At 59.6% G+C, this 57,671-nt stretch carries 51 protein-coding genes (2 of these 51 running past the window's edge); 34 read left to right on the top strand and 17 right to left on the bottom strand.

All coding sequences use genetic code 11. From position 1 onward, the window contains the following. The 6 genes from PspR84_RS07980 to PspR84_RS07955 form a co-directional block, all read left to right on the top strand. On the top strand, positions 1-552 hold the 3' portion of the coding sequence (locus PspR84_RS07980) for a septation protein A (protein WP_007919675.1). The gene continues 48 nt to the left of window position 1, outside the view; the window shows 552 of its 600 coding nt (coding positions 49-600); the start codon falls outside the window, past its left edge; the stop codon is at positions 550-552. 1 nt (position 553) lies between these two features. Then, on the top strand, positions 554-853 hold the full coding sequence (locus PspR84_RS07975; protein WP_160056708.1) for a YciI family protein: 300 nt from the start codon (positions 554-556) through the stop codon (positions 851-853). Between the two features lie 150 nt (positions 854-1,003). After that, on the top strand, positions 1,004-1,414 hold the full coding sequence (locus PspR84_RS07970; RefSeq protein ID WP_038363742.1) for a translation initiation factor 2: 411 nt from the start codon (positions 1,004-1,006) through the stop codon (positions 1,412-1,414). A gap of 7 nt (positions 1,415-1,421) precedes the next feature. Beyond that, complete coding sequence (locus PspR84_RS07965) at positions 1,422-2,099, top strand: response regulator transcription factor (RefSeq protein WP_095050143.1); 678 nt, start codon at positions 1,422-1,424, stop codon at positions 2,097-2,099. Between the two features lie 231 nt (positions 2,100-2,330). Further along, a complete protein-coding gene (locus tag PspR84_RS07960; RefSeq protein ID WP_016987938.1) occupies positions 2,331-2,780 on the top strand; it encodes an LTXXQ domain-containing protein in 450 nt (149 codons plus the stop codon). A 167-nt stretch (positions 2,781-2,947) separates the two neighbouring features. After that, positions 2,948-4,288 carry a HAMP domain-containing sensor histidine kinase gene (locus PspR84_RS07955; protein WP_160056706.1) on the top strand — a complete coding sequence of 447 codons (1,341 nt, stop codon included), beginning with the start codon at positions 2,948-2,950 and terminating at the stop codon, positions 4,286-4,288. Positions 4,289-4,602: 314 nt separating this feature from the next. Here PspR84_RS07955 and PspR84_RS07950 read toward each other — a convergent pair whose 3' ends face one another. After that, positions 4,603-5,169 (bottom strand): nitroreductase family protein, encoded by a 567-nt coding sequence (locus PspR84_RS07950; RefSeq protein ID WP_160056704.1) that lies wholly within the window; start codon positions 5,167-5,169, stop codon positions 4,603-4,605. A gap of 121 nt (positions 5,170-5,290) precedes the next feature. On the opposite strand from PspR84_RS07950, the gene PspR84_RS07945 reads away from it, so the two are divergent. Next, positions 5,291-6,745, top strand: a complete 1,455-nt coding sequence (locus PspR84_RS07945) for a TrkH family potassium uptake protein (RefSeq protein WP_016984216.1) — start codon at positions 5,291-5,293, stop codon at positions 6,743-6,745. On the opposite strand, the gene PspR84_RS07940 is transcribed toward PspR84_RS07945, so the two are convergent. Next, on the bottom strand, positions 6,702-7,763 hold the full coding sequence (locus PspR84_RS07940; protein ID WP_202982146.1) for an AraC family transcriptional regulator: 1,062 nt from the start codon (positions 7,761-7,763) through the stop codon (positions 6,702-6,704). The two genes, PspR84_RS07945 and PspR84_RS07940, sit on opposite strands and share 44 nt — an antisense overlap. Before the next feature lie 164 nt (positions 7,764-7,927). On the opposite strand from PspR84_RS07940, the gene PspR84_RS07935 reads away from it, so the two are divergent. Next, complete coding sequence (locus PspR84_RS07935; protein ID WP_160056702.1) at positions 7,928-8,239, top strand: DUF962 domain-containing protein; 312 nt, start codon at positions 7,928-7,930, stop codon at positions 8,237-8,239. Positions 8,240-8,253: 14 nt separating this feature from the next. Continuing rightward, positions 8,254-8,844 (top strand): HD domain-containing protein, encoded by a 591-nt coding sequence (locus PspR84_RS07930; protein ID WP_160056700.1) that lies wholly within the window; start codon positions 8,254-8,256, stop codon positions 8,842-8,844. A gap of 116 nt (positions 8,845-8,960) precedes the next feature. Here the strand turns inward: PspR84_RS07930 and PspR84_RS07925 are convergent, their stop codons facing one another. After that, entirely contained in the window at positions 8,961-9,776 is an 816-nt protein-coding gene (locus PspR84_RS07925; protein ID WP_007919701.1) for a UDP-2,3-diacylglucosamine diphosphatase, read from the bottom strand. A gap of 135 nt (positions 9,777-9,911) precedes the next feature. Here PspR84_RS07925 and PspR84_RS07920 point away from each other — a divergent pair, with 135 nt between their 5' ends. Both PspR84_RS07920 and PspR84_RS07915 read left to right on the top strand, forming a co-directional pair. Continuing rightward, a complete protein-coding gene (locus PspR84_RS07920; protein ID WP_160056698.1) occupies positions 9,912-10,676 on the top strand; it encodes an AraC family transcriptional regulator in 765 nt (254 codons plus the stop codon). Positions 10,677-10,774: 98 nt separating this feature from the next. Then, a complete protein-coding gene (locus tag PspR84_RS07915) occupies positions 10,775-11,668 on the top strand; it encodes a DMT family transporter (RefSeq protein WP_160056696.1) in 894 nt (297 codons plus the stop codon). Here the strand turns inward: PspR84_RS07915 and PspR84_RS07910 are convergent. Beyond that, the gene (locus PspR84_RS07910; protein ID WP_016771139.1) at positions 11,662-11,949 is read right to left on the bottom strand and encodes a SelT/SelW/SelH family protein; all 288 of its coding nucleotides are present in this window, start codon (positions 11,947-11,949) and stop codon (positions 11,662-11,664) included. The genes PspR84_RS07915 and PspR84_RS07910 overlap by 7 nt on opposite strands. 71 nt (positions 11,950-12,020) lie before the next feature. Between PspR84_RS07910 and PspR84_RS07905 the strand changes: the two genes are divergently transcribed. Then, positions 12,021-14,210 carry a patatin-like phospholipase family protein gene (locus PspR84_RS07905; RefSeq protein WP_160056694.1) on the top strand — a complete coding sequence of 730 codons (2,190 nt, stop codon included), beginning with the start codon at positions 12,021-12,023 and terminating at the stop codon, positions 14,208-14,210. 135 nt (positions 14,211-14,345) lie between these two features. On the opposite strand, the gene PspR84_RS07900 is transcribed toward PspR84_RS07905, so the two are convergent. The 3 genes from PspR84_RS07900 to recQ form a co-directional block, all read right to left on the bottom strand. After that, the gene (locus PspR84_RS07900; RefSeq protein WP_160056692.1) at positions 14,346-16,133 is read right to left on the bottom strand and encodes a FimV/HubP family polar landmark protein; all 1,788 of its coding nucleotides are present in this window, start codon (positions 16,131-16,133) and stop codon (positions 14,346-14,348) included. Positions 16,134-16,260: 127 nt separating this feature from the next. Beyond that, a complete protein-coding gene (locus PspR84_RS07895) occupies positions 16,261-16,695 on the bottom strand; it encodes a MarR family transcriptional regulator (RefSeq protein WP_007962151.1) in 435 nt (144 codons plus the stop codon). Between the two features lie 300 nt (positions 16,696-16,995). After that, positions 16,996-19,125: a DNA helicase RecQ gene (gene recQ / locus PspR84_RS07890; RefSeq protein ID WP_160056690.1), complete on the bottom strand. Its 2,130-nt coding sequence runs from the start codon at positions 19,123-19,125 to the stop codon at positions 16,996-16,998. A 377-nt stretch (positions 19,126-19,502) separates the two neighbouring features. Here recQ and PspR84_RS07885 point away from each other — a divergent pair, with 377 nt between their 5' ends. The 5 genes from PspR84_RS07885 (at position 19,503) to PspR84_RS07860 (ending at position 23,779) form a co-directional block, all read left to right on the top strand. Continuing rightward, positions 19,503-20,090 carry a YecA family protein gene (locus PspR84_RS07885; protein ID WP_016984205.1) on the top strand — a complete coding sequence of 196 codons (588 nt, stop codon included), beginning with the start codon at positions 19,503-19,505 and terminating at the stop codon, positions 20,088-20,090. 10 nt (positions 20,091-20,100) lie between these two features. Then, entirely contained in the window at positions 20,101-20,496 is a 396-nt protein-coding gene (locus PspR84_RS07880; RefSeq protein WP_160056688.1) for a YbaN family protein, read from the top strand. A 128-nt stretch (positions 20,497-20,624) separates the two neighbouring features. Further along, entirely contained in the window at positions 20,625-21,167 is a 543-nt protein-coding gene (locus tag PspR84_RS07875) for a hypothetical protein (protein ID WP_160056686.1), read from the top strand. Positions 21,168-21,171: 4 nt separating this feature from the next. Beyond that, on the top strand, positions 21,172-22,878 hold the full coding sequence (locus PspR84_RS07870) for a beta-propeller fold lactonase family protein (RefSeq protein ID WP_160056684.1): 1,707 nt from the start codon (positions 21,172-21,174) through the stop codon (positions 22,876-22,878). 541 nt (positions 22,879-23,419) lie between these two features. Further along, a complete protein-coding gene (locus tag PspR84_RS07860; RefSeq protein WP_160056680.1) occupies positions 23,420-23,779 on the top strand; it encodes a DUF6124 family protein in 360 nt (119 codons plus the stop codon). A 201-nt stretch (positions 23,780-23,980) separates the two neighbouring features. On the opposite strand, the gene PspR84_RS07855 is transcribed toward PspR84_RS07860, so the two are convergent. Further along, the gene (locus PspR84_RS07855) at positions 23,981-32,596 is read right to left on the bottom strand and encodes a retention module-containing protein (protein WP_160056678.1); all 8,616 of its coding nucleotides are present in this window, start codon (positions 32,594-32,596) and stop codon (positions 23,981-23,983) included. Positions 32,597-33,128: 532 nt separating this feature from the next. Between PspR84_RS07855 and PspR84_RS07850 the strand changes: the two genes are divergently transcribed. The 3 genes from PspR84_RS07850 (at position 33,129) to PspR84_RS07840 (ending at position 38,104) form a co-directional block, all read left to right on the top strand. Then, positions 33,129-34,487, top strand: a complete 1,359-nt coding sequence (locus tag PspR84_RS07850) for a TolC family outer membrane protein (protein WP_160056676.1) — start codon at positions 33,129-33,131, stop codon at positions 34,485-34,487. Positions 34,488-34,572: 85 nt separating this feature from the next. After that, on the top strand, positions 34,573-36,732 hold the full coding sequence (locus PspR84_RS07845) for a type I secretion system permease/ATPase (RefSeq protein ID WP_160056674.1): 2,160 nt from the start codon (positions 34,573-34,575) through the stop codon (positions 36,730-36,732). A gap of 10 nt (positions 36,733-36,742) precedes the next feature. Further along, on the top strand, positions 36,743-38,104 hold the full coding sequence (locus tag PspR84_RS07840) for an HlyD family type I secretion periplasmic adaptor subunit (protein WP_160056672.1): 1,362 nt from the start codon (positions 36,743-36,745) through the stop codon (positions 38,102-38,104). Between the two features lie 120 nt (positions 38,105-38,224). Here PspR84_RS07840 and PspR84_RS07835 read toward each other — a convergent pair whose 3' ends face one another. Together PspR84_RS07835 and PspR84_RS07830 are read right to left on the bottom strand one after the other, a co-directional pair. Further along, entirely contained in the window at positions 38,225-38,821 is a 597-nt protein-coding gene (locus tag PspR84_RS07835; RefSeq protein WP_160056670.1) for a DTW domain-containing protein, read from the bottom strand. 5 nt (positions 38,822-38,826) lie between these two features. After that, entirely contained in the window at positions 38,827-39,720 is an 894-nt protein-coding gene (locus PspR84_RS07830) for a LysR family transcriptional regulator (RefSeq protein ID WP_007914510.1), read from the bottom strand. Positions 39,721-40,338: 618 nt separating this feature from the next. Here PspR84_RS07830 and speB point away from each other — a divergent pair. The 6 genes from speB (at position 40,339) to PspR84_RS07800 (ending at position 45,916) form a co-directional block, all read left to right on the top strand. Then, positions 40,339-41,289, top strand: coding sequence for an agmatinase (speB, locus tag PspR84_RS07825; RefSeq protein WP_003222717.1), 951 nt, complete (start codon positions 40,339-40,341; stop codon positions 41,287-41,289). Between the two features lie 10 nt (positions 41,290-41,299). Then, complete coding sequence (locus tag PspR84_RS07820) at positions 41,300-41,722, top strand: nuclear transport factor 2 family protein (RefSeq protein ID WP_160056668.1); 423 nt, start codon at positions 41,300-41,302, stop codon at positions 41,720-41,722. A gap of 56 nt (positions 41,723-41,778) precedes the next feature. After that, on the top strand, positions 41,779-43,281 hold the full coding sequence (locus PspR84_RS07815; RefSeq protein WP_160056666.1) for a cytosine permease: 1,503 nt from the start codon (positions 41,779-41,781) through the stop codon (positions 43,279-43,281). 151 nt (positions 43,282-43,432) lie between these two features. Continuing rightward, positions 43,433-44,812 (top strand): sodium:solute symporter, encoded by a 1,380-nt coding sequence (locus tag PspR84_RS07810; protein WP_160056664.1) that lies wholly within the window; start codon positions 43,433-43,435, stop codon positions 44,810-44,812. An 86-nt stretch (positions 44,813-44,898) separates the two neighbouring features. Further along, on the top strand, positions 44,899-45,624 hold the full coding sequence (locus PspR84_RS07805) for an MBL fold metallo-hydrolase (RefSeq protein ID WP_160056662.1): 726 nt from the start codon (positions 44,899-44,901) through the stop codon (positions 45,622-45,624). A 43-nt stretch (positions 45,625-45,667) separates the two neighbouring features. Next, positions 45,668-45,916: a phosphopantetheine-containing protein gene (locus PspR84_RS07800; RefSeq protein ID WP_034153223.1), complete on the top strand. Its 249-nt coding sequence runs from the start codon at positions 45,668-45,670 to the stop codon at positions 45,914-45,916. A 105-nt stretch (positions 45,917-46,021) separates the two neighbouring features. Here PspR84_RS07800 and PspR84_RS29765 read toward each other — a convergent pair whose 3' ends face one another. Both PspR84_RS29765 and PspR84_RS07795 read right to left on the bottom strand, forming a co-directional pair. Continuing rightward, on the bottom strand, positions 46,022-46,150 hold the full coding sequence (locus PspR84_RS29765) for a PA1414 family protein (RefSeq protein ID WP_007914492.1): 129 nt from the start codon (positions 46,148-46,150) through the stop codon (positions 46,022-46,024). A gap of 142 nt (positions 46,151-46,292) precedes the next feature. Continuing rightward, positions 46,293-47,186 carry a LysR family transcriptional regulator gene (locus tag PspR84_RS07795; protein ID WP_160056660.1) on the bottom strand — a complete coding sequence of 298 codons (894 nt, stop codon included), beginning with the start codon at positions 47,184-47,186 and terminating at the stop codon, positions 46,293-46,295. 104 nt (positions 47,187-47,290) lie between these two features. On the opposite strand from PspR84_RS07795, the gene PspR84_RS07790 reads away from it, so the two are divergent. After that, the gene (locus PspR84_RS07790; RefSeq protein WP_160056658.1) at positions 47,291-48,472 is read left to right on the top strand and encodes an MFS transporter; all 1,182 of its coding nucleotides are present in this window, start codon (positions 47,291-47,293) and stop codon (positions 48,470-48,472) included. On the opposite strand, the gene PspR84_RS07785 is transcribed toward PspR84_RS07790, so the two are convergent. From PspR84_RS07785 to PspR84_RS07775, 3 genes are all read right to left on the bottom strand, one after another. Beyond that, positions 48,417-49,349: a DMT family transporter gene (locus PspR84_RS07785; protein ID WP_160056656.1), complete on the bottom strand. Its 933-nt coding sequence runs from the start codon at positions 49,347-49,349 to the stop codon at positions 48,417-48,419. The genes PspR84_RS07790 and PspR84_RS07785 overlap by 56 nt on opposite strands. Before the next feature lie 234 nt (positions 49,350-49,583). Further along, positions 49,584-49,982: a DUF2177 family protein gene (locus tag PspR84_RS07780; protein WP_160056654.1), complete on the bottom strand. Its 399-nt coding sequence runs from the start codon at positions 49,980-49,982 to the stop codon at positions 49,584-49,586. Positions 49,983-50,027: 45 nt separating this feature from the next. Next, entirely contained in the window at positions 50,028-50,864 is an 837-nt protein-coding gene (locus PspR84_RS07775) for a S1-like domain-containing RNA-binding protein (protein WP_038363672.1), read from the bottom strand. A gap of 340 nt (positions 50,865-51,204) precedes the next feature. Here PspR84_RS07775 and PspR84_RS07770 point away from each other — a divergent pair, with 340 nt between their 5' ends. From PspR84_RS07770 to PspR84_RS07760, 3 genes are all read left to right on the top strand, one after another. Continuing rightward, the gene (locus PspR84_RS07770; protein WP_016985943.1) at positions 51,205-51,393 is read left to right on the top strand and encodes a hypothetical protein; all 189 of its coding nucleotides are present in this window, start codon (positions 51,205-51,207) and stop codon (positions 51,391-51,393) included. Between the two features lie 207 nt (positions 51,394-51,600). Continuing rightward, a complete protein-coding gene (locus PspR84_RS07765; RefSeq protein WP_160056652.1) occupies positions 51,601-52,317 on the top strand; it encodes a TorF family putative porin in 717 nt (238 codons plus the stop codon). A gap of 78 nt (positions 52,318-52,395) precedes the next feature. Continuing rightward, a complete protein-coding gene (locus PspR84_RS07760) occupies positions 52,396-53,265 on the top strand; it encodes a DUF6279 family lipoprotein (RefSeq protein ID WP_160056650.1) in 870 nt (289 codons plus the stop codon). Positions 53,266-53,387: 122 nt separating this feature from the next. Here the strand turns inward: PspR84_RS07760 and PspR84_RS07755 are convergent, their stop codons facing one another. Then, entirely contained in the window at positions 53,388-53,780 is a 393-nt protein-coding gene (locus PspR84_RS07755; protein ID WP_160056648.1) for a transcriptional regulator, read from the bottom strand. A gap of 175 nt (positions 53,781-53,955) precedes the next feature. Here PspR84_RS07755 and PspR84_RS07750 point away from each other — a divergent pair, with 175 nt between their 5' ends. The 4 genes from PspR84_RS07750 to PspR84_RS07735 all read left to right on the top strand — a co-directional run bounded on the left by PspR84_RS07750 (position 53,956) and on the right by PspR84_RS07735 (position 56,531). Continuing rightward, positions 53,956-54,690, top strand: coding sequence for a thioredoxin family protein (locus PspR84_RS07750; protein ID WP_160056646.1), 735 nt, complete (start codon positions 53,956-53,958; stop codon positions 54,688-54,690). A gap of 107 nt (positions 54,691-54,797) precedes the next feature. Next, positions 54,798-55,073 carry a hypothetical protein gene (locus PspR84_RS07745; RefSeq protein WP_160056644.1) on the top strand — a complete coding sequence of 92 codons (276 nt, stop codon included), beginning with the start codon at positions 54,798-54,800 and terminating at the stop codon, positions 55,071-55,073. 261 nt (positions 55,074-55,334) lie between these two features. Beyond that, positions 55,335-55,919: a papain-like cysteine protease family protein gene (locus PspR84_RS07740; protein ID WP_160056642.1), complete on the top strand. Its 585-nt coding sequence runs from the start codon at positions 55,335-55,337 to the stop codon at positions 55,917-55,919. 12 nt (positions 55,920-55,931) lie between these two features. After that, positions 55,932-56,531, top strand: a complete 600-nt coding sequence (locus tag PspR84_RS07735) for a hypothetical protein (protein WP_160056640.1) — start codon at positions 55,932-55,934, stop codon at positions 56,529-56,531. A 54-nt stretch (positions 56,532-56,585) separates the two neighbouring features. On the opposite strand, the gene PspR84_RS07730 is transcribed toward PspR84_RS07735, so the two are convergent. Further along, positions 56,586-57,671, bottom strand: partial view of a DEAD/DEAH box helicase gene (locus PspR84_RS07730; RefSeq protein ID WP_160056638.1) — the 3' portion only. 255 nt of this gene lie beyond the right edge of the window; only the last 1,086 of its 1,341 coding nucleotides appear in the window; the start codon falls outside the window, past its right edge — the gene reads right to left on this strand; its stop codon occupies positions 56,586-56,588.

The raw sequence follows: 57,671 nt of genomic DNA, 5'->3' as shown, positions 1-57,671 counted from the left end.
TACAAACTTGATCCACGGGTCGTCGACATCGCTGGCCATGAAGTGACTGTAGGCGGTATTTACAGCGCCACGGCGATGCTGATCATCAGTTCCCTGGTGGTGTATGGCGCGTTGTTCATCAAACAGCGCAAGCTGGAAAAGAGCCAATGGCTGACCCTGATCGCCTGCCTGGTGTTCGGCAGCCTGACACTGGCTTTCCATAGCGAGACCTTCCTGAAATGGAAAGCGCCGGTGGTCAACTGGCTGTTCGCCGTCGCCTTCATCGGCAGTCACTTCATCGGTGACCGTCTGCTGATCAAACGCATCATGGGCCACGCGCTGACCCTGCCGGATCCGGTCTGGACCCGCCTGAACATCGCCTGGATCGCCTTTTTCCTGTTCTGCGGCGCTGCCAACCTGTTCGTCGCCTTCACCTTCCAGAGCTACTGGGTGGACTTCAAGGTGTTCGGCAGCCTGGGCATGACTCTGGTGTTCCTGGTCGCACAGGGCATTTACCTGTCGCGCCACCTGCACGATGCCGATACCACAACAACACCAAAAACCGAGGACTGACATGCTCTACGCAATCATTGCCACCGACGTCGCCAACTCGCTCGAAGCACGCCTGACCGCGCGTCCTGCGCATCTGGAACGCCTGCAAGCGCTCAAGGGCGAAGGCCGCATCGTATTGGCCGGCCCACACCCGGCCGTCGACAGCAATGATCCGGGCGAAGCGGGTTTCACCGGCAGCCTGATCGTCGCCGAATTCGATTCGCTGAGTGCAGCGCAAGCGTGGGCAGATGCCGATCCGTATATTGCCGCTGGCGTTTACGCCAATGTGCTCGTGAAACCGTTCAAACAAGTCCTGCCTTGAAAGTCCGGTGATGAGGGGATTTCTCCCCTCATCACCCGCGACATTGCCGCTGACACTGAACCTTCCTGGTTCTTGCTGCTCTCAATCGCTCATTATTCTCGTTTGCCTGCCGACAACCTGCCCAATATCCATTTGGAAACAGGTGTCGCGATGCGCAAGGGTCCGTTGTGTCTGATGTTGGTCACGTTGTCGATCATGGCACCCGCCCATGGTGAGGAAACCACCGAAGGCGGCAGCTCCACGCCATTGTCGTTAAGCGCCGGCAGCCAGATCACCGAGTTGCAACAGCGCCTCAAGGCCAGCGAGCAGCAACGGGAAGAATTGAGCAAACAACTGCAAAATGCCGACAACACCCGCGAAAGTGCCCAGCTTGCCCGGTTGCGCCAGGAGAACCAGCGTCTCAAGCTGCAACTCAAGGAAGCCCAGGCCAGCCCGCTGCCGCGTCTGCTGACCGATCAGCAGCAGTGGTTCGTCACGGGCGCCGGAGTAGCGCTATTGGCGCTGCTCTGCGGTATCTTTGCCAGTGGAGCAAGCCGAAAACGTCGGCAATGGCTAAATTGAGTGAGTCATGAGCGAGCTGTTACTGATTGATGATGACCAAGAGTTGTGCGAACTCCTGAGTAGCTGGCTAAGCCAGGAAGGCTTCCACGTGCGTGCCTGCCACGATGGCCAGAGCGCCCGCAAGGCACTGGCTGAAACGGCCCCGGCGGCGGTGGTGCTGGACGTGATGCTGCCCGACGGCAGCGGTCTGGAACTGCTCAAGCAACTGCGCAACGATCACGCTGATCTGCCGGTGCTGATGCTCTCGGCCCGCGGCGAGCCGCTGGATCGTATACTTGGCCTGGAACTGGGCGCCGACGATTATCTGGCCAAACCGTGCGATCCGCGCGAGTTGACCGCACGTCTGCGCGCTGTACTGCGCCGCAGCCATCCGGCGGCGGTGTCGACTCAGCTTGAGCTGGGCGATCTGAGTTTCAGCCCGGTGCGCGGCGTGGTCAGCATCGACGAGAAAGAACTGACCCTCACTGTTTCCGAAAGCCGTCTGCTCGAAGCGCTGCTAAAACAGCCGGGCGAGCCGCTGGACAAACAGGAACTGGCGCAGATCGCCCTCGGTCGCAAGCTGACCCTGTACGACCGCAGCCTCGACATGCACGTCAGCAATCTGCGCAAAAAGATCGGCCCGCACCCCGACGGCCGCCCGCGCATCGTCGCTCTGCGTAGCCGCGGTTACTTCTATAGCCTCTGAACCGCGCCCATTCCCACTGTAGGAGCTGCCGAAGGCTGCGATCTTTTGATCTGTCTTTTAAAAACAAGATCAAAAGATCGCAGCCTTCGGCAGCTCCTACACAGGGCATGTGTAAGGTTGGACCCGAAGCGTCTTTACCGAAGCTTTACGCTGTGCTGACCGCCGCTGACCTTGATCTCCGTAATCTGTACTCATCCGGAACGTACCGGGAACGAGACAAGGAGATACACCATGCGCAAGACTCTTATCGCTCTGATGTTCGCTGCCGCTCTGCCAACCGTCGCCATGGCCATGCCGCAAGACGGCGGCCCGATGGGTGGCCCGCTTGACGGCCCACGCCACGGCGGTCAGATGCACGGCATGCACGGCAAAGGCCCGTACAGCCAACTCGACCTGTCTCGTGAACAGCGCGAGCAGATCCGCAAGATCATGGGCGAGCAGATGCACGAGCGTAAGCAAGTGGTCGACAAGTACCTGGAAAAACTCTCGCCGGCTGACCAGAAAGCCATGAAAGACGAGATGGCCGCCAACCACAAGAAAGCCGAGACCGATGTGCGCGCCGTGTTGAAACCGGATCAACAGAAGAAATTCGACGAGATCCAGAAGAAACAGGCCGAGCGTCGCGCCGAATGGGCCGAGTTCAAGGCGTGGAAAGCGCAACAGGCGCAAAAGGCGCAATAATGTTCTGACCCGGACCCGACGGTTAACCCGTCGGGTCTTTTGCAACCCGGAACCTGTAGGAGCTGCCGAAGGCTGCGATCTTTTGATCTTGATCTTAAAAAACAAAGTCAAAAGATCGCAGCCTTCGGCAGTTCCTACAGGGATTTGTGTTTGATTGAGGATTTTCTGTGCGTTCATTGTTCTGGCGTATTCTCGCGAGCTTCTGGCTGGCCATCGCGCTGGTGGCCGGGTTGTCCATTCTGCTCGGGCACATGCTCAACCAGGACGCGTGGATCCTCAGCCGCCATCCGGGCCTCAACAGCCTCGCCGGCGAATGGACGCAAACCTACGAAGCCCAGGGCGAAGAAGCCGCCCAGGACATCCTCGAACAGCGCAAACGCCAATATCACATCGACGTCCAAGTGCTCAACGAAAGCGGCGATCCGCTGGTGCGTGGGACGTTCCCGCGCCGCGCCGCCGCCTTCGAAGCGCGGCAGAACAACGATGACCGCCGCCTGCCCTGGCGGCGCCTGACCGATGAGTTCACCAGTGAAAAAACCGGTGACACTTACCTCTTTATCTACCGTATCCCGCACCCGGAACTCGACGCCTGGCACCGCGAAAGCCTGCTATGGCCGCTGAGCGCACTGGGCATCGCGCTGGTGGTGCTGACCCTGTTCAGTTTGCTGGTGACCTTCTCCATCACCCGCCCGCTCAGCCGTTTGCGCGGCGCAGTGCATGATCTCGGGCAGACGACTTATCAGCAGAACAGCTTGGCGAAACTGGCTAACCGTCGCGATGAATTTGGTGTACTGGCTAATGACTTCAATCGCATGGGGGCGCGTCTGCAGAGCCTGATTGGCAGCCAACGGCAGCTGTTGCGCGACGTGTCTCACGAATTGCGCTCACCGTTGGCGCGGCTGCGCATTGCCTTGGCGCTGGCGGAACGGGCCAACCCCGAAGAACGCGAGAAACTCTGGCCACGACTGACCCGCGAGTGCGATCGGCTGGAAGCTTTGATCAGTGAAATTCTGGTGCTGGCGCGAGTCGATGCCGACAACGCCAGTGCCGAAGATGTGGATTTGAATGCCCTTCTCGGCACGTTGCAGAAGGATGCGAAACTTGCATCGCCCGAGCAGATCGTGCGTCTTGATGCCGAACCGCAGCTGAACCTGAAGGGTTGGCCGACCATGATCGAGCGCGCCGTCGATAACTTGTTGCGCAATGCCCAGCGCTTCAACCCTGAAGGTCAGGCGATTGAAATGCAGGCTTCGCGTCAGGGCGAAAAAATTGTCGTGAGTGTGCGTGACCATGGGCCGGGGGTGCAGGCGGAACATTTGAGTCAGCTGGGCGAGCCGTTTTACCGGGCACCGGGGCAGACGGCGGCCGGACATGGCTTGGGCCTGGCGATTGCACGAAGGGCGGCGGAGCGCCATGGTGGGAGTTTGACGCTGGCCAATCATCCGCAGGGCGGGTTTATTGCGAGTCTGGAATTGCCATTGGTGCCTGGTGCCGTTGTCCAACCCTAAAAGCCACCCTCACCCCAGAAAAGCCCCTCACCCCAGCCCTCTCCCGGAGGGAGAGGGGGCAGACCGAGGTGTCTTGCGCCCTACATCGACCTGAAGAACCGAGTTGATTATAGGCCCGGAAGGCACGTGAATCGTCGCCGACTCTGGGTTCGAAATGCATCGGAACCGTTATCGACTCCGAGCTCGAAATGCATCGGAACCGTTATCGACTCTGGATTCAGCCGAGCACTTTCAGGTCGGCGTACCTCTACAGCATCCCCCAAATCAGTCCCCTCTCCCTCCGGGAGAGGGCTAGGGTGAGGGGCTTTTGATCTTCAGGCTTTACCAGGCCAGACACTAACGAACTCGGTCAGGTCGACCTTTTCAGCTACGCGAGGCTCCTTCTGCGGCGTGCCAAGGTAAAGAAACGCAATCACCTCTTCACCCTCCGCCAGCCCCAAGCCTTTAGCCACATGCTGCGAATAAGCCAAATCCCCCGTACGCCAAACCGCACCAATCCCCTGCGCATACGCCGCCAGCAAAATCCCGTGCGCCGCACACCCGGCCGCGAGCAACTGCTCGGCCTTAGGATATTTAACGTGTTCCTGCAATCTGGCGATCACTACCACCACCAGCGGTGCACGCAGCGGACCGTTACGGGCCTTGTCGATCATCGCTTCGGTGACCTCGCCTTCCTGCATTTGCGCCGCTTCGGCCAACAACTCGCCCATCTGCTCGCGCGCTGCGCCTTCGACGGTCAGAAAGCGATACGGCTGCAAATGCCCGTGATCCGGCGCGCGCAATGCGGCACCAAACAGAGCTTCGCGCTGCTCGGCAGTGGGGGCCGGTTCGACCAGTCGTGGAACGGAAACACGGTTGAGCAACGCGTCGAGAGCCTGCATCGGCCACCTCCTGAAAAATATGTGCGGCTATTCTAGCTTTATCTGCCAACAGGATGCCGGTTTACATGCCCTGCCCCACGGGTAGAATGGCGCCCTTCCCACATCAGCCCGAGCGGACTTCATGGCGTTGCCGACCTTACGGATCATTGGTTTCATCATCGGCATCTTCCTGATCACCCTGGCCGTGGCCATGGTCGTGCCGATGGCCACCCTGGTGATTTTTGAACGCACCAGCGACCTGCCGTCGTTCCTCTGGGCGAGCATGATCACCTTCGTCGCAGGCCTCGCGCTGGTGATTCCCGGCCGGCCCGAACACATTCATCTGCGCCCGCGCGACATGTACCTGCTGACGGTCAGCAGTTGGCTGGTGGTGTGCATTTTTGCCGCGCTGCCATTCTTGCTGACTCAGCACATCAGCTACACCGACTCGTTCTTCGAAAGTATGTCGGGCATTACCGCCACCGGCTCGACCGTGCTCAATCATCTCGACGACATGTCGCCGGGCATCCTGATGTGGCGCTCGTTGCTGCACTGGATCGGCGGCATCGGCTTTATCGGTATGGCGGTGGCAATTCTGCCGCTGCTGCGCATCGGTGGCATGCGCCTGTTCCAGACCGAATCCTCGGACCGCTCGGAAAAGGTCATGCCGCGTTCGCACATGGTGGCGCGGCTGATCGTCGCGGCGTATGTCGGCATCACCATTCTTGGCAGCCTGGCGTTCTGGTGGGCCGGGATGAGCCCGTTCGATGCGATCAACCACGCGATGTCAGCGATTTCCACCGGCGGGTTCTCGACCTCCGATCAGTCGCTGGCCAAGTGGACGCAACCGGCGGTGCACTGGGTTGCGGTGGTCATCATGATTCTCGGCAGCCTGCCGTTCACACTGTACGTGGCGACGCTGCGCGGCAACCGCAAGGCGTTGATCAAGGATCAGCAGGTGCAGGGTTTGCTCGGCATGTTGCTGGTGACCTGGCTGGTGCTCGGCACCTGGTACTGGTGGACGACCAATCTGCATTGGCTCGATGCGCTACGCCACGTCGCACTGAACGTGACCTCGGTAGTCACCACCACCGGTTTCGCCCTCGGCGACTACAGCCTGTGGGGCAACTTCTCGCTGATGCTGTTTTTCTATCTGGGCTTTGTCGGCGGCTGTTCCGGTTCGACAGCGGGCGGGATCAAGATTTTCCGTTTCCAGGTCGCCTACATCCTGCTCAAGGCCAACCTTAATCAGCTGATTCACCCGCGCGCGGTGATCAAGCAGAAGTACAACGGTCACCGCCTCGACGAAGAGATCGTCCGTTCGATTCTGACGTTTTCGTTCTTCTTCGCCATCACCATCTGCGTGATCGCCCTGCTGCTGTCGCTGCTCGGTGTAGACTGGATGACCGCACTGACCGGTGCCGCCAGCACCGTGTCCGGTGTCGGCCCGGGCCTTGGCGAAACCATTGGCCCGGCGGGCAACTTCGCCACCCTTCCCGATGCGGCCAAGTGGATCCTGTCGTTCGGCATGCTGCTCGGTCGACTGGAGATCATTACGGTGTTTGTGCTGTGTATTCCGGCCTTTTGGCGTCACTGACCGCAGCCGGCGCCTGCAACAACCGCGTCCGGTAGTCACCGGGCGTGGTGTCGAACCAGCGGCGGAACGCGCGAAAGAAGTTGCTCGGATCGGCGAAGCCCAACAGATAAGCGATTTCCAGCAAGGTCATGCTCGGTTGCGCCAGATACTGCTCGGCGAGTTCGCGGCGGGTGTCGTCGAGCAACTGTTGAAAACTGGTGCCCTCCTCCTGCAAGCGCCGCTGCAAGGTACGCTGCGATAAATGCAGGGTTTGCGCCACGGTATCGCGCTTTGGCTCGCCTTGTGGCAGCAACCGGCACAGCACCTGTCGCGCCTTGTGGGTCACGCGGCTTTCGGAAAACCGTGCCAGATATTCTCCGGCAAAGCGGTCATGCAACAGCGCCATGGCTTCGTTGGCGGTGGGCAGCGGTGCTTCCATGTCGGCACGCTCGAAGATCAGCGCATCGTAGGGCGCGTTGAACATCAGCGGTGCGTGGAAAGCTTGTTTATAGGGTTCCAGGTCATCCGGCTCAGCGCCCTGCACCAAGACTTTGACCGGATGCAGGGTACGCCCGCTCAACCAGCCACACAGGCCCAGTGCACAGGCCAGCGAGGCTTCGGCACTTTGCCGGGTCGGCGGCAGATGATCGCCGTGCACCGTCAGAATCAGCGCATAACCTTCATCAAGTAACCGAAAACTCAGATCGGCGCTCTCGGCGATGATGCGCTGATAACGCACCAGTCGCTGGAAGCCTTCGGCCAGGGTATTGCTCGACATCAGTGCATAGCCGGCGACATGAAACGACGCCGGTCGCACCACCTTGCCCATGTTCAGGCCAATCGCCGGGTTGCCGGACAGCTCGACTGCCCGTTGCCAGAGGCGGGTCATGGAATCTTGCGGGAAGCGCGCATCCGGATCATCCAGAGCCGTGTAATCAAGCCCCAGCTGCTTGAACAGAACCCGGCAATCCAGGCCGTCCATCTCCAATGCTTTGACAATCCCCATCGCCCAGCTTGCAGAAGTCGTTCGTTCGCTCATGGCGTTTTTCTTTTACATGAGGGGCCGCATGTTACGGCCTGATTTGCGAAGGATACTAAAGTGGCGCCGATTGTCACTGGCCCACGCCAATGATCACTCTAGACTCAAATAAGCTACCCGCAGAACAACTCGTCGCCAGAACAATAACCACAGAGAACGCGGTCGTGGAAAACATCAAGCATTTCAACAGCTTCGCTGAGTTCTATCCGTATTATCTCAGCGAACACAGCAACAGCACCTGTCGGCGCCTGCATTTCATCGGCACGACACTGGTGATTTTCATACTGGCGATGACCATCGCCAAAGGCGCGTGGCTGCTGCTATTGGCGGTGCCGCTGGCCGGTTACAGTTTTGCCTGGGTCGGGCACTTCTTTTTTGAAAAGAACCGCCCGGCGACTTTCCAGCATCCGCTGTACAGCCTGCTCGGCGACTTCGTCATGTACCGCGACATGATTCTGGGTCGCGTGGCGTTCTGAATGAGGGTCAGCCAATGAATGCCAATGCCCGCTTCACCCATATGAAAGACGGCACCCAAGAAGACTGGGCGATCATCGCCGCAGATTTCAGTGCCTACGCCAAACAACTGCCTTCGCGAATCCTGACTCACCTGAAACTGCTGGAAGGCGATTTCGGCGGCTTTCCGGTGGATCGTCTGACCCACTCACTGCAAACCGCGACCCGCGCCTTTCGTGATGGCCGCGACGAAGAATATGTGGTTTGTGCACTGCTGCATGACATTGGCGACACACTGGGCTCGTATAACCATCCGGACATTGCTGCGGCGATTCTCAAGCCGTTCGTCAGTGCCGAAAATCTGTGGATGGTCGAGAAGCACGGGGTGTTTCAGGGGTATTACTTCTTTCATCATCTGGGCATGGATCGGCATCTGCGTGAGCAGTTCGCCGGTCATCCGCAGTTTCAGGCGACCGCCGAGTTCTGTGCCAAATACGATGCGGCGGCGTTTGATCCTGACTATGACACGCTGCCGTTGAGCTTCTTTGAGCCGATGATGGAACGGTTGTTTGCGCAGCCGAAGAACTCGATTTACAAAGCGGCGATGGAGGAACTCTCGCCAGCGTAATCATCCTCGGGAACCGCTGCGCGGTTCATCGCGAGCAGGCTCACTCCTACAGTTGAAATGCGTACCCCTGTAGGAGTGAGCCTGCTCGCGATGAGGCCCTCTCAATCACCAGAGCATTATGCGAGTTCAGCGACTTTGGCAGCCTTGAGCTCCGCCTCCCGCGCCTGCGCATCCGCCAGCCGATACAACTCGATCGTGCCATCCCAATGCTCGATCAACGCCGTGCACGACTCCACCCAATCGCCGCAATTGAGGTAATCCACCTCCCCCACCTTGCGGATCTCGGCGTGGTGAATGTGCCCGCACACCACGCCATGCAACTCGCGCTTCACGCACTCATGGGCAATGGCTTCTTCAAAGTCGCTGATGAAACTCACCGCCGTTTTCACCTTGTGCTTGAGGTACGCCGACAGCGACCAGTAACCGTAGCCATAGCGCGCCCGCCAGTGGTTGAGCCAGCGATTGAGGGTCAGGGTGAATTCGTAGGCGGAGTCGCCGAGGAAGGCCAGCCAGCGGTGATAGCGGGTGATCACATCGAACTGATCGCCGTGAATCACCAGCAGATGCCGACCGTCTGCGGTGACATGCACCGCCTCGTCGACCAGTTGGATATTGCCCAGAATCAGCTTCGAATAACGCCGCAGGAATTCGTCATGGTTGCCGGTGACGTAGATCACTTCGGTGCCGCGCTTGCTCATGGTCAGCAAGCGGCGGATCACGTTGGTGTGCGCTTGTGGCCAGTACATGCCGCCGCGCAGCTTCCAGCCGTCAATGATGTCGCCGACCAGGTAAATCTTGTCGGCATGGTAGCCCTTGAGAAATTGCGACAAGTGCTCGGCCTGGCAATCCCGTGTGCCCAGGTGCACGTCGGAGATCCACAGGGTTCGCACCCGTTGTTTGCGACTGGGTCTGGCGAGCTCGGCGCTGGTCATGGGCAACCCTCTGCGATGTTTTCGCCACTGTGCGCCTGCCCGGTTAATCGACCATGACAAGCGTGAGTCAGTCGTGTGACAACGCATTGCGCGTGCGTCGGTGTAGACTGGCGATCACTTCGGAGACAACCTGCCATGCGACCGATCCTCACCCTGCGTCAGTACACCCACGACCTGATCGTCCACAGCCACGACCACGCGCAATTGGTGTTCGGGCTGTCCGGTGCGCTGGATTTCGAGGTCGAGGGTTGCGGCAGCCAGGTGCGTCAGCAGAGTTTTGTGGTGATTCCGTCCGGTGCGCATCATGCCTGCGGCAGTCCCGACGGCAGCCGCTGTCTGGTGCTGGATATCCCGAATGGGCAGTGGGTGACGGACTCATTGGGCGAGCATGCCGATGCCAGTCATCGTTTGCTCGATCAGCCCGCGCGCCTGTCGCTGGATTCCGGGCAAAACCAGTTGGTCAGCTGGCTGGCGAACAGTCCGGTGAGCGATCCGTTGATCGCGCAACAAGGCGCAGTGTTGCTGCTGGCCAGTCTTAATCACTCGCAGCCTGCCGAAGTTGCCGCCCGCCGCCTGCCCTATGCCGCGCTGGATGCACACATCGAACAACACGCCGCTTATCCGCTGCAAGTCGCCGATCTGGCACGGGTCGCCGGATTGTCCAATGCCCGCATGCATGCACGGTTCATGGCCGAATGCGGGCAGACGCCGATGGATTACATCCGCAGTCGACGCTTGCATCTGGCGGTGCAACTGCTGCGCGACACCGCACTGCCGATTGGCGAGATTGCCAGTCGCGTCGGCTACAGCTCGCAGAGTGCCTTCTCGGCTGCCGTCCTGCGCGAGTTCGGTTCGTCGCCCGGCCAGCTTCGCCGCGATTCCGGCGACAAAAGACGATAGCCTGCCGACAGACTTCTGGCTGTTACCCGGTTCAATATGTAGGAGCTGCAGGAGGCTGCTCCTCCAGTTGAAATCGCGTTTAAGATAGAAGGATTGCAATGACTCCGCGTACCGCCCTCGGCGCTCTGCATATCGGTGCTTTGATGTTTGGCCTGACCGGTGTGTTCGGCAAACTCGCCGCTGCGTCCCCCGCCGTGATCGTCTTCGGTCGCGCGGCTTTCGCCGTGCTCGCCCTGGCGTTTTTCGCCCGTTTTGCCAGACAGCACGGCTGGCAGAAACTTCAGGCTATGGACTGGCGGCGCCTGGCCCTCAGCGGTGTGTTGCTGGCCGGGCACTGGGTGAGTTTCTTCCTGTCGGTGAAGATCGCCGGTGTCGCCATCGCAACCTTGGGCTTTGCCAGTTTCCCGGCGTTCACGGTGATTCTCGAAGGGCTGATTTTCCGCGAACGCATCCGTGCCAATGAAATTGTGCTGGTGGTGTTGGTCAGCATCGGCCTGATTCTGGTGACCCCGGCGTTCGACCTGGGCAGCGGCGCGACCATCGGTTTGCTTTGGTCGGTGCTGTCGGGACTGTTGTTCTCGCTGTTGTCACTAACTAACCGCGCCAGCTCCGGGCGGATTCCGGCGGTGCAAGCGGCGCTGTGCCAAAACGTCGTGGTGGCGCTGTGCCTACTCCCGGTTGCAGCGCCGCAACTGAGCGAAGTGCGCGCACTCGACTGGCTGTGGATTGCGCTGCTGGGGGTGTTCTGTACCGGCGTCGCGCACAGCCTGTTCGTTGCCAGTCTGGCGGTGATCAAGGCGCGCACGGCGGCGGTAGTGTTTGCGCTGGAGCCGGTCTACGGCATCACCGTCGCCTGGCTGTTGTTCAATGAAAACCCGACGTCGAAGATGTTGATCGGCGGTGCGTTGATCATTGTTGCCATCGTCGTGTCAGCGCGGATGTCCGGCCATGCCGACAAGAAAACCGTCGCCGCCGAGGCTGGGTCTCACTGAGTGCGGTCGTTGTGACCGAGGTCGCGGTCAGGATCGATCTGATCGCGAACCCGCTGCTTCAAGACCTTGGCCTCGGGAAAACCGCCGTCGGCCTTGCGTTCCCAGATCTGCACGCCGGCGCAGGTGATGTGAAATACCCCGCCGGTGCCTGGCACCAGCGAGACTTTGCCGAGGTCGTCGGCAAAGGTGCTGAGCAGCTCCTGCGCCAGCCACGCGGCGCGCAGCAGCCACTGGCATTGGGTGCAATAGGTGATGACAACTTCTGCTTTTGCGACAGTCATGTTCGCTGGAACTCCTGAGACAGAGGGCGCCGCTATAATAGCCGGCTTTAACGCTTGCCCCGAGACTCACAATGCGCCGTCTGCTGTTCTGCCTGCTGCTTGGTTTCCTTCCCCTGCTTGTCCATGCCAGTGAGGCGTCACGACCGAAAGTCGGCCTGGTGCTGTCCGGCGGTGCCGCGCGCGGGCTGGCGCATATCGGTGTGCTCAAGGCGCTGGAAGAGCAAGGCATCAAGATCGATGCGATTGCCGGCACCAGCATGGGCGCGGTGGTCGGTGGCTTGTACGCCTCGGGTTACAAGATCGATGAGCTGGAAAAACTCGCGCTGAGCATCGACTGGCAAGCCGCGCTGTCCGACGCCCCGCCGCGTGAAGACGTGCCGTTTCGGCGTAAACAGGATGACCGCGACTTTCTGGTCAAACAGAAACTCAGCTTTCGCGACGACGGTAGTCTCGGCTTGCCCCTGGGCGTGATTCAGGGCCAGAACCTCTCGTTGCTGCTGGAAAGTCTATTGGCCCACACCAGCGACACCCGGAATTTCGACAAACTGCCGATCCCGTTCCGCGCCGTCGCCACCGACATTTCCAATGGCGAAAAAGTGGTCTTCCGCAAAGGTCATTTGCCTCAGGTGATCCGCGCCAGCATGTCGATCCCGGCGGTATTCGCCCCGGTCGAGCTCGACGGCCGACTGTTGGTAGACGGCGGTATGACTGACAATATCCCGCTGGATGTCGCGCGAGAAATGGGCGTCGACGTGGCCATCGTTGTCGATATCGGCACACCACTGCGCAACCGCAAGCAACTGACCACCGTGGTCGATGTGTTGAACCAGTCGATCACCCTGATGACCCGCAGTAACTCTGAAGAACAACTGGCCGCGCTGAAATCCTCCGATGTGCTGATCCAACCCGCGCTAGCAGCGTTCGGTGTCACCGATTTCGGCAAGGCACAGGAGATGATCGACGCCGGTTACCGCGCCACCCGCATCCTCGATGCGCGCCTCGCCGTCCTCAAACCCAAAGAATCCCAGGACGCCGAACTCAACGCCGCGCGTTCGCCGGGTCAGCGCACGCCGATCATCACCGCGATCCGCGTCGAGAACGACTCAAAAGTCGACGACGATGTGATCCGCTACTACATACGCCAGCACATTGGCGAGCCACTGGATCTGGCTCGATTGCACTCGGACATGGGCACCTTGTATGGCCTCGACTACTTCGAGCAGGTGCAATACCGCGTGGTGCACAAAGGCCAGGATCACACACTGGTGATCAGTGCCCGGGGCAAACGCAGCGGCACCGATTACTTGCGGGTCGGCCTCAATCTGTCGGACGACATGCGCGGCGACAGCGCCTTCAACCTTGGCGCCAGTTATCGCATCAATGGCATCAACCGCCTCGGTGCGGAATGGCTGACTCGGGCGCAAATCGGTGACAAACAAGAGTTGTACAGCGAGTTCTATCAACCGCTGGACGTCGGCTCGCGCTACTTCGTCGCGCCGTACGCCTCGTTCGAAGCGCAGAACGTTGAAGCGGTACTCGACAACGACCCGATCGCGCAGTATCGCGTCGAGCGCTACGGTTTCGGCCTCAACTTCGGCCGACAGATCGGCAACAACGGCGAAGTGCGTTTCGGTGTTGGCGAGGCCTGGGGCAAGGCAGATGTGCGGATTGGCGATCAGGACCTGCCGAGTGAAAACTTCAACGAAGGCTTCTACGCGCTGAAGTATTCGTACGACTCGCTGGATAACGTGTATTTCCCTCACGAAGGCAAGGACGTCAGCCTGACGCTGACGCAGTTTGAACCGGGCCTGGGGTCGGACACGCGCTATCGACAGTGGGACTTTAAAGTCGATAAGGCCATGAGCCATGGCCCGGATACGCTGATACTCGGCGGGCGCTACGGGCGTACGCTGGATGATGCCAACGTGGTGACCTCAAGCTTCCTGCTCGGCGGTGCGCGGCAGTTGTCGGGCTTCCGTGAAGACGCGATTTCCGGGCAGAACATCAGCCTGATGCGCGCGGTGTATTACCGCCGTCTGACGCCGCGCTCGTACCTGCCGCTGGATTTTCCGCTGTACGCCGGTGCCTCGCTGGAGCGTGGACGGGCGTGGAACAACGACAATGAGTTCGACAGTGGCTACATCAACGCCGCCAGCGTGTTTATCGGTTTTGACACACCGCTGGGGCCGTTGAATTTCAGTTATGGGTTGAATGATGCGAATGAGCAGGCGGTTTATCTGAATCTGGGGCAGACCTTCTGATCCAGATTCGGAATTGATATTGACTGAAGGTCAGTCTTCGCGAGCAGGCTCGCTCCCACAGGGGAACGCATTCCAATGTGGGAGCGAGCCTGCTCGCGAAGGCGGTATCGGATCCACCGCAAATCGATCAGGGGTTCAGCGAATCCCCGCCAGCAACGTCCTCGCCGTTTGCTTCAACGGCTCATCCCCTTCCTTGAGCAATTCATTGAGCAACGCAACCGCACTGTCGATATCGCCGTCATCAATGCACGTCTGCGCCTGTTCGAGCTTTCCGGAATTTTCGTCATGTACCGGCTCTGGTGTCTGCAGATCCAGCGGTTGCAACGCCAGTGACGGCTTGGCATCAGCAAACTCATTGAGAAAATCTTCATCCAGCGGCTCGGCATCCGATTCAGGGATCCACTCCAACTCGGCCTCTTCGCTGGACTCGGGCTCGGGCAATTCGAAATCCTGAGGCAGGACTTGCAGCCCGGAGCCGAGCGCCGAGGTGTCTGCCTGCGGCTCATCGGAAGTCGGGCGAGTGTCTTCCAGGTCCCAGCTGGAATCCATCGACAGCTCGCCCAGATTCAGCTCGAAATCATCTTCAGGTGCCGGTGGAGCAGCGACAAGCGGGGCCGCTGCAATAATGGGCGGCACCGCGACCAACGGTGCCGCAACCGCCAGTTTCGGGTGCCGCGTGCGAACATCCTGCAACGTCTGGGCATCCACGCCCAGCTCACGCAAATGACTTTCTTGTTGTTCATACGCGGCGCTGTCACCCTGGCGGCCCAGAACTTCAAGCAACTGCAAACCGATATCGCTGCGCGCAGGCTCCTTGTGCAAGGCATCGCGCAGCAAACCCGCCGCTTCGCCCAGTCGGCCATAGGCCAGATAGATCCCCACCGCCTCCAGCACATCGCCAGCCGCCGGCTCTTCCCGGTGTTCGGCTGAAGCGTGGGATCTGACGGGATCGGCGTTCTCTGCCTCAGCGACGTCTACCTCATTGCCTTGCGGCAACTGGGGCAGCGGCTCGGCAACTTGCTGTTGCTGTTGCTGTTGCTGCCGTCGACGGTGCACCAACAACCCGGCCAACACCCCCAACAACAGCAACAGGCCGCCGAGCAATGGCCAGTTCAAACCGTCATTGCTGGATTCCGCTGACGCCACAGCCGGCGCAGGAGTCGGTGCCGGGGTTTGCACGATCGGTGGCGGCGTTTTCTGCAGCTCGACCAAGCGTGTTTGCAGGTCACTGATCTGCTTTTTGCCGTCGGCAATCTGCACATCCTGTGTCTGCAGTTTTGCGCTCAGTTCATCAATGGTCTTCTGCTGTTGCTGATTGAGCAGAACACTGGCCGCCAATTGTTCGGCCAGTGCATCGTTGGCGGGCGAAGTTGCCTGCGTGGGTGCTGGCACGGTATCGCGCTTGGCTTGTGGCGCCTGTGGCGCCGCCACGACAGGCTCGACAGTGGGAAACGCGGAGGATTGCGCACGCGGATCCGGCTCATCGGTGGCCGGCACGATACCCGGTGAACCCGGCGGATCGATCAACACCGTGTACTCACGCAGCAAACGGCCATTGGGCTGATCGAGCTGCACGAGGAAATTCAGGAAGGGTTCGTTGACCGGTTTGCTGGAGGTCACCCGGATCATCTGGCGATTGCCATGCAGGATCGGGATGAACTTGAGGTCGTTGAGAAAGAACACCCGCTCGACCCCGGCCTCGGCGAATTCATCCGCCGTGGCCAGACGCACCGCCAGATCGTTTTGCGTCAGCCCGCCGACATCGACCAACGCAATGTCGGCCTTGAGCGGCTGATTGAGGCCTGAATGAACGGTGATATCACCCAGCCCCAAGGCCATCGACCAGGCCGAATAGCTGAAAACACCGGCGACCAGCAACCATTTGGCGCCACCGCGCAGTACCACGTGCCGACTTGCGAGCATGAGCATCCCTTAAATAAGCAAAACCGACTTCTATGCGTTCGCACATCCGGTACGAACACGATATTGCCCAGTAGTTCTTATAGTCGGCTCAGCGCGATCTCTCAAAGATCCGGCACGTGGATGTGCCTCAAGATTTTTCCAGGTTGGCCAGAATATGCCCGTGAACCCGCATGCACACCTTCAAATCCGCTTCGTCGACGCCTTCGAACAACTCATGACGCAGCTGTGTGGCGATGGTTTCGATTTGTTCGATCAACGGCAGGGCTGGTGCGCAGAGGACGATCTTTTTCGCCCGGCGGTCTTCCATCACGGACTGGCGTTGCACCAGGCCCTGGCTTTCCAGACTATCGAGCAAGCGCGCAAGGGTCGGACCTTCGACGCCGACGCTCTGCGCCAGCTCACGCTGGGTCGGCGCGTCTTCAAAACGCGCCAGATGCAGCAGCACCAGCCAGCGCGCCTGGGACAACCCCAGCCCGGCCAGTCGGCGATCCAGTTCGGCACGCCAGCCACGGGACATCTGGGCCAGTTGCATGCCAAAGCGGTGTTGATCGGTTAACGGCATAAAACACTCACGGTTAGACTGAAAATAAAGAATTTCTAATTATTAGCCAGCTAAGCATGAGCTGCAGTTATAGGCAAGTGGCGGTCTGTACTGAATCGTTACATCTTGAGGCCCCTCACCCTAGCCCTCTCCCGGAGGGAGAGGGGACTGAATGGGGGATATTCGGGAATTACGCCGACGTGGCAGATCGGCGCTGAACCCATAATCGACTCGGGTTCTCAGGTCGATGTATAGCGCAAGACACCTCGGTAGGCCCCCTCTCCCTCCGGGAGAGGGTTGGGGTGAGGGGCGACGGCCAAATTACATCTCGAATTCCGATTGCAGTGCAGCCCGCACGCAATACAGCACGCCCTCCGGAACACGCCCGGCAAACAGCTCGGCCACTTCGGCAACGGACGGCAGCTCACCTTCACCATCGAGGAACGCATCCTGCACTTCACCCATCAGCTCTTCCGGCAAATCCAGCGCCTGTTCCAGCGACAACTGCTGCTTGCCGATCGCCTCGGCGAGCATGGTGTAGACGTTCTTTTCCGAGCACTGCAACTGACCGGCGATCTGCAGCGGTGTCATGCCCGCACGGGCCAAAGTGATCAACTCGTGGCGCACGTCGGCTACCGCTTTCGGCGCCTCGACCTCGCCGCCGAGCACTTCGAGGAAGGCATCGCCATAGCGTTCCAGCTTGCGCGCGCCAACGCCGCTGACCCGGGCCATTTCCGCCAGCGAAGTCGGTTGGCTGCGGAGCATTTCCAGCAACGTCGAATCGGGGAAGATGACGTACGGCGGCACGCCATGTTCTTCGGCCAGTTTGCGGCGCAGCGCGCGCAGGGCTTCCCACTGTTCGCGCTCTTCGCCGCGCACCAGTTGGCTGGCCGGGCTCTTGCTCGCAGTTTTGGCGGTGACCTGCGGTTTGAGGTCGCGGCGCAGTTCCAGCGTGACTTCGCCCTTGAGCAATGGCCGGCAACTGTCATTCAGACGCAGACCGCCATAGCCTTCGTGGTCGACATCCGCCAGACCGCGCGCGACCAATTGGCGGAACAGCGAGCGCCATTCGCTTTCGCTCAATGCCTTGCCGACGCCGTACACCGACAGGTGTTGATGGCCAAAACTGCGGACTTTTTCGTTTTCCTTGCCCAGCAGCACGTCAACCAGATGACCGACGCCATAACGCTGACCCGTGCGGAAAATCGCCGATAACGCCTGACGCGCTGGCTCGGTGGCATCCCAGGTCTGCACGCCGTCGACACAGTTATCACAATGGCCGCACGGTTCGGGCATGTCTTCATCGAAGTACGCAAGCAGGGTCTGACGGCGGCAACGGGTTTCTTCGCACAGCGACAGCATCGCGTCGAGCTTGTGTTGCTCCAGGCGCTTGTGCCGCTCGTCGCCTTCGGAGTTCTGCAGCATCTGCTTGAGCATCACCACATCTTGCAGACCGTAGGCCATCCACGCATCCGCCGGCAGGCCGTCACGGCCGCCGCGCCCGGTTTCCTGGTAATACGCCTCAAGGGATTTCGGTAGATCGAGGTGGGCGACAAAGCGCACGTTGGGCTTGTCGATGCCCATGCCGAACGCCACAGTGGCGACCATGATCAGACCTTCCTCGTTGAGAAAGCGCTTCTGGTTGAAGGCACGTAGCTCATTGGGCAAACCGGCGTGATACGGCAGCGCCGGGAAGCCCTGCTCGCTCAGAAACGTTGCGACTTCTTCGACTTTCTTGCGCGACAGGCAATAGACGATGCCGGCATCGCTGCGTCGCTCGGCCAAAAACGCCAGCAACTGCTTGCGCGGCTGCTCCTTGGGAACGATGCGGTAAAAGATATTCGGACGGTCGAAGCTCGACAGGAAGCGCTCGGCATTTTGCAGGTGCAGGCGGGTGACGATTTCTTCACGGGTGCGCTTGTCGGCGGTGGCGGTCAGGGCGATGCGCGGCACGTCGGGAAACATCTCGGCCAACTGGCCCAGTTGCAGGTATTCCGGACGGAAATCGTGACCCCATTGCGATACGCAGTGCGCTTCGTCGATGGCGAACAACGCAATGTTCAAGCCTTGCAGGAACGACAGCATGCGCGGCTGCACCAGACGCTCGGGCGCCAGATACAACATCTTCACTTCACCGCGCTTGATTCGCGCCGCCAGATCACGCTGCTGCTCGGCGCTCAAGGTGGAGTTCAGCGCGGCAGCGGCCACACCCAGCTCTTCGAGGGTGGCGACCTGATCGTCCATCAGTGCGATCAGCGGCGACACCACCACCGCCAGGCCATCGCGCAACAGCGCCGGCACCTGAAAGCACAGGGACTTGCCGCCACCGGTAGGCATCAGCACCAGCGCATCACCGCCACTGGCCACGCGCTCAATGATTGCACCCTGACGGCCACGGAAACTGTCGTAGCCGAAGATGTCCTTGAGGACGCGTTGAGCCTGTTCGAGCATAAAAACTCCAAAAATCTACCGATACATCCCTGCGCAGGCTGGTTCAGAACAGTCAGGGCTGCTTAAACAAAACGTAAGAGCGCATTACGTGACACGCGTAATGCGGGCAGGGATCGCAAAACGCGGCAGTATACCCGAGGCCTCCCCTGCGCAGGGCGACACCCGTCGATACAATCGCTGATACCTGTGTAGGAGCTGCCGAAGGCTGCGATCTTTTGATCTTGTCTTTATTAAAAGCAAATCAAAAGATCGCAGCCTTCGGCAGCTCCTACAGGGTGTATGCAGGGTATGGCAGGTCAAATCTGCCATGCGGCTGGCTTGAGCGCGCAAGAAGGCCTAGAATTCCCGCATTGTTTATTCCCCAAGGTAGCCCCGTAATGTCCTTCGCTGAGCAACTGACCCGCCTGCAAGTTTTCCTCGACGCCGACGAGCTGCATGACGAGGCGCTGGATTACGTGGCCGCTCACGGCTACCTCACCGCGCTGTCGATCTGCGCTGAAGACGTACCGGAGCGTGAGTGGATCGACGCCCTGTTCGCCGAAGAGCCGCATTACAGCAGCGACGCCCAGCGCGAAGAGATCGAAGCCACCCTGATCGGCCTCAAGGCGCACATCGCCCGTCAACTGGCCTCGGATGAAGAGTTCGAACTGCCATGCGAACTGGATCTGGGCGACGAGCCGGACGATTCCGAATTGCGCGGCTGGTGCATTGGTTTCATGGAAGGCGTGTTCCTGCGTGAGGCCGCCTGGTTCGAAACTGCCGAGGAAGAAGTCAGCGAAATGTTGCTGCCGATCATGGTCGGTTCGGGCCTGTTCGACGAACAGCCAGAATTCGAAGACATCGCCAAAGACGCCAACCTGATGGACGACATGATCGTACAGATCCCGGAAGCCCTGACCGCGCTGTACCTGCTGTGCCAGGCGCCCGACGAAAAACCGGCGATCCTCAAGCCACGTCACCACTAAGATCCGGCCTATGGACAACCCCATAGGCAACCGCCCCCTGATGTTGCGCTACTTCTTGCTGGCCGTCGGCTGGCTCAGCGTGGCATTGGGGGTGATCGGGATTTTCCTGCCCGTCCTGCCCACCACCCCTTTCCTTCTGCTCGCCGCGGCCTGTTTCGCGCGCAGCTCTCCGCGTTTCTATCAATGGCTGGTCGAGCATCCCCGGCTGGGGCCATGGATCCGCGATTACCTCGATGGCAACGGCATACCGCTCAAGGGCAAGGTCTACGCGATCGGGCTGATGTGGGCGAGCATTCTGTTCTCGTGCTACCTGGTGCCACTGCCGTGGGCGCGGGGGTTCATGTTGACCAGTGCGGTGCTGGTGACGGTTTACATCCTGCGCCAGAAAACCTTGCACAAATCCTGATGCACTCAAGTCGACCATTCATCTGAAAACAAGGCTCACCTGTCAGATATGACAGTAGGCAACACCCCCCGGCAGGTGTGTGATAGCCCAACACCTACTTGCCGGCCGGTCATGGCCAGGAGCGCGCCATGGATTCTCAATCCGCTATAGACATCCAGTCTGACGAACTTATTGAAACCCTCAAACTGTTTCCGGCTTTCATACCTGGCTTGGTAACGCCGGTGGAGCCTTCTGATCTCGCCCACGGAGGCGTTGGCAGACATCTTTTTGTCGGCGAACCAAAACGCCTGCCGTGTGTGGTGGATCCATGGTCTGCACTGCAACGCCGGAAAGCCCAGCCCATGGCCGCGTTCGATACAGTGAAGTTGTATGTCAACAGGACGTTTGTCGACAGTTCCACTGTCCTTGAGGGTGACGAAAGCAAACGAGTCCTACTCTTCGCACGCCAAGGATCGTTTGTAGATGGCGTCAACGAAATCCAGTACGAGGTGGAACGACTCAGTGGTAACACGGAGTCATCGGATATTTTGCGTGTGCTCTATCACCAGCGCCCCCATGCCAACCTTGAGCTGGTGATTCCGCCTGAGGTGATTGCCAAGGGCGTGACCCCTGAACTGGCTGCGCAAGGGAATCAAGTTCGAGTGCAGATATGTACCGGTGGAGCTTCATGATGCCTTGTCTCTGAAAATCGCCGACAAAACGTTCCCCATACCCGTAACCGACCCCACCAAGCCGCTGACGATAACGCTGTACACCGCTGACCTCATCGACATCATCGACGGCACCGTTCAGGCCTGGTTTACGGTCGAAGATCAGTTGAACAATTTCGCGGAGTCTGCAATCCAGACGCTCGAGATTCGTCTCGCCCAGAAGGACCTGATCAGCACTCTCGTGTTAGTGCCGTCTGAGAATCCGATCGCTGTGCCGATCGATCCGAATGGAGTCATCACTCGATTTGAAGCTAAAGCGGCAAATGTGGGTGATGTTGTCGAACTACAGATGCTCAACCCATTACCTGGCACTCCACCGGCTGCTCCACTTAAATTGAACAAGAACCTGCGCGCGAACTTCAACCTTAGCCAAGCGTTACTAACGGCACATCAAGGCAGAGTTCTCAGACTTCAGTGTGTACTGACCAACAATGGCGCGGAGCACACCTCTCCCATTTTACGCGTGAGGATACCTGCACCGCTGCTGGACCTGAATTTCAGGGATGCACCCTATTCAGCGGTAACGGATGGCCTGCTCAGGGACATCAGTCTCGAACTGTTGAAGAATGGCAGTCCTCAGCCTGGGCAAAACGTGGTGATCACCCTTCCCCTCGGCTTTGCCTACGGCGATGGCGGAACCGGCTCACGCACATTCACCACTGATAGCCTGGGCATCGTCACTGTCGGGGACGTGCGGACACCGAGCGTGATAGACAGCTACACGTTGACTGCCAGCAGCGAAGGGCAAACGGCTACAGCGACGGTAGAGGTGGAACAGCCGGGCGTGGTTGAGTGGATAGAGATGAACAGCGCGCCAGTTGATATCGTGATAACACCCGACGGCAAGCACCTTTACGCACCTCTTGCGTCCATCAGTACTGTCGCTGTCATTGATACACAGAAACTTCAAGTCATCAGAAACATACCCGTAGAGATTGGGCCGCAGACTATTTCTATCAGTCCCGATGGAACACGCGCCTACACCACGAACCGAAACAACAACGTTTATGAAATCGATATAGGTCAGCAAGCAGTCACCCGCAGACTCTCGGTTGGCAGCGAACTCGCCTTTGTCTCGGCGGTGAGCCGTGATAGCTCAAAAACGTACATCAGCACATGGGAATACGAAAAACTTCATGTTTGCGACGCGAAGACAGGGGCGAAAATCAAGGAAACCAATCTGCACAATAGGCCTTCATGGTTGCACTTCAGCAACGATGGCAGACGCCTATATGTCGCACTCAACGGCACCCCTGACAGACTGGACATCCTCGATGCTGTCAGTCTCAGTGTGATCAGACAAATCGGCCTGCCTTCAGGATCAAACCCCATTCACGTGGCTTCCAGCAACGATGAGCGTTTTGTATATGTCGTGCTCTACTCCAAAAATGAGGTTGCCGTTATCGACACGGCATCGATGAGTGTTTTGAAATACATCCCGGTTGGAAGCTTCCCCTACGCGATCGTAACTAACAGTCAAGGGACGCTTGCCTACGTCACGAACTATTTACCCGGCTCGGTCTCGGTGATCGACCTTTCACGTCAAGAAGTGGTTGGCACCCTGCCATTGGGCGGAGGAACCGCGTACGGCATCGCTTTGAGCCCTGACGGGCGCAGAGCATATGTGTGCAACACCTCCAACAGCCGGATTGCTGTGCTGAGAATCGGCTGACGGACCGGGTGCTGAATAATCTGGAGTGGCTAGTTGACGCGGGCGTGGGGAAAAGCGCTGGTTGATGCCGTGACAATTCTGGCCCCTTCGCGAGCAAGCTCGCTCCCACAGGGAAACGCATTCCAAATGTGGGAGCGAGCTTGCTCGCGAAGAGGTCACTGAAGTCAGCGCAAATCGCCTTTTAAACTCAGGCGTTTAAAAGACACCTTCAGACACGCCTTTCAGGCTACAAATTCTTGCGCCATTGCCTACAGCTACGCCAGAATCCGCCGGCTTGTGCGCCTTGGGCTCGGGTTCTATTGTGGGTCGGTCGCTGACGAATCAGCGATCGGGTTTAGCGATCCGATACCCTACAGACGCTCAATCCCCAGTCTCAATTGCAGCTTTGTCTATCTGCACTTGGCGTCATGGTGGCTGTGCGTGGGAGACCTTCGGGTCTACCCGGGGTTTCTGTGACCCGGATCGCTAACCTGCGTACAGCCGCCACCTTTACTTGTTTAGCGATGAGCCGTGGCGGCCAAATCAACCACGGAGTCTCAACATGATCAAACCAACACCCAACCCACCCGAAACCGACGCCACCTCCCCCTACGAATCCCTCGATTCAAAAAAACTCCACGAAGCCGCCGAGCGCGCCCTCGACCACTATCTCTGCCCACCCGGCTCCACCCCACCGCCCCGAAAAACCCGCCGGATGTACGCCGTGACCGCAGACTTCAAAAACGAAGAACTGCTGGCCGATGCCAGCGAAACTCTCGCCTCAGCCAGAACCATCGCTCATGACTTCGCCCACCTCATACCCGCGTCGCAGCGCAGAACGCTGCTGGGTATCGCGCAATTGATCATGCTCGGGGAGCTGGCGGTGAATCGGGTGCTGGATAATCTGGAGTTGCCGGGTTGATGCAGGCGTGATCAACCGCTGAGTTATTCGGCGTCAGATCTGGCGCTTTCGCGAGCAGGCTCGCTCCCACAGTGACCGCGCTCCAATGTGGGAGCGAGCCTGCTCGCGAAGGGGCCAGAATGAGCAATGCCATACCATCAGACAGAAAAAACCCGCCGCCCCATCAACCGGGGCGGCGGGTTTTGTCGTTTCCTGCGTCGCTTACACCGTATCCACCTTCAGCGAATGATCATTCAACATCCCGCTGATGATCGTCGCCGTGTCATGCCCGCTGGCAATCATCCCACCCGCCCCCGGCGTCACGCCGTAATGGCTGGCCAGGTTGACGCCGGCCAGGTCGATGGTCTGGTTGGGCGTGGCGCCGGCCATGGCGCTGACATCGATGCTGGTCATTACCGACGCGCCGCTGCCGCTGACAGTGAAGTGAAGGTAGTCATCCAGCGAGGCGCTGGTGCCGTTTTCACCCTGCAGCAGTTGCGACAAGTCGAGTTTGTCGGTGCCGGGGGTGAAGTCGGTGATCAGGTCATGACCGCTGTTGCCTTTGAGCCACTGGAAGGTGTCGGCCCCTGCGCCACCGGTCATGGTGTTGTTGCCCATGCCGCCGATCAGCAGGTCATCACCGCCGCCACCGTTGAGGATGTCGTTACCGAGGCCACCGTTGATCACGTTGTTATTGTTATCGCCGGTGAGGGTGTCGTTGAAGTTCGAGCCGACGAGGTTTTCGATGCCGGTCAGGGTGTCCGTCCCCGCGCCGATCGTGTTTTGCGCACCGAGCAGGCCGAGGTTGACCGTCACCCCGGCGGTGGCGTGGGCATAGCTGGCGGTGTCGCTGCCAGTGCCGCCGTCGAGCAGATCGTTGCCCGGGCCGCTGTAGAGCAAGTCGTTGCCGGCGCCGCCGTGCAGTTCGTTGTTGCCTGAACCTGCGCTGAGCACATCATTGCCATCGCCAGCGTTGATGATGTTGTCGCCGGTGCCGGCCACCAGCACGTCATCCCCCGAGGTACCGGTGAGGGTGTGGCCGTCCTGATAGCTGATGGACACGTTGGCGGTGTCGCTGCCGCCATGGTTGTCGTTGGCGGTGTAAGTGCCGTGGAAGTCCGGGGTGATGTCATGCGCCCCGGCGTAGTTGAGGGTCATGGTCAGTTGATAGTTTTCCGCCGCGTTGGGGTTACCGCCGCCGCTGGGATTGGCAATGTTGGTGATGTGGATCTGATAGACGCCATCGGCCGACGCGGTGAGGGTTTGCCCGTCCGCCAGGGTTGTGTAGGCGCCACCGTTGATCGAGTACTCCATGGTGACGTGACCGGCCGCCAGGTTGTGATCGAGGTTGAGTGTTTCACCCTGGCGCAGGTTGACGGTGATGCGGTCTTCATCGTTGGCGTTGCTGTTGGTCACCGCACCGAGATAGCCACTGACCACCAGCACGGCAGTCATTGTCGCGGCGTTGGCACTGAACGAATTACGCACGTTGGCCAGGTTCTGGTTGGCGGCGGTGTTGACGTTGGTGCCGGTGAAGTTGATCGCACCGGTGCCGGTGAAATCCGCCGCTTTCGAGATCCAGCCGGTGTTGAAACTGGTCGGCGTGGCGTTGAGCGTATCGCCATTCGGATCGGTGTCGTTGGCCAGCAACAGCTCGCCCGGCACGACGATATTGCCCGACAGCACGTTGGTGATGACGTGGTCATCGACCGCCACGGGCGGCGCATTAGGGATCACTTTCACGGTCAGTGTCGAACTGGCGAGGTCGCCATCGTTGTCGCTGACGGTGAAGCCGATGTTCTCGGTGATGACCACAGCGGTGGTTTTCTGCGAGGTGTAGGTGTAGTCGCCGGTGTCGAGGTTGATCAGCAGTGTGCCGCCGTTATTGGTGGCAATGCTCAGCGTGTTGTTGGTGGTGTTGAAGGTGCCGTGGTTGATGCCGCCGCTTGGGGTCAACGAGCCTTGGCCGCTGAGGGCTTTCGGATCGTAGGTGTAAGTGGTGCCGTCAACCACGATGGACTTGATGAAACCGCCATCGGCGCCAAAGGTGCCGCCCTCGCCCAGCAACGAACCGGTGACCGGCGCACCCTGTACGGTGCCGGACAGCACCGAGTTGAGTTGATTGAGATCGGTGACCACCACCGCGTTGGTGTTGGTGTGGCTGATGCCGTCATACGCCAGCGGGTCGAGGTTGGCGTTGCTCACGCCGCTGCCGAGGCCGATCGCGTAGTTCTTGATGTTGTTGGCATCGAGGAAGTTTTTCAGCGCGGCTTCATCAGCGGCGTTGATGTCGCCTTCGTTGGGTTTGCCGTCCGAGAAGAAGTAACCGACGTTCTGCGCCCCGGTGAGTTTGCCCGAGGTGTTGAAGGCGGTTTGCATCACCGCCACCGCGGCGTCGTAGTTGGTGCCGCCACCCGCCGTCAGGCCGGCGAGAATCGTCTTGGCGGTCGCCACATCGACCCACACCGAGGTTCGGTCAGTGGCGTTGCTGCTGAACGTGACGAGCTGGACTTTGACATCCCCGAGGTCGTCGTACTTGTCGAGCAAGGCGCTGATTGCCTGCTTGGCCAGCGCCAGCCGCGACAGACCCGGCACACCGGAGGCGTCGGCCATACTGCCGGAGATGTCGAGCACGATAAGCAGGTTGGAATCGATCTCCACTGCCGCCACCGAGCGATCGGAGGGCAGCGCTTTTGGTACGTCATCGACGATGTTCACCACAAGGGTGCTGGTGGTGCTGTTGCCCAGTGCATCAGTGGCTTTGTAGGTGAAGCTTTCGCTGAGGGTGTTCGCCCCGTCGTTGGCGCTCGGCGAGGTTTTCGGCGCCGAAGTCAGCGTGTAAGTGTAGGTGCCGTCGGCATTGAGCTGGATCTGCCCGTAGGTGCCCGTGGCGCTGCCGACCAGGGTGTAGGTGATCGCGCCTGTGCCGCCAGTGACCGCACCAACCAGCGTGCCGGTCGCGGTTTCACCGGTGTTGCTCGGGTCGCTGCCGGTGACCGTACCGGGGGTCAGATCCGCGCCGTCCTTGCTCAGGTCGAGGGCTTTTTCATAGACCGTCACGTCCTGATCGACCGAGGCCACCAGTTTGCTGTCGGCGACGTTGATGGTGATGGTCGTGGTGCTTTCATCACCGTCGCTGTCGCGGATCGTATAGGTGAAAGTGTCGATGGCGCCCGGTGGGCTCACCGAGTTCGGGTTGCTGTGATAGACAGCGTTGCCCGCCGCGTCGAGGGTCAGGTAACCGAAGTTGCCATTGATGTTGCTATTGAGGCCGCCGATGGCCGAAGTGCCGGTGTTGCTGCCGGCGCGCACGCCGACCACAGTGGCGGCGCCATCGGCACCGCTGATGTCATTGCCGAGCACACTGACATTGACCGTTCCGCCCTCGGCCACCGAACCGGTGTCGGGTTTGGCGGTCGGCAGATCATCGATGATGTTGACGTTGATCTGACCATTGGCAGTGCTGCCATCGGTGTCCGTCGCCACCACGTTGAAGTTCTCGGTGAGGCTGTTGGCACCGTTGGCGTTCGGGTGGGTTTCGTTGTCGACCAAGGTGTAGCTGTAACTGACGACACCGGTCGCCGGGTTGTAACCGGTGACGGTGAAGGTGCTGCCCAGCGGCGAGACGACCGACTGTGGGAAGCCCGCGGCAACACCGTTGGTGACCACGGTGATGCCGCCCACAGTAAGGGTTTGCAAGCCATCGAGCGCGGTGACGGTAAAGGTGCCGCTTTGGGTCAGCGCCGGGTTGTTGGGACTGGTGCCCTCAACGAGGTTTTTCTCGTAGACGGTGAGTTCGCCGCCATTGACGTCGAGGCCGTTGAGCACCACCGGATCGTCGTTGTTGTGGATGTTCAGCACCAAGCTGGCGGTGCTGGTATCGCCGTCGGCATCGGTCAGGGTATAGGTGAACGTCTCGGTGCCGTTACCGCCGCCGTGCAGGTTTTTGAAGTCGGCATCGTTGGGGTTCAGCGTGTAGGTGTACGTGCCGTTGGCGTTGAGCACCAGCGTGCCGTAAGTACCGGTGAAGGTGCCGGCGGTGATCGGCCCGGCATTCGGTCCGGTCGCGACCACGTCGGCGCCTTGTACATCGTTGGTCAGCACATTGCCGGTCAGGGTCAGCTGGGTTTCCGAGGCGCTGTTGGCGTTGCTGTCGTTCACCGCTTTCGGCACGTCATCGACGATGCTGACAACAATGGTGCTGGTGACGATGTTGCCCAGTGAATCGGTGGCCTGATAGGAGAAGGTTTCGGTCAGGGTGTTGGCGCCATCGTCGGCATGTGGCGTGGTGCTCGCCGGCGAGGTCAGCGTGTAGGTATATGTGCCGTTGGGGTTGAGGACGATCTGCCCGTAGTTGCCGGTGGCGCTGCCGACCAGCGCGTAACTGATGGCGCCGACCGCACCGGTGACCGAGCCGACCAAGGTGCCGGACGCGGTTTCGCCGGTGCTGGTCGGGTCACTGCCGGTGACCGTACCAGCGGCCAGATCCGCGCCGTCCTTGGTCAGGTCGAGGGCTTTCTCGAAGACCGTGACGTCGGTGTCGCTGGTCGCGCACAGCTTACTGTTGGCGACATCGATGGTGATGGTGGTGGTGCTTTCATCACCGTCGGAATCGCGCACGGTGTAGGTGAACACATCCACTGCGCCCGGGCCGTTCACGACGTTGGGATTGCTGTGGTAGACGGCGTTGCCGTTGGCGTCCAGGGTCAGGTAGCCGTAGGTGCCATTGATGTTGCTGTTGAGGCCGCCGATGGCCGAGGTCGAGGTATCGGAGCCGGCGCGCACGCCGACCACGGCACCGGTCACGGCCGGGCCATCGGCGCCACCGATGTCGTTGTTCAGCACGTTGCCGCTGACCGTGCCGCCCTCCGCCACCGATGCGGCGTCAGGGTGGGCGCTGGGCAAATCATCGACGATGTTGACGTTGATCTGGCCGCTGGCCGTGCTGCCATCGGTGTCGGTGGCGACGACGTTGAAGTTCTCGGTGATGCTGTTGGCGCCGTTGGCGTTCGGGTGAGTTTCGTTGTCGACCAGGGTGTAGCTGTAACTGACCACGCCGGTGGCTGGGTTGTAACCGGTGATGGTCAACGTGCTGCCGAGCGGCGTGACGATCGATTGCGGGAAGCCTGCGGCCACGCCACCGGTCACCACGCTAATACCGCCTACGGTCAGGGTTTGCAGGCCGTCGAGGGCGGTGACCGTGAAGGTGCCGCTTTGGGTCAGCGCCGGGGCGTTGGGGCTGGTGCCGTCACTGAGGTTTTTCTCGTAGACCGTCAGCTCGCCGCCGTTGACGTCAAGGCCATTGAGGTAGACCTGATCGTCGTTGTTGTGAATGTTCAGCACCAGGTTGGCGGTGCTGGTATCACCGTCCGAATCGGTGATGGTGTAGGCGAAGTTTTCCGTGCCGTTGCCACCGCCGTGGAGGTTTTTGAAGTCGGCGTCGTTGGTGTTCAGCGTGTAGGTGTAGGTGCCGTTGGCGTTCAGGACCAAGGTACCGTAAGTGCCGGTGAATGTGCCCGGGGTTATCGGTCCGCTCGGTACGCGATCCGCACCTTGCACGTCATTGGTCAGGACGTTGCCGGTCAGTGTCAGCAAGGTTTCCGATGCGGTGCCGGTGTTGGAATCGTTCACGGCTTTTGGCAGGTCGTCGACGATGTTCACATCGAGGGTCGCGTTGGCGGTGGTGCCGTTGTCATCGACCACGGTGACGGCGAATTGCTCAGGCAGATTGTTCGCGCCGTTGGCGGTTGGGTGCGCTTCGTTGTCGACCAGGGTGTAGCTGTAGCTGACCACGCCGGTGGTGCCGTTGAAACCGGTGATGGTCAGTGTGCTGCCCAATGGCGTGGTGACCGATTGTGGGAAACCTGCGGCTACACCGTTGGTGACCACGGCGATGCCGCCGACAGTCAGCGTGGTGACACCATCCAGTGCGGTGATGGTGAAGGTGCCGCTTTGGGTCAGCGCGTTGGCGTCCGGCGTGCTGCCGTCAGTGAGGTTTTTCTCGTAGACGGTGAGTTCACCGCCATTCACGTCGAGGCCGTTGATGATCACCGGATCGTCGTTGTTGTGGATCTGCAGGACGAGGTTGGCGGTGCTGGTATCGCCGTCGGAATCGGTAATGGTGTAGGCGAAGTTTTCCGTGCCGTTGCCACCGCCGTGCAGGTTTTTGAAGTCGGCGTCGTTGGTGTTTAGCGTGTAGGTGTAGGTGCCGTTGGCGTTGAGGACCAAGGTGCCGTAAGTCCCGGTGAAAGTGCCCGGAGTGACCGGCCCAGTCGGTACGCGGTCGGCGCCTTGCACATCGTTGGTCAGGACATTACCGGTCAGGGTCAGCAGGGTTTCCGATGCGGTGCCGGTGTTGCTGTCATCCACAGCTTTGGGCAGGTCGTCGACGATGTTCACGTCGAGCGTGCCGTTAGCGGTGGTACCGTTATCATCGACCACGGTGACGGCGAACTGCTCGGGCAGATTGTTCGCGCCGTTGGCGGTTGGATGTGCTTCGTTGTCGACCAGGGTGTAGCTGTAGCTGACGACGCCGGTGGTGGCATTGAAACCGGTGATGGTCAGTGTGCTGCCCAATGGCGTGGTGACCGATTGTGGAAAACCTGCTGCTACACCGTTGGTGACGACGGCGATGCCGCCGACAGTCAGGGTCGTCACGCCATCGAGTGCGGTGATGGTAAACGTGCCGCTCTGAGTCAGCGCGGTGGAATCCGGCGCGCTGCCTTCAGGGAGATTTTTCTCGTAGACGGTGAGTTCGCCGCCATTCACGTCGAGGCCGTTGATGATCACCGGATCGTCGTTGTTGTGGATCTGCAGCACGAGGTTGGCAGTGCTGGTATCGCCGTCTGAATCGGTGATGGTGTAGGCGAAAGTTTCCGTGCCGTTGCCGCCTCCATGGAGGTTTTTGAAGTCGGCGTCGTTGGTGTTCAGCGTGTAGGTGTACGTGCCATTGGCGTTGAGCACCAGGGTGCCGTAAGTCCCGGTGAATGTACCGGCGGTGATCGGCCCGGCACTTTCGTTGGTCACCACGCGGTCGGCGCCCTGCACATCGTTGGTCAGCACGTTGCCGGTCAGTGTCAGTTGCGTTTCAGACGCCGTGCCATTGCTGTCATCAAAGGCTTTCGGCACGTCGTCGGTGATGTTCACGTCGAGCGTGCCGTTGGCAGTGCTGCCGTTGTCATCGACCACGGTGACGGCGAATTGCTCAGGCAGATTGTTCGCACCGTTGGCGGTTGGATGCGCTTCATTGTCGACCAGGGTGTAGCTGTAGCTGACCACGCCGGTGGTAGCGTTGAAACCGGTGATGGTCAGCGTGCTGCCCAAGGGTGTGGTGATTGATTGCGGGAATCCTGCGGCCACGCCGTTGGTGACGACGGCGATGCCACCGACAGTGAGCGTCGTTACACCATCGAGTGCAGTGATGGTGAACGTGCCGCTCTGGGTCAGCGCGGTAGCATCCGGTGTGCTGCCGTCGCTGAGGTTTTTCTCGTAGACCGTCAGCTCGCCGCCTTCGACGTTCAGGCCATTGATGACCACTGGATCGTCGTTGTTGTGGATCTGCAGCACCAGATTCGCCGTGCTGGTATCACCGTCCGAATCGGTGATGGTGTAGGCGAAGGTTTCCGTGCCGTTACCGCCACCGTGCAGATTTTTGAAGTCGGCGTCGTTGGTGTTCAGCGTGTAGGTGTATGTGCCGTTGGCATTCAGCACCAAGGTGCCGTAAGTACCGGTAAAAGTACCGGCAGTGACCGGGCCGGTTGGCACGCGATCAGCACCTTGCACGTCATTGGTCAACACGTTGCCAGTGAGTGTCAGCTGCGTTTCAGACGCCGTGCCATTGTTGTCATCAAAGGCTTTTGGCACATCGTCGGTGATGTTGACGTCGAGCGTGCCGGTCGCGGTGTCGCCATTGCTGTCGCCGGCAATCACCGTGAACTGTTCGCTGAGATTGTTCGCGCCGTCACCGGCCGCGTGGCTTTCGTTGCCGTTGAGGGTGTAGCTGTAGCTGACAACGCCAGTCGCCGGGTTGTAACCGGTGATGGTCAGGGTGTTGCCCAGTTGCGAAGTGATCGATTGCGGAAAGCCGATCGGCACGCCACCAACGATGACGTTGATGCCACCGATGCTCAGGCTGGTCAGACCGTCCGGCGCCGACACGGTAAAGCTGCCGCTTTGCGTGAGTGCGCCAGGATTGGCCGCCGAGCCGGCAGGCAGATTGGCTTCATTGAGATTGAGTTCGCCACCAGCCACGTTCAGGCCTGTGAGGGTCACCGGATTGTTGACTGGTGGCTGCACCACGACAGCCGGGGTGTCATCACCGTTGTCGATCACCGCGTTGTGGCGTTCTTCAGGGAATTCGGGAATACCGCCGAACCCGGCGGTGGGGAAACCGATGATCGGGTCGACCCGGCCGCCGACCTCCGTCAGCAAGACGAAACTATGCCCACCACCCAACTCACCCGGCGCACCACCGGGTGCATTCGGGCCGGCGGCAGTAGCTTCAGCATTTTTAGTTGGGTCATCACCGGCGGCGATGGCTTTCTGGATTTGCTCAACGTCGGTCAATTGCGCGTCGCTCGGGGTCACTGCCTCAGCGGCATTTACATGCGCCGCCTGACCCGCCAGCAGTTCACCGGTCATGGTCATGCTGCTGCCGCGTCCGAGGGTCAGTTCCTGGCCATTTTGCAGATGAACGGCGACGGCGCCTTCTGCGCCGGTGATCAGTTGATCGCCGGCAAACAGGTGATCCCCCTCAACCAGTGCGCGCTTAGTGCCGTCGGCTGACTGGGCGAAAACCTGGCCAATGACTTTAGTGACTGTACCGATGAGCGTTGCCATGTGAAATCCTCCGCTGCCGACCACCGTCGGCACTGGTAAGCGAAGCAGCCCATGGCTCAATCGGGTTGTTGGAGGCAACGCTCGCACCTTCAACAGTTCGTTTCGCAGGCGGCTTTACTCGGAAACATCAGTGCTATCAAGCACTTCCGCATCCTGATCAAAGCCATACGCCCACTAACGCTACGTAACGGTGGTGAATCACTTGAGTGACAAAAAAATGTCGCTCATCAACCGCTACGCGTCCCTCCCCTTCAGCATTACTTCGCCGTATGTCGCAAAGTGAGTGGAACTTTCCTCAAGCCTTCCTGCGCTCCCTAAAGCGCATAAAACAAAGGCTTTCATGCTGAACAATGTGCCGGTTTTTACAAAGCGCATAAGTTTTTTTCGGCATAAGCCTTATGAAAATTTTTTCTTAGCTACGCTTCAGGATGTTCTTAGCTCTGTTGTTACAAGAGTGAAACGCTTACACCTAAAAATATCGTCAAATATTTGGCGACAGTAACACACCATCAGGACTCAGGGAGATGCACCCATGCGCGTTCTAACCCCCCTCTGCAGCGCGGTTTTGCTGGCCATGGCTTGCACTTCCCAAGCCCAGGCCATGAACCTCACCGAAGCCATTCAAAGCACCATCGCCACTCACCCGGAACTGGCCTCGCGGGTGGACGCTCGCCTGTCGGCTGATGAACAAGTCAAAGTCGCCAAGGGCGGCTTCTATCCGTCCGTCGATTTGAACGCCGCGTATGGCCGTGGCTACAGCGACAACACCAACACCCGGGCCTTCGGTAATCACCACACCGAAATTCTCAATTACACGCAGTCCGAGCTGCGCCTGCGGCAGATGCTGTTCGATGGCTTCAATACCGCCAACGAAGTCGAGCGCACCAAAGGCGTGTCCAATTCGCGCGCTTACTACGCGCAAGGCACCGCCCAGGATCTGGCCTTGCGCACCATCGAGGTCTACCTCGAAGTGCTCAAGCGTCGCGAACTGGTGACCCTTGCCCGCAACAACTTGCAGGCACACTTGCGCGTCAACGATCAGATCGGTTTGCGCACCGAACGCGGTGTTGGCAGCACCGCCGACTCCGATCAATCGGTCGCCCGTAAAGCGCTGGCGCAGAACAACCTCGACACTGCTGAAGTCGATCTGTCTGACGCCGAAGCCAACTTCTACAGCGTGGTCGGGCGCATGCCCGATGAGCTGGAAACCCCGGCCTCGACCCGCGGCGAACTGCCAACCGAATTGCGTGAAGCCCAGCAGAGCATGGTCGACAACAACCCGTACCTGAAGTCCGCCCAGGCTGACGTGCAATCGGCCGAGAGCCAGTACGAAGTCGCCAAGTCGCCGTTCTATCCACGCTTCGACGCGGAAGCGGCCGTCGGCGCGAACAACAACGTGCAGGGCGATGAAGGCCACGACAACGAATGGCGCGTGGGTGTGGTGATGAACTACAACCTGTTCCGAGGCGGCAGCGACAAGGCGCGCCTGGCCTCCGATGCGCACCAGATCAACCAGGCGATGGACATCCGTAACAACGCCCTGCGTCAGCTCAACGAGAACATTCGTCTGGCCTGGAACGCTATGGTCAACGCGAAGAAACAAACCCCGACCGCCCGCGAATATGCCGAAACCACCAAACGCGTACGCGCCGCGTATCAGGATCAGTTCGGCCTCGGCCAACGCACCCTGCTCGACTTGCTCGACAGTGAAAACGAGCTCTACAACGCCAACCGTCGCTACACCGAAATCCGCTACACCGAGGAATATTCGATGTACCGCGTGCTGGCAAACATGGGCCAATTGCTGAGCAAACAGCGGGTGGTGCTGCCAGCCGATGCGATCGCTGCGACCGAAGTGAAAAACGAAGCGCGCCTGCCCGAGCTGAAGTAACCAACGCAGGAGTTAGCTTTGCCCTGATCGTTCACACGCTCCGCGTGGGAACGATCAATGAAGCGGTAACAGGGGAGCGATCAATATGACCAGCATGGAACCCGGCCACACCGGGATCGATCCGCGGCTGAGCTTCGATGATCCGTTACTCGACGGTCTGTTGATCCTCTGCAAACTGCATGGCGCGACGGTCAGTCGCGCCAGCCTGAGCGCCGGGCTGCCGCTGAACAAACAACGCCTGAGCCTCGACCTGCTGCCGCGCGCAGCGGCCCGGGCCGGGTTGCAGGCGCGTATTCTGCGCCGTGAGCTGAAAGACATCTCGCCACTCAACCTGCCGATTCTGCTGCTGCTCAACGATGGTCGCACTGCTGTTTTACGGCGCTTCGGCGACGACGGCAAAGCACTGATCCTGCCCAGCGAAGCCGATGGCGGCGAGCAATGGATCAGCCGCGACGAACTCACTGAACACTACAGCGGCCAGGCCTTGTTCGCCCGTCCGCGCCATGAACTCGAAGACCTGCGATCACCGCTGGTGCCACGGGTGCATGCGTGGTTTCGCGACACCCTGAAGCTGTCGAAATGGTTGTATAGCGATGCGATTCTCGCCAGTTTCCTGATCAACCTGTTAGGCCTGATGGTGCCGCTGTTCGTCATGCAGACCTACGACCGCGTGGTGCCGAATCAGGCCACCTCGACCCTGTGGGTGTTGTCGATCGGTTTGCTGATCGGCACCGGATTTGAATTGGTGCTGCGGGTGGTGCGCGCGCACCTGCTCGACACCGCCGGCAAGAAAACCGATGTGATCCTTTCCGCGACTTTGTTCGAGCGCATCACCGGTATGTCGATGAAGGCACGGCCGGCGACCATCGGCGGTTTCGCGCAGAGCATTCATGACTTTCAGGGCCTGCGTGAATTTCTCACGGCGGTGACGTTGACCAGCCTGATCGACCTGCCCTTCGTGGTGCTGATGCTGGTGGTGATCGGCCTGCTCGGCGGCTGGCTGGTGGTGATTCCGCTGCTGGCGTTTCCGATCACCATCATCTTCGCAATGATCATTCAGGTGCGCCTGCGTGACACCGTGCAAAAGAGCCTGAGCCTCGGTGCCGAACGCCAGGCGGTGTTGATCGAAACCCTCGGCGGCCTGGAAACCCTCAAGGCCTGCAGCGCCGAAAGCGAGCGCCAGCACAAATGGGAGAGCACTCACGGCGCCCTCACCCGCCTCGACAGCCACGCACGCAATCTCTCGGCGCTGGCCACCAACGGCACCCTGTTCATTCAGCAGTTCTCGGGTATGGCGACGATTGTCGCCGGGGTTTACAGCATCATCGCCGGCAACCTCAGCGTCGGTGCGCTGGTCGCCAGTTATATGCTCGGCAGCCGCGTGCTCGCGCCGCTGGGGCAGATTGCCGGGCTGATCACCCGCTATCAGCAAGCGCAACTGACCATGAAAAGCACCGATGCGCTGATGGCTCTGCCGCAGGAACGCGACGGCAAACAACGGCCGCTGGAACGCACGCAACTGCAAGGCGCGCTGGACGTCAGCGGCGTGACCTTTCATTACAACGGCCAGAATGCGCCGGCGCTGAGCAATGTCAGCTTCAGCCTGAAACCCGGTGAGCGGGTCGGCATCATCGGTCGCAGCGGGTCGGGCAAAAGCACGTTAGCGCGATTGGTCATGGGCTTTTATGAACCCGAGGAAGGCCAGCTATTGCTCGACGGCCTCGACCTGCGCCAACTCGACGTCGCCGACCTGCGCCAACAGATCGGTTACGTCGCCCACGATCTGCCGCTGCTGGCCGGCAGTTTGCGCGACAACCTCACCCTTGGCGCACGCTACATCAGCGATTCACGCATGCTCGAAGTGGCCGAACTGACCGGCGTTACCGAACTCGCTCGCCAGCACCCGCAAGGCTTCGATCGTCCGGTGGGCGAGCGCGGGCAATTGCTCTCCGGCGGCCAACGTCAGGCCGTGTTGCTGGCGCGATCCTTGTTGCTCGATCCACCGATCATGCTGCTCGACGAACCCACCAGTGCCATGGACAACAGCAGCGAAGACCAACTGCGGCAGAAGCTGCACGGCTGGGTGCAAGGCAAGACACTGCTGCTGGTCACCCACCGCACTTCAATGCTGAGTCTGGTGGACCGCTTGCTGGTGCTGGACAACGGCCGGGTCGTCGCCGACGGTCCGAAAGAAGCGGTCATCGATGCACTGCGCAAGGGCCGTGTTGGCTCGGCGGCAGTCTAGGAGTTGCCCCATGTCTGCTTCCACCGATAGCAAAGATCGCGGCTACTTCGACAGTTTCGGCAAAAGCGCCGAAGCCGAGTTCATGCCGGAAACCGCCGGCGCATCCTTGCAGGATTCGCCGCGCTGGTCGCGGATCACCGTGTGGCTGGCGGCGGCGCTGCTGATCAGCGCGGTGGTCTGGGCCAAGTTCGCTGTGCTCGAAGAAGTGACCATGGGCGAAGGCAAGGCGATTCCTTCGAGCAAGATTCAGGTGATCCAGAACCTTGAGGGCGGCATCGTCACCGAGATTTTCTTTCGTGAAGGGCAGATGGTGAACAAGGGCGACACCTTACTGCGTCTGGATGACACACGCTTTCGCTCGAACAAGGGCGAGAGCGAGGCCGATCGCTATGCGTTGACCGCGCAGGTCGAACGGCTGTCGGCGGAGGCCGAGGGCCGGCCGTTCAAGCTCTCCGATGAAGTCATCGCCAAAGCCCCGCAAGTCGCCGAAGACGAGCGCTCGCTGTACGAACAACGTCAGCGACGGCTGGCCAGCGAACAGCGCACGCTCAGCGAACAACTGCGGCAGAAGACTCAGGAACTCGCCGAGTTTCGCTCCAAGCAGGGTCAGTTCAGCTCAAGTCTGGCGTTGCTGCAGCAAGAAATGAACATGTCCGAGCCGCTGGTGAAAACCGGTGCGGTATCACCGGTGGAAATCCTCCGACTCAAACGCAGCGCCGTAGAAATCCGCGGCTCATTGAACGCGACAACGCTGGCTATCCCCCGCGCCGAATCGGCAATTGCCGAGATCCGCAGCAAGATCGACGAGTCGGAACAAACCTTCCGCTCCGAAGCTGCCAAAGAGCTGAATGAGAAACGCACCGACCTGTCGAAAATCACCGCCACCAGCATCGCCATTGACGACCGCGTCACCCGCACAACGGTGACCTCACCGGTGCATGGGGTGATCAAGCAATTGAAGGTCAACACCATCGGCGGCGTGGTTCAACCGGGCAGCGACATGGTTGAAATCGTACCGCTGGAAGACAACCTGTTGATCGAGGCCAAAGTGCGGCCGCAGGACGTCGCGTTCCTGCATCCGGGCCAGAAAGCCATGGTCAAGTTCAGTGCCTACGACTACACGATTTACGGTGGGCTGAGCGCCAAGCTTGAGTTGATCGGTGCCGACACGATCACCGATGACAAGGGCAACAGCTTCTATCTGATTCAGGTGCGTACCGATAAAAACCACTTGGGCGGGGATGTGAAACCGCTGCTGATTATTCCGGGGATGGTGGCGACGGTGGACATTATTACCGGGGAGAAAAGTGTTCTGGATTACCTGCTCAAACCGGTACTGAAAGCGCGGACCGAGGCGATGCGCGAACGGTAAATTTCGCCATAACCTGTGTTGACTGAACAATTGCTATCGCGAGCAGGCTCACTCCTACCTTTGGAATGCATTCCCCTGTAGGAGTGAGCCTGCTCGCGATGGCGCCAGTCCAAACAAAACTTATCTATCGCCATGATTACGCTGAAACGTCTCCTCCCCCATCGCCGCAATCTGCCCCTCGATCAAGGCCTCGAACGGCTTGAGCAACGGCTCGAATGACGTCGGTGCTTCCAGCGTCTGCAACGCCTGCACAATAGCCTCGATGGTCGACAACGCCCCCGGCCCCGGTGCCTTGCGCAAGCGATAGCGCGACACCCCACCTTCGGCCAGCGTCACCCGTGGCAACGCCGCCAGCAGCGGATTGAGGTGCAACATCTTGCGCGCCTTGCGCCACGTGCCATCCGGAACGACCAGCAACAGGGGTTCATCGGACTCGCCGTAAGCCTGCATCGGCTGCGCATCATCAGCGGGAAACAACAACCGCGCCCGATAGCCCGGACGGTTCAGCAGCGCCGGCAAATCCTCGAACACTTCGCCAACAATCAACTCGGCATTGCTCAACCCCAGAGCCGCCAACCGCGCAGTATTCAACGCATGATTGACCTCGCTCGGATGCTGCAACAGCAATACCCGCGTGCGGCTGTCGAGGCTCGGGATCAACGGGCACAGGCAATGGGTTTGGGGGCGCAGGCAGCGCGGGCATTGAATTCTGGACATCGGTCTTAAGCCTGATTGAGCTGTGCTTTGAGCAGATCACGGAAGGTCTGGATCAGCGGTTCGCGGCTACGGCCGCGACGCATGATCATCGAAAACGGCGCCTGATAACCGAAGGTCGCCGGCAGCAGCACGCGCAGGTCACCCTTGTCGGCCCAGGCCTGAGCGTAGTGTTCTGGCAAGTAACCAATGTAGGCGCCGGACAGCACCAGAATCAGCTGCGCCTCCATACTTTCCACCGTCGCCGCGCTGTGTTTGAAGCCGTGTCGCGCCAGTTCGGCCTGACTCCAGTAACCACGTCCGACCATGCGTTGCTGGGTGATGACTTGCTCGGGAATGCGCCGCTCGTTGAACAACGGATGGCGGCTGCTGCAGTACAGCCAATGCTGCTCGCGGTACAGCGGCATGTAGATCAGACCGCTCATGCGCGTGGAAAACGCACCGATGGCCAGATCGAGACGGTTGTCCTGCACGCCGAGTTGCAGTTCGTACGGGCTCATCACCGACAGATGCAAATGCACCGCCGGGTGTTCCTGGCTGTAGGCGCCGATGGCTTCGGCGAACGGCAAGGCCTTGTCACTGACGGTGGAGTCGATCACGCCGAGGTTGAGCGTGCCACGCAGTTCGCCCTTGAGCGCGGCGGCGTATTGCTCGAAACCTTCGAGCTCGGCGAGCAGGCGCAGGGTTTCCTGATGGAACAGCTCGCCCTTGCTGGTCAGGCTGAACCCGCCGCGCCCGCGATGACACAGCACCAGGCCGAGCGCGGCTTCGAGCTGGCTCATGTAGGTGCTGATCGCCGAGGTCGACAGGTTGAGTTCCTGTTGGGCGTTGGCGAAACCCTGATGACGCACGACGCTGACGAAGATGCGCAACAGTTTCAGGTCGGGTAAAGCGTTGGCCATGTCTGCTCCGGGCTTTGCAACTGTGTGTCTGTGGGAAAAGCCCCTCACCCCAGCCCTCTCCCCGAGGGAGAGGGAGCTGATCTCCATGGCTTTCAAATCCTGAGTTCGACTCGATTTTCCAGGTCGATGCAGATTCCGCCAACAACTCGGTCGGCCCCCTCTACCTCTGGGCGTGAGGGAGAGGGGGCTGATCTCTATGGCTTTCAAATCCTGAGTTCGACTTGATTTTTCAGGTCGATGCAGATTCCGCCAACAACTCGATCGGCCCCCTCTACCTCTGGGCGTGAGGGAGAGGGGGCTGATCTCTATGGCTTTCAAATCCTGAGTTCGACTTGATTTTTCAGGTCGATGCAGATTCCGCCAACAACTCGGTCGGCCCCCTCTACCTCTGGGAGAGGGCTGGGGTGAGGGCAACGATTCCCTGTCGATCACACGACCCGAACCCGACAAAGTCTAATCGCCCCTCGCCCATTAGTTTAGAAAAATCTGAACTAAGTTTTTGCCCGTAGCGATTCTTTCCCCTCACTACATTTCGCATCATCGGCCCCACAGCGGCGCCCGAACCTGTGCTCAACGGCGCGCCGACATAAATAAAACAAAGACGATGAGGCCTTACCCGTGGACAAGATTCTTCACCAACCACTGGGCGGCAACGAAATGCCGCGCTTCGGCGGCATCGCCACCATGCTCCGACTCCCCCATGTACCGACCGCTGCCGGCCTGGACGCTGCCTTTGTTGGCGTGCCACTGGACATCGGTACTTCCCTGCGCCCCGGTACCCGCTTCGGGCCACGCGACATCCGCACCGAATCAGTCATGATCCGCCCGTACAACATGGCTACCGGCGCTGCGCCGTTCGACTCGCTGTCGGTCGCCGACATCGGTGACGTGGCGATCAACACCTTCAATCTGCTCGACGCCGTGCGCATCATCGAAGAAGCCTACGACAACATCCTCGAGCACAACGTGATCCCGATGACCCTGGGTGGTGACCACACCATCACCCTGCCGATCCTGCGGGCGATTCACAAGAAGCACGGCAAGGTCGGTCTGGTGCACATCGATGCCCACGCTGACGTAAACGATCACATGTTTGGCGAGAAGATCGCCCACGGCACCACCTTCCGTCGCGCCGTCGAAGAAGGTCTGCTGGACTGCGACCGCGTCGTACAGATCGGTCTGCGCGCTCAGGGTTACACCGCTGATGACTTCAACTGGAGCCGCGATCAGGGTTTCCGCGTGGTTCAGGCTGAAGAGTGCTGGCACAAGTCGCTGGCGCCGCTGATGGCCGAAGTGCGCGAGAAAGTCGGCGGTGGTCCGGTGTATCTGAGCTTCGACATCGACGGCATCGACCCGGCCTGGGCACCGGGCACCGGCACCCCGGAAATCGGTGGTCTGACGACCATTCAGGCGATTGAAATCGTCCGTGGCTGCCAAGGCCTCGACCTGATCGGTTGCGATCTGGTAGAAGTCTCGCCCGCTTATGACACCACCGGCAACACCTCGCTGCTGGCCGCCAACCTGCTGTACGAAATGCTCTGCGTACTGCCTGGCGTGGTCCATCGCTGAGGATCGGGTCATGAACGAACGTGATCAGGTTTTGCAAGCGGCCGCCGATCTGGTGTCCGCCTTCGCCCGTAATGATCGCGAGGCTTATTTCGGCGCCTTCAGCGCCGATGCAAGTTTCGTTTTCTACACCCTCGAACAGCCATTGCTGTCGCGCGATGCCTATCAGGCCTTGTGGGACAGCTGGCGCGCCGAGGATGGCTTCGAGGTGCTTGCGTGCACCTCGAGCAACGCCTTCGTCAGCCTGCAGGGTGACGTGGCGATTTTCATCCATGACGTGGCCACCGAGCTGCGCATGCAAGGGGAGCAACACTTCAGCCAGGAGCGCGAGACGATTGTTTTCAGGAAACAAGCGTCGAGCCTAGAACAACAAGGCCATTGGCTGGCCTGCCACGAACATTTGTCCGCAATGCCGGAAGGGCTGCCATCCCCTTAGCCAAACAGGTGACGCCTCACGCACGATGAGGCGCGCCTTTATGATCGGAGCAGATCATGAATAACAACAACAACGACCAAAGCCTTACGCAGATTGAAACCCACGGGGTCGAACAGATCCCGGACCACGAACGCAGCGCAGGCCCGACGGATTTGTTCCGGATGATCTTCGGCGGTTCGAATACCTTTGCCACCGCCGTGCTCGGCAGTTTCCCGGTGCTGTTCGGTCTGTCTTTTCAGGCCGGCGTCTGGGCGATTGTGTCGGGCGTGCTGCTTGGCTCGCTGATCCTCGCACCGATGGGCCTGTTCGGCCCGCTCAACGGCACCAACAATGCCGTGTCGTCCGGTGCACACTTCGGCGTGCACGGGCGGATCGTCGGTTCGTTCCTGTCGCTGTTGACCGCTATCGCGTTTTTCTCGCTCTCGGTGTGGAGTTCGGGGGATGCGCTGATCGGCGGTGCAAAACGCCTGATCGGTCTGCCGGAAACCGACCTGACCCTGGGCCTGGCCTACGGTCTGTTCGCGATTCTGGTGCTGACCGTGTGCATCTACGGCTTCCGCTTTTTGCTGTGGGTGAACAAGATCGCGGTGTGGAGCGCCAGCCTGTTATTCCTGCTGGGCATCTTCGCCTTCGCCGGTCCTTTCGACGCGCATTACGCCGGCACCGTCAGCCTCGGCCAGCCGGGCTTCTGGGCGGCGTTCATCGGTGCCGCGCTGGTGGCGATGAGCAACCCGATTTCCTTCGGCGCGTTCCTCGGCGACTGGTCGCGCTACATCCCGCGTGAAACTTCCAAGCAACGGATCATGGCGGCGGTGGTGCTGTCGCAGATCGCCACGTTCATCCCGTTCCTGTTCGGCCTGACCACAGCGACCATCGTCGCGATCAAGGCGCCGGACTACATCGCGGCGAACAACTATGTGGGCGGTTTGCTGGCGGTGTCGCCGAGCTGGTTCTTCCTGCCGGTGTGCCTGATTGCGGTGATCGGCGGCATGTCCACCGGCACCACCTCGCTGTATGGCACCGGGCTGGACATGTCCAGCGTGTTTCCGCGCGTGCTGTCGCGGGTCAAGGCGACGCTGCTGATCGGCGTGCTGTCGATTGCCTTCATCTTCATCGGGCGCTTTGCGGCGAACCTGGTGCAGAGCGTGTCGACCTTCGCCGTGCTGATCATCACCTGCACCACGCCATGGATGGTGATCATGATCATCGGCCTGTTGGTGCGTCGCGGCTTCTACTGCCCGGATGACCTGCAAGTGTTCACGCGCGGCGAACAGGGCGGACGCTACTGGTTCAGCCACGGCTGGAACTGGCGTGGTCTGGGCGCCTGGGTCCCGAGCGCGGCGGTTGGCCTGTGCTTCGTGAACTTGCCGGGGCAATTCGTCGGCCCGCTGGGTGAAATGGCCGGCGGCATCGACATCAGTTTGCCGGTGACCCTGGGCCTGGCTTCGGTGGTGTATCTGACGCTGCTGAGCCTGTTCCCGGAACCGCGCGAAGTGTTCGGCCCGAAGGATGCCCGCAGCCAAATCGTGGGAAAACCTGAACTGCGCCAGGCCGCCTGACGCCGATCCCTGTAGGAGTGAGCCTGCTCGCGATGACTTCAGCACATCCAATAAAGATGTGACTGACAGACCGCTATCGCGAGCAGGCTCACTTCTACAAGGAAAATGATTTTGGCCTCAACATAAAAAAGACAATCGGAGACACGCCATCATGGCTTTGGATTTATTCGTCGTCCTCATCTACGCCGCCGGCATGCTCTTGCTCGGCTACTTCGGCATGCGCAAGGCCAAGACCAACGAGGACTTTCTCGTTGCCGGTCGAAACCTGGGCCCCAGCCTGTACATGGGCACCATGGCCGCGACCGTACTCGGTGGCGCGTCCACCGTCGGCACCGTGCGTCTGGGCTACGTGCATGGCATTTCCGGTTTCTGGCTGTGCGCGGCACTGGGTTGCGGCATCGTCGCGCTGAACCTGTTCCTCGCCAAACCACTGCTGAAACTGAAGATCTACACCGTTACCCAGGTCCTGGAAAAACGCTACAACCCGATGGCCCGTTCGGCGAGCGCGGCAATCATGCTGGCCTACGCACTGATGATCGGCGTGACCTCGATCCTGGCGATTGGCACCGTCCTGCAAGTACTGTTTGACCTGCCATTCTGGGTTTCGGTACTCGTCGGTGGTGGCGTCGTGGTGATCTACTCGGCGATCGGCGGCATGTGGTCGCTGACCCTTACCGACATCGTCCAGTTCATCATCAAGACCGTGGGCCTGATGTTCATCCTGTTGCCGATCTGCCTGTACCGCGTGGGCGGTTGGGACGAACTGGTGCTGAAACTGCCGGCGACTGCCTTCAGCTTCACCACCATCGGCTGGGACACGATCATCACTTACTTCATGATCTACTTCTTCGGCATCCTGATCGGTCAGGACATCTGGCAACGGGTGTTCACCGTCAAAACCGCGAAAGTCGCGCAATACGCCGGCAGCATCGCCGGCATCTACTGCATCGTCTACGGCCTGGCCTGCGCGCTGATCGGCATGGCTGCGCATGTGCTGATCCCGGATCTGGACAACGTCAACAACGCCTTCGCCGCCATCGTCAAACTGTCGCTTCCGGACGGCATCCGTGGTCTGGTGATCGCTGCGGCACTCGCCGCGATGATGTCCACTGCCAGCGCCGGCCTGCTCGCTGCGGCGACCACGTTGACTGAAGACCTGCTGCCGAAACTGCGTGGCGGCAAACAGTCGAGCCTGGGCATCAACCGCCTGTTCACACTACTCACTGGTGTTGTCGTGCTGGGTATCGCGCTGGTGGTGAACGATGTGATCAGCGCCCTGACCCTCGCTTACAACCTGTTGGTGGGCGGCATGCTGATCCCGCTGATGGGTGCAATTTTCTGGAAACGCGCGACCACTGCCGGCGCCATCGCCAGCATGGGCCTGGGCTTCGCCACCGCACTGCTATTCATGTTCAAGGACGGTCTGGATGCCAACACGCCGATCTACTACAGCCTGGCCGCGGGTCTGGTGAGTTTTGTGGTGGTCAGCCTGCTCTCCCCTCGCCCGGCGACGGTGGCGAGTGCGATCTAAGCTCTGATGTAACAACTTGATGCTTTCTTCGACGGGTGTGGCGTCGGTTGCCACACCCGTTTTTTTACGTCTGGAGAAAATGGCTGATGAAGATCGTATCGCGTGATCATTGGTTTGAAGTGCAGAGTTTGAGCGATGGCATTCGGCTGATTCACGAGCCGTATATTCGACCGTTCTACCGCTGCAACCTGTGGCACATTCAGGGGCGCGACAAAGACCTGTTGCTGGACAGCGGTTCGGGGCTGGTGAGCCTGCGCGAGCAGTTGCCCTGGATCACCGAGCGGCCATTGGTGGCGGTGGCCAGTCATTGTCACTTCGACCACATCGCCGGGCATCATGAATTTGCTGAACGGCTGGTGCATCGCGCCGAAGCGGACATCCTTGCAGCGCCGGATGGCGAAAACGATTTGAGCCGCGCCTTCGTCGGCGACGACATGTTTGAAGCGCATCCGGACTGCCCGTTGTGCTACGCCGAATACCGGGTCAAAGCCGCGCCGGCCACCGGATTTGTCGAGGACGGCGATGTGCTCGATCTGGGCAATCGCACGCTGCAAGTGCTGCACACACCGGGGCATTCGCCGGGCGGCATCAGCCTGTATGAGGCGGCGACTGAGACGCTGTTCAGCGGCGACATCATCTACGACGGGCCGCTGATCGAAGACGCCTACCACTCCAATCTTGAGGATTACGCCGCCAGTCTGCGGCGTTTGCAGGCGTTGCCGATCCGCACGGTGCATGGCGGGCATTTTGGCAGTTTTTCCGGGGAGCATTTGCGCTCGATGATTGACCAGTGGTTGCGCGGCCACGCCTGAGGCCTGCTTCACTCAAGCACAACAACCATCAGAAAAATCTGCCATGAGAAGAGCTGCCGTACGTGCCGCCGTGCACCGGTATATCCGGCGTCTGCTGGAAACCCGCGAATTCAACGACAACACCAGCCTGGTGCAATTGGGCTTGGAAAAAGCGGATATCGAGGATCTGATCTTTCATCTGGAAGATGAATTCGGGCTGACGGCGTTCACCGCCGAGGAAGACCGCATGCTCAAGACCGCGAAGACGGCGAATGACTTGAGCCGGTTTTTGCTCGAGATCGGGCGGCACTGAAAGCAAAAGATCGCAGCCTGCGGCAGCTCCTACACTGTTTTATGCAGGAGTTGCCGAAGGCTGCGATCTCTTGATCTTGAATCCTTTGATCTCGGATCGGGGGCGTTACCGGCGCCGTTGTTGACGGCGGCGCTGCTCGTCATCGGTGCGGATCGGTACAGGTTGCAGAGGCGGTTCGATCAAACCGAGGGCAACACCCAAATCGTGCAGCCAGTTTTGAATTTTCTCTTTCATCGTCATGCCCCCTTCAGGGTGGTGCTGAGCGGCCGGAATTCTGAGGCCGCTTCGCACTGATAATAGTCCGAAGTCCTACGTAATGCTCGGCCAAATCCGCAATGATCTGTTACTGAATTGAACAGAATATGCCGCCATTGGTTCAGGCTGTTTCCCGGGTTTCGATCTGAGCCGCAGGATAGACGGCCTGCTGAACCTCGATCCAGGCATTGAGGTTGGCGCCGAGCATGCCCTTGCGCCACATGAGCCATGTTGTCGCACCCACGAATGGCTCGGCCAACGGGTGCGCGGCGACGCTATCGCGCCCCGGCAGACTGGCCAGCATCGACTCCGACATCAGTGCCACGCCACTTCCGGCAATCACGCAGGCGAGCATGCCCTGATAGGACTCGATCTCCATCGCCCGACCCATCGTCGCGTGGTAGTGCGAAAACCACGCTTCAAGACGCATGCGGTAGGAACAACCCCGCCTAAAAGTGAAAACTGAACGCCCCTCGACATCCCGGGCACTGCGTACCGGCGGATGATCGATTTCCGTGATCAGCACCAACCGCTCCTCGCACAACGGCACGCCGTCGAGCCCGGCCAGTTCCAGCGGTCCATCGACCAACGCGGCATCCAGACGTCCGGTGAGCAAACCTTCCAGCAACTCCCCGCTTGGCGCCGACTGCACCTGCAGATTCACCGCCGGATACTGCTTGTGATACTGCGCCAGCAGCGCCGGCAAATGGATCGCCGCCGTGCTGTACATGGTGCCCAGAGCGAAGTCGCCGGCCGGTTTGCCGCCCATGACCGCCGCACTGGCCTGATCGCGCAGGGCGAAGAGTTTGCCGATGTAGTCCAGCAGGACTTTTCCCGCAGGCGACAGCTGCAAACGCTGACGCTCACGGACGAAAAGCTCGACACCGAGTTGTTCTTCAAGCTGTTTGAGCCGCGTCGACAGGTTCGACGGCACCCGGTGCAGGCGTTCGGCGGCGCGGGTGATCGACCCTTCTTCGGCCACGGCCTGAAAAATCCGCAGTTGGCTGAACTCCACAACCTTTCTCCACAACAGAACAAGTTACTCACTATTATTCAATTTTAAAGAAAGTCAATCAGTCTTAGCCTGACGGTCATTGATCCTTCCAAGGAATTCCGACCATGTCGCCCTTGATTCGCTTATCCGCCTGTTTCGTTGCCCTGATGATGGCCATGGGCATCGGGCGTTTCGCCCTCACCCCGCAAATGCCACACCTGCTCAGCGAAGGGCAGATCGACCTGACGGCCGCCGGTCTGATTGCGGCGGCCAACTACCTCGGCTACTTGCTCGGTGCGGTGGATGCGATGTTCGCCCATCGCCCGCAGCAGGTTCAGCGGCGCCTGCATGGCGGACTGTGGTTGTGCGTGCTGCTGACGCTGGCGTCGTTCTGGGCCAATGGATTCTGGTCGCACTTGGTGCTGCGCTTCGGCACCGGGGTGGCGAGTGCCTGGGTGCTGGTGATGATCACTTCGTTGAGTCAACCGTTGGCGGCAGCAGCAGGTCGTCCGAGATTGGGAGCACTGGTGTTTGCCGGACCGGGGTTGGGGATTTTTCTGACGGGGTTGCTGGCGCTGGTCTCACATCTGCTGAATCAGACGTCCGCAACGTTGTGGCTGATTTATGCCGCGGCTGCGCTGGTGATGATGCTGGGGGTCTGGCGACTGCTGCCAACGCCTGTCGCAACGGCGACGGTGGTTGCAGCGCCAGTCAGTCCATCGAATCGGGGCATTGGACGGCTGGCCTTGATTTATGCGCTTTACGGCGTCGGCTACATCATTCCGGCGACCTTCCTCTCGCAAATGGCCAATGCGCAGTTTCACGGGGAATGGCAGGCGGATCTGTTCTGGCCTTGCTTTGGTCTGGCTGCGGCGCTTGGCGTGTTGCTGGTGAGCCTGCGGCGTCACGATCCCGCCACCACCCGGCACTGGTTGATGGCGACGCTGTGGCTTCAAGCGGCCGGCGTATTCGCCTGCCTGCTCGGCAGCGGCATCGGCCTAGCACTGGGGGTGATCCTCTGCGGCACGCCATTCCTCGCCTGCATGCAACTGGTCATGCAACGCTCGCGGGAACTGGCGCCGCACGCCACCCAGCGCAATGCCGGGATGCTTACCGCCTGCTTCGCCGTCGGCCAACTCAGCGGCCCTCTATTGGCAGCGCTGAGCAGCCATTTCAGCGGTGGCCTGCAGCCGGCGCTGATCATCGCCGGCAGCGGCTTGCTGATTGCCGGCGGCCTGGCGATGCAATCGACTAACGCTGACCCAGCGCTTTGCGCAAACGCCGACGCAGCCACTGCTCGGCGCTGACAAAAGTGATGCCGAGCAGCACCAGTACGGCGCCGACTACGAAGTTAACCGTCAACTGTTCGTCGAGCAGCAACACGCCAAAGGTCACGCCGAACAGCGGCGTCATAAACGAAAACACCGCAAGGTTGGCCGCCAGATAACGACGCAGCAGCCAGAACCAGATCAGGTAACTGAAGAACGACACCACCAGGCCCTGGAACAGCACGCTGGCCACCGCCACGGGAGTCAGGCTGACGTGGGTGATCTGGCCGCTGAACAGCGCGATCAGCAGCAGGCCGAGGAAGCCGACGATCAACTGATAGAACAAGGTCAGCGTCACCGGTGCTTCCGACAGCCGCGAGGCGCGCACCACCACCGTGGTCGCGCCCCAACAGGCGCCAGCCAGTACGCCAAAAGCATCACCCAGCAGCATGCGCCGGTCGAGGTTGTCCCACGACACGCCCCCGGCGAAGGCAATCGCGATGCCGATAAACGCAAGGAGAATGCCCAGCCATTGCAAAGGTCGCAGGCGCTCACTGGCTAACAGGAAATGCACCCCCAAAGCGGTGAAAATCGGCGCGGTGTAGAGGAACACCGACATGTGCGCAGCGGTGGTCAGTTGCAGACCTTCAGCGATGAAAAGGAATTCCAGACCGAACAGCGCACCGGCCAGCAAGCCGCCGCGCCAGGTCGTACCGACCTGATCCCAGCCGCCCTTCCAGCAGATCAGCAACCCCACCAGTAACGCAGAGATCCCCGAGCGCGCGGCCGCTTGCATGACAGGCGCGATGTCCGGCGCCGCCCATTTGATCATCACTTGCTGCACGCCCCAGATCAGGCAGAGGCCGATCATCACCTGCAAGGCGAAACTGTCGGCATTGCGCCGCTCGACACTCACCGCAACACCTCGAACACACACAACATGGCAGGCCATCCAATGGTCAGAAAATAGTGCTGGGGATTATCAATCAGTCGGGCGGAAAAAAGGCGTCTGGAAAAGACATTTAGTGCTTCAGTGGCGGCAGTGGTGAATGGCTGTCGGCTGCGCCGCCATTCGCGAGCAGGCTCGCTCCCACTTTGGATTGCGTTCCCTGCTCGCGAAGAGGCCCGCATGGCTTACCAGCATTTCGGATCAGACCTTGCCAAACCGCCTCGCCAACAAAAACCCAACGCTACAAGCCACAGCAGTGGCAAACGTCCCCCACGCCCAATCCATCAGCGTCACCTGCACCGACCACCCGCGCAACGTCGCCCAATTGGTCAGGTCATACGTGCCGTAAGCTATCAGCCCTAACAACGCGCCCCGCTTCGCCGCCCATTGCCACGTCACGGCCGGCAGCACCACAAATATCACGCAGCCAAAAACATACAGGCAATAAAAAACCGCTGCCGGAACCAGCAGCGGTTTTTCGAGCATCAGCGGACCGAGTAGCTCGCGGTAGGTCGGTGCCATCAGCAGGCCGAGCCAGATGCCGTCGAGCAGCAGAAACGTCAGCAGCGTTGCAACATAGCCAATCAGCGCTTTTTTCATCGACCCGACCTCATGTGTGCCCATGCAGGATGGGCCACGCAAGGCTCAGGTTAGTTCAATGCGATCAGCGTGAATGACGATCTTGCCTTCCTTGTACAGCGAACCGATCGCCTTCTTGAAGTTGCCCTTGCTGACGCCGAACAGGCTGCTGATCAACGCTGGATCGCTCTTGTCGCTGACCGGCAGTGTGCCGCTGTTGTCGCGCAACTTGGCGAGGATCTTCGAGTTCAGGCTGCTGGCCGCTTCCTGACCAACCGGTTGCAGGCTCAGGGCGATCTTGCCGTCGGCACGGACTTCCTTGATGTAGCCCTTCTCGATCATGCCGGCGCGCATGAACTTGAAGATTTCGTTCTTGTGAATCAAACCCCAGTGCTTGTTGTTGATGATCGCCTTGAAGCCCATGTCGGTGGCTTCGGCAACCAGCAGATCAACTTCCTGGCCCTGGCTGTAGTTGGCCGGGGTCTTGTCGAGGTAGCGATCCAGACGCGCAGTTGCGGTGATGCGGCGGGTGTGCTTGTCGAGGTAGACATGCACCACGCAGTATTCGCCGGCGGTCATCTGGCGCTTTTCTTCGGAATACGGCAGCAACAGATCCTTCGGCAGCCCCCAATCGAGGAACACACCGATGCTGTTGACTTCAACGACTTTCAGACTGGCAAATTCGCCGACCTGAACTTTTGGTTTTTCCGTGGTAGCGAGAAGTTTGTCTTCGCTGTCCAGATAAACAAATACGTTGAGCCAATCTTCATCTTCGGTCGGAATATCTTTCGGGATATAACGATTAGGCAAAAGAATCTCGCCGTCAGCACCGCCGTCCAGATATAAACCGAAGTTAGTGTGTTTAACCACTTGCAAACTGTTGTAACGCCCGACTAAAGCCATTTCCAGAACCCTCATTGCGTGGGCGGCATTCTACCCGTTTTTGTGCTGGCCGTCGGGCGGCAGATCCGCACGCGTCGGAATTCTGCGCAACGCCTTGATTTTCCTTATGCGCGGCGGGGCTGTGATGCCGCTCGTCTGGCAGGCAGCACCGCCCGCGGCTGAGTATTTCAATGCCGCCCAACCCAAATGTTCTTATTTAAAACAGCAGGTTAGCCGGATATATCGAATATTCAATCGAGAATAATGCAGCACAGCGCTGGGTTATTCCGGGGGATATTTACCAAGCAATTGTCAAGTTATTCCTGTACGATGCCTGGCCGAGTTACTTTTCTACAGGTTAATGGCCGCCATGCGTGTAAAAGCATCCACCAGCAAAGCAAAGCCAGCTCCAGCCGTTGAAACCAGCGAATCGATCAACGATCAGATCGCAGCGTTCCTCAAGTCTGGCGGCGAGATCCAGCAAATTGCCAAAGGCGTCAGTGGCCAGACGTTCGGCCCGTCCAAGCAGATCAGCCTGGGCAAGAAGTAACACCCGGTTTTACACCCGTCCAGAGGCGCTTTGAGCTTCGAAGCGCCTGGACTGGCACCGCGCAACATCCCTCCCTTGTTAAACAAAAATCCTTGTAAATCGACGAACGGCCTTCAATGCCGATCATTCGCCGGTATCCTTGCACGCGTCTAGATCAAGCGTTTCAGCAGGCCCGCCGCCCTGCCCTCGCTGTTCATGGAGTGACGCATGCGCAAAACACCCTGTTTATTACTCGTAAGCCTTCTGGCCAGTGCAACCGCGCACGCGCAGATTTTCCAGCGTGAACTGGGCGACTTCGATCTCAAACTCGGCACCACGCCCACGCGCAGCATGGCTCAAGGCCTGGTCAAGCCGGCGGCAATCGGTTCCTTCCACGGCGGCCTCGACCTGAGCCACGACAGTGGCCTCTACGTTGGCCAATACGCGCCGAGTATGGGCATCTCCCCGGGCAAGAATCTCGAGATCGATTCCTACGTCGGTTTTAAACAACCTTTCGATCAGACCCTTGGCTACGAAGTCGGGATGATCCACTACAGCTATCCCAAGGTAGATACCCTCGACAGCCAGGAGCTGTTCGGTGGCCTGACCTTGCTCGGCAGTCGTTTCGGCGTGGCCTTCAGCAACGACCCGGATAAACAGAACAACACCTTGTTTGCCGATCTTGGCGGCAACCAGCCATTCGGTATCGGCGTCAGCATGAAATACACCACCCACCAACTGAACACGCCCGTCGCCGTGGACGGTGGTTATGTCAGCAGTTTTACCGACTGGTCGGTGAAATTATCCCGGCCGTTCATGGGCGTCGACCTCGACCTGATCTACAGCAACTCCAGCCTCAGCGGCAGCGATTGCTCAGCCTATTCCGGGCACAACAGCGAGTGCGACGGCCTCGTCACCCTCAAGGCTGCCCGCGCGTTCTATTGATCGGCTGAACTGCCGGGTTCATTCTGCGTTCACATAGGAATCAGTCCCTCGAAGCCAGGCTCACGCAAGGATTCGCCCATGTCTCGCTGGTTCACGCACATCACCGCACTACTGATTTTCACCCTCGCCCTCGGCGCTTGCAGTCGCGTCGGTCTGGCCTATCGCAATCTCGACGTCATTATTCCGTGGACGCTCGGTGATTACCTGGACATGAACGGCGAGCAGAAAGACTGGTTCAACGAACGCCTCAAGGACCACCTGAGCTGGCATTGCACCACGCAATTGCCGGGTTATCTGGACTGGCTTGATCGCCTGCAGAGCATGGTCGAAACCAATCAGGTCACCGATGCTGCGTTACAGGCGCGCACTACGGAAGCCAAGCAGGCCATTGCCGAAACAGCGAAGGAAATCACGCCTTCGGCCATTGAGTTGTTGCAAGGTCTGGATGACAGGCAAGTGGCCGAGATGAATGACGCGTTTGCCAAGGATCTGCGCAAGCGTCAGCAGGAATACCTGAAACCACCGCTTGATCAACAAATTGCCGAGCGTGGCGCACGAATGGTTAAACGCTTGAATGACTGGCTCGGCCCCTTGAGCGCCACCCAGGAACAGCGAGTCATGGCGTGGTCGACCGCGCTGGGCGATCAGTACACCCAATGGATTGCCAACCGCGCCCATTGGCAGAAGCAGTTCAGTGCAGCAGTGGCGCAACGTAAAAGCCCCGAATTCCCACAGAGAATCGAGACGCTTCTGGTCAATCGCGAGAGCTTATGGACAGCGGATTACCGCAAGGCCTTCGCCGAAACTGAAGCGCAGGGACGTTCACTGGCGGTTGACCTGATGGCCGAAAGTACGCCGCAACAGCGTCAGCGGTTATTGAAGAAGATCGAGGGTGTGCGTAAAGACTTCAACGACCTCAAATGCCTCAAGGCCGCGCAAAAAACCTGAACATACCCGAATCCAATGTAGGAGTGAGCCTGCTCGCGATAGCGGACTTCCAGTGACATCAATGTTGACTGGAAGAACGCAATCGCGAGCAGGCTCACTCCTACAGGGGGATCCGCGTGAACTCAGGCGATCTGGGCTTTTGAAGCCACTTCATCAAACGTCGCCTCAGCCAGCGCATCGTCCTGTTCATCCAGCACCTGACGCGGGTGATCATTGCCGGGAATACTGCTGTCGATCAGGCTCAGCAGGCTTGAGCCGCGCGGGGTCAGGACAAAATTGTTTCCGGTGCTGCCCTCCTCATCCGGGCGCGGTGCGATATAGCCGCGCAGGAGCAACAACCTTTCATAGTCGCAAGCCAGCGTTTTCAGGTGATCAAGGTTCTCGATCGGCTCGCCGGCGCTGGCTTTCTCGGCCGCATAATCTTCGGCATAAGCCCGTGGGGCAAAGCTGTGGCCTGCGCTGTTTTGCACTTCGTGCAGCAAGCGTTCAATCAAATCCCAGTTATAAGTCGTCATCCTGATACAACCTCCGGTGCGCGTGATTTATGGCGCGTTCATAGGTTGTGACCGGAGCCGTTCTCAGCCGTTCAGCCGCATTTCCCGAGCCGACCGACCGGCGGTCTGTCGATTTCCCGCTGGGTTAAACGACTAGTCTGAAAGTGCCGCCTTCAACCCCGCAGGAGAAATCATCATGAACGTTGAGAATCATCCGGTGGTATCGCGCGAAGAATGGCTCGCCGCCCGTAAGCAACACCTCTCTCACGAAAAAGCCTTCACCAGGGAACGCGATCGCCTCAGCGCTGAACGTCGCGCCTTGCCTTGGGTGAAGGTCGACAAGGACTACCACTTTCAGGGGCCCAACGGCGAATTGAAGCTGGCCGACCTGTTCGGCAAACACAGCCAATTGGTGGTTTACCACTTCATGTTTGCCAAGGATTGGGAGGAAGGTTGCCAGGGTTGCTCGTTCCTCAGCGACCACATTGATGGCGCCAACCTGCATCTGGCGCATCACGATATTGCGGTGGTTGCTGTGTCTCATGCGCCGTTCAATGAGTTTCAGGCATTTAAACAGCGGATGGGCTGGAAGTTTGACTGGGTGTCTTCAGAAGGCTGCGACTTCAACTATGACTTCGGAGTTTGCGCACGGGCTGAAGATGTCGCAGCGGGAAAGGCTACGTACAATTACGAAAAGACTGACAGCGCCGAGGAAGAAATGCCCGGCCTGAGCGTGTTTTATCGTGATGCAAAGGGCGACATATTCCACACCTACTCAACCTATGCCCGCGGTCTGGACATGCTGGTTGGCGCCTACAACTACCTCGATCTCACGCCCAAAGGCAGGAATGAGGACGAGATCATGGAGTGGGTTCGGCATCATGATCGCTATGCGTTAGCGACAAAATCCAGTTGCTGCCACGGAAACTGAAAGCCCTTTGTGGGAGCGAGCAAGCTCGCTCCCACAGAGTGTGAACTTTTCGCCAGTTTCGCCGCTCAACCGGTTAACCGCCTTAACCGGAACTGAGGCCTGCCCCGATGAAAACCCTGATCAAGCTTACCCTCGCCGCCACCCTCGCCTGCGCCCTGCCCGTCTGGGCCTGCACGCCGGAAGAAGCCACCGCCAAACGCGAACAATTAGCCAAGGAAGTCTCGAAGCTAACCGAGCAGAATCCGGCAAAGGCCAAAGAGATCAATGCCGAATTGCAGAAGATGGATCTGGGTACGGCCAGTGCGGATCTGCCGGATAAATGCCAGTTGATTGATCAGCGCTTGAGAGAACTGAATTCTGCCGAGAAGAAGACCGAGGGCTAACAGCAAGATCAAAAGATCGCAGCCTTCGGCAGCTCTTACACAAAACCCTGTAGAGCTGCCGAAGGCTGCGATCTTTTGCCACCAAAAATGCATTAATGCATTTATTTATTTGCATTAATGCATATCTCTGACTAGGGTTACCTCGAGCAAGGAGATCGGAACCGGCCACAGAAGATGGCAACCGTTAAGCACCGATCGCTCGGCAACACTGCTACATCCACACAAGCTGGACGCTTGTTTTCACTCATGGAGGATTGAAGAATGTTAACCACCGCAGCAACACAATTCACCGGCGAATCACTGCCAAGGTGCCTGGCCGGTCACCTGCTCGACCCGCAACTCACCGAAGTCGAAGCCGCTGAACAAATCAGCCCCCTCGCCGCCGGCAGCCTCAACTTCAACATGCAGAAACAGACCCAGACCAACTGGTGCTGGGCCGCCGTTTCCGCCTCGGTCGGCAACTATTACGGCACCGGCAACTGGACTCAGTGTGGTGTCGCCAGCACCCAGCTCGATCGCAATTGCTGCAATCAGCCGGGGCCGTGCAACGTTTACGGCTATCTGGATTCGGCCCTGCAAACCACCCGCAGCTACAACGGCATGAATCAGGGTTCGCTACAGATGTCGGCCATTCAGAACCAGATCAGCATGGGCCGTCCTGTCGGCTTGCGCTGCGCCTGGTACGGCGGTGGGGCGCATTTCCTGACGATTTACGGCACCAACGGCGATTACCTGTTGGTCGCGGACTCGATCTACGGCTATTCGACCCGTGCGCTGAACGCGTTCCCCCGCGCCTACAACGGCGGCGGCAATTGGACTCACACTTACTTCACCGTGAAAAACTAGGAGGGCGACATCATGCAACTGACTTATCCAAAGGCGCCTTCCAACGGCGTACAAACCTTGCGTCCGGCGCTGCAAGCTGCGCTGCAAACCCAGGGCTTCGGCGCCAATCGCCAGTTCGCCAACGCAGCACCTGCGAAGATCAGCCTCAGTGAGGCTTATCGTGGCTATTCGCTGAGTCTGGATGACCTGAGCCAAGGCAAAGGTCTGCAAGACGCACGGATTGGCGACTGGCATTACCTGGTGTTTGCCGACGGCGTGACGATTGCCGATGCGCAATTGGCCGAAGTGCGCGGGCATGTCGAGTTCGCCTCGTTGAATCACGGCGATCACGCCGCTGCAACGGTGAGTGCGCTGAAACTGGCAGAACAAGCACCGCAACTTCAGGGCAAGACCGTTGAACTGCGTGTGTTGTTTGTCTCGGCACTGCACGTTGTGGCGATCTGGCTGCATGCCGACGGTGAAGACGTGCTGATCCCGATCGAGCCGACACCCAAGGAATTGGCGGTTACCGGGTTGTACAGCGAAGCAACACTGCTCGGCGCATTGAAACCGGCAGCGGATCAAGCCAAGCGGCGCTTTGACGCCGACACCAGTGGCCAACTCGGCAACTGATGGACGAAAAAAAACCGGACACTGTCCGGTTTTTTTTTACACGTCTGAAACGCTTTACTCAGCCGCAGGCTCTGCTGGCTTGCGGCGTTTCAGCGGCGCCATGCCGTCACTGCTCACCAACGAGTCCGGCTTCGGACGGTTGGCGCTCTTGCGCTTGGTCGGCGTCTTGGCGGCAGTTTTTTTCTTGTCGCCCTTGGCGTCAGTCTTTTTCTTCTTCACGCCAACGGCTTTGCCCGAGGCCTTGACCTTCTTCGGACCGCCATAGACGCCTTTGACTTCCTTGATGGTGCGACGCTCGAAGCTCTGCTTGAGGTAGCGCTCGATGCTCGACATCAGGTTCCAGTCGCCGTGGCAGATCAGCGAGATCGCCAGGCCGTCGTTACCGGCACGACCGGTACGACCGATGCGGTGCACGTACTCGTCGCCGCTGCGAGGCATGTCGAAGTTGATCACCATGTCCAGACCATCAACGTCCAGACCACGGGCCGCGACGTCGGTGGCCACGAGGATCTTCACGCCGCCCTGCTTCAGACGGTCGATCGCCAGTTTGCGATCCTTCTGGTCTTTCTCGCCGTGCAGCACGAACGCTTTGTATTCCTGAGCCACAAGGCGGCCGTAGATGCGGTCGGCCATGGCGCGGGTGTTGGTGAAGATGATCGCTTTCTGGTAGGTCTCGTTGGCCAGCAGCCAGTTCACAATCTGCTCTTTGTGCTGATTGTGGTCGGCGGTGATGATTTGCTGACGGGTGGTCGAGTTCAGCTGGCTGACCGCGTTGAGCTGCAAGTGCTCAGGGTTGTTCAGCACCTTGCCGATCATGTCGCGCAGGCCGGAACCACCGGTGGTGGCGGAGAACAGCATGGTCTGCTGACGGTTCGGGCATTCGTCGACCAGACGCTGCACATCTTCGGCGAAGCCCATGTCGAGCATGCGGTCGGCTTCGTCGAGCACCAGCACTTCGACTTCTTTGAGGTCGAGGTTGCCGGCGTTGAGTTGCTCGATCATCCGGCCCGGGGTGCCGATGAGGATGTCCGGCACTTTGCGCAGCATCGCCGCCTGGACCTTGAAGTCTTCACCGCCGGTGATCAGACCGGACTTGATGAAAGTGAACTGCGAAAAACGTTCAACTTCCTTCAGCGTCTG

The sequence above is a fragment of the Pseudomonas sp. R84 genome (assembly GCF_009834515.1).
Taxonomy (GTDB): domain Bacteria; phylum Pseudomonadota; class Gammaproteobacteria; order Pseudomonadales; family Pseudomonadaceae; genus Aquipseudomonas.
This window is presented reverse-complemented; position numbering and strand designations above follow the sequence as displayed.

Excerpts from the sequence above, each read along its gene's own strand:
- PspR84_RS07975 (WP_160056708.1), top strand. The coding sequence starts at position 554 with ATGCTCTACGCAATCATTGCCACCGACGTCGCCAACTCGCTCGAAGCA.
- PspR84_RS07970 (WP_038363742.1), top strand. The coding sequence starts at position 1,004 with ATGCGCAAGGGTCCGTTGTGTCTGATGTTGGTCACGTTGTCGATCATG.
- PspR84_RS07965 (WP_095050143.1), top strand. The coding sequence starts at position 1,422 with ATGAGCGAGCTGTTACTGATTGATGATGACCAAGAGTTGTGCGAACTC.
- PspR84_RS07960 (WP_016987938.1), top strand. The coding sequence starts at position 2,331 with ATGCGCAAGACTCTTATCGCTCTGATGTTCGCTGCCGCTCTGCCAACC.
- PspR84_RS07950 (WP_160056704.1), bottom strand. The coding sequence starts at position 5,169 with ATGCAGGCTCTCGACGCGTTGCTCAACCGTGTTTCCGTTCCACGACTG.
- PspR84_RS07945 (WP_016984216.1), top strand. The coding sequence starts at position 5,291 with ATGGCGTTGCCGACCTTACGGATCATTGGTTTCATCATCGGCATCTTC.
- PspR84_RS07940 (WP_202982146.1), bottom strand. The coding sequence starts at position 7,763 with ATGAGCGAACGAACGACTTCTGCAAGCTGGGCGATGGGGATTGTCAAA.
- PspR84_RS07930 (WP_160056700.1), top strand. The coding sequence starts at position 8,254 with ATGAATGCCAATGCCCGCTTCACCCATATGAAAGACGGCACCCAAGAA.
- PspR84_RS07925 (WP_007919701.1), bottom strand. The coding sequence starts at position 9,776 with ATGACCAGCGCCGAGCTCGCCAGACCCAGTCGCAAACAACGGGTGCGA.
- PspR84_RS07920 (WP_160056698.1), top strand. The coding sequence starts at position 9,912 with ATGCGACCGATCCTCACCCTGCGTCAGTACACCCACGACCTGATCGTC.
- PspR84_RS07915 (WP_160056696.1), top strand. The coding sequence starts at position 10,775 with ATGACTCCGCGTACCGCCCTCGGCGCTCTGCATATCGGTGCTTTGATG.
- PspR84_RS07910 (WP_016771139.1), bottom strand. The coding sequence starts at position 11,949 with ATGACTGTCGCAAAAGCAGAAGTTGTCATCACCTATTGCACCCAATGC.
- PspR84_RS07905 (WP_160056694.1), top strand. The coding sequence starts at position 12,021 with ATGCGCCGTCTGCTGTTCTGCCTGCTGCTTGGTTTCCTTCCCCTGCTT.
- PspR84_RS07900 (WP_160056692.1), bottom strand. The coding sequence starts at position 16,133 with ATGCTCGCAAGTCGGCACGTGGTACTGCGCGGTGGCGCCAAATGGTTG.
- PspR84_RS07895 (WP_007962151.1), bottom strand. The coding sequence starts at position 16,695 with ATGCCGTTAACCGATCAACACCGCTTTGGCATGCAACTGGCCCAGATG.
- recQ (WP_160056690.1), bottom strand. The coding sequence starts at position 19,125 with ATGCTCGAACAGGCTCAACGCGTCCTCAAGGACATCTTCGGCTACGAC.
- PspR84_RS07885 (WP_016984205.1), top strand. The coding sequence starts at position 19,503 with ATGTCCTTCGCTGAGCAACTGACCCGCCTGCAAGTTTTCCTCGACGCC.
- PspR84_RS07880 (WP_160056688.1), top strand. The coding sequence starts at position 20,101 with ATGGACAACCCCATAGGCAACCGCCCCCTGATGTTGCGCTACTTCTTG.
- PspR84_RS07875 (WP_160056686.1), top strand. The coding sequence starts at position 20,625 with ATGGATTCTCAATCCGCTATAGACATCCAGTCTGACGAACTTATTGAA.
- PspR84_RS07860 (WP_160056680.1), top strand. The coding sequence starts at position 23,420 with ATGATCAAACCAACACCCAACCCACCCGAAACCGACGCCACCTCCCCC.
- PspR84_RS07855 (WP_160056678.1), bottom strand. The coding sequence starts at position 32,596 with ATGGCAACGCTCATCGGTACAGTCACTAAAGTCATTGGCCAGGTTTTC.
- PspR84_RS07850 (WP_160056676.1), top strand. The coding sequence starts at position 33,129 with ATGCGCGTTCTAACCCCCCTCTGCAGCGCGGTTTTGCTGGCCATGGCT.
- PspR84_RS07845 (WP_160056674.1), top strand. The coding sequence starts at position 34,573 with ATGACCAGCATGGAACCCGGCCACACCGGGATCGATCCGCGGCTGAGC.
- PspR84_RS07840 (WP_160056672.1), top strand. The coding sequence starts at position 36,743 with ATGTCTGCTTCCACCGATAGCAAAGATCGCGGCTACTTCGACAGTTTC.
- PspR84_RS07835 (WP_160056670.1), bottom strand. The coding sequence starts at position 38,821 with ATGTCCAGAATTCAATGCCCGCGCTGCCTGCGCCCCCAAACCCATTGC.
- PspR84_RS07830 (WP_007914510.1), bottom strand. The coding sequence starts at position 39,720 with ATGGCCAACGCTTTACCCGACCTGAAACTGTTGCGCATCTTCGTCAGC.
- PspR84_RS07820 (WP_160056668.1), top strand. The coding sequence starts at position 41,300 with ATGAACGAACGTGATCAGGTTTTGCAAGCGGCCGCCGATCTGGTGTCC.
- PspR84_RS07815 (WP_160056666.1), top strand. The coding sequence starts at position 41,779 with ATGAATAACAACAACAACGACCAAAGCCTTACGCAGATTGAAACCCAC.
- PspR84_RS07810 (WP_160056664.1), top strand. The coding sequence starts at position 43,433 with ATGGCTTTGGATTTATTCGTCGTCCTCATCTACGCCGCCGGCATGCTC.
- PspR84_RS07805 (WP_160056662.1), top strand. The coding sequence starts at position 44,899 with ATGAAGATCGTATCGCGTGATCATTGGTTTGAAGTGCAGAGTTTGAGC.
- PspR84_RS07800 (WP_034153223.1), top strand. The coding sequence starts at position 45,668 with ATGAGAAGAGCTGCCGTACGTGCCGCCGTGCACCGGTATATCCGGCGT.
- PspR84_RS29765 (WP_007914492.1), bottom strand. The coding sequence starts at position 46,150 with ATGAAAGAGAAAATTCAAAACTGGCTGCACGATTTGGGTGTTGCCCTC.
- PspR84_RS07790 (WP_160056658.1), top strand. The coding sequence starts at position 47,291 with ATGTCGCCCTTGATTCGCTTATCCGCCTGTTTCGTTGCCCTGATGATG.
- PspR84_RS07780 (WP_160056654.1), bottom strand. The coding sequence starts at position 49,982 with ATGAAAAAAGCGCTGATTGGCTATGTTGCAACGCTGCTGACGTTTCTG.
- PspR84_RS07775 (WP_038363672.1), bottom strand. The coding sequence starts at position 50,864 with ATGGCTTTAGTCGGGCGTTACAACAGTTTGCAAGTGGTTAAACACACT.
- PspR84_RS07770 (WP_016985943.1), top strand. The coding sequence starts at position 51,205 with ATGGCCGCCATGCGTGTAAAAGCATCCACCAGCAAAGCAAAGCCAGCT.
- PspR84_RS07765 (WP_160056652.1), top strand. The coding sequence starts at position 51,601 with ATGCGCAAAACACCCTGTTTATTACTCGTAAGCCTTCTGGCCAGTGCA.
- PspR84_RS07760 (WP_160056650.1), top strand. The coding sequence starts at position 52,396 with ATGTCTCGCTGGTTCACGCACATCACCGCACTACTGATTTTCACCCTC.
- PspR84_RS07755 (WP_160056648.1), bottom strand. The coding sequence starts at position 53,780 with ATGACGACTTATAACTGGGATTTGATTGAACGCTTGCTGCACGAAGTG.
- PspR84_RS07750 (WP_160056646.1), top strand. The coding sequence starts at position 53,956 with ATGAACGTTGAGAATCATCCGGTGGTATCGCGCGAAGAATGGCTCGCC.
- PspR84_RS07745 (WP_160056644.1), top strand. The coding sequence starts at position 54,798 with ATGAAAACCCTGATCAAGCTTACCCTCGCCGCCACCCTCGCCTGCGCC.
- PspR84_RS07740 (WP_160056642.1), top strand. The coding sequence starts at position 55,335 with ATGTTAACCACCGCAGCAACACAATTCACCGGCGAATCACTGCCAAGG.
- PspR84_RS07735 (WP_160056640.1), top strand. The coding sequence starts at position 55,932 with ATGCAACTGACTTATCCAAAGGCGCCTTCCAACGGCGTACAAACCTTG.